This window comes from Escherichia sp. MOD1-EC6842, from assembly GCF_002965705.1.
Lineage (GTDB): Bacteria > Pseudomonadota > Gammaproteobacteria > Enterobacterales > Enterobacteriaceae > Escherichia > Escherichia ruysiae.
Genome location: NZ_PTRF01000005.1, coordinates 1 through 57671, shown reverse-complemented (window position 1 = coordinate 57671; position 57671 = coordinate 1). Strand labels below are relative to the sequence as shown.

General features: G+C 46.6%; 47 protein-coding genes, 1 tRNA gene and 2 pseudogenes (1 of these 50 running past the window's edge). 30 read left to right on the top strand and 20 right to left on the bottom strand.

The genetic code is table 11. The features are described from left to right. From ygjJ to ebgR, 5 genes are all read right to left on the bottom strand, one after another. A protein-coding gene (gene ygjJ, locus A7Z29_RS07615; protein ID WP_000767629.1) for a protein YgjJ crosses the window boundary here: on the bottom strand, nt 1-310 show its beginning. It extends 761 nt beyond the left edge of the window; 310 of the gene's 1071 nt are visible here — the first part of the coding sequence; the start codon lies at nt 308-310; its stop codon lies off the left edge, out of view. 133 nt (nt 311-443) lie between these two features. Then, nucleotides 444-1877: an amino acid permease gene (locus tag A7Z29_RS07610; RefSeq protein ID WP_105290053.1), complete on the bottom strand. Its 1434-nt coding sequence runs from the start codon at nt 1875-1877 to the stop codon at nt 444-446. A gap of 62 nt (nt 1878-1939) precedes the next feature. Further along, nucleotides 1940-2389, bottom strand: a complete 450-nt coding sequence (locus tag A7Z29_RS07605) for a beta-galactosidase subunit beta (protein WP_001219943.1) — start codon at nt 2387-2389, stop codon at nt 1940-1942. Next, complete coding sequence (ebgA, locus tag A7Z29_RS07600; RefSeq protein ID WP_105290052.1) at nt 2386-5478, bottom strand: beta-galactosidase subunit alpha; 3093 nt, start codon at nt 5476-5478, stop codon at nt 2386-2388. The genes A7Z29_RS07605 and ebgA overlap by 4 nt, the downstream gene beginning before the upstream one ends. A 183-nt stretch (nt 5479-5661) precedes the next feature. After that, nucleotides 5662-6645, bottom strand: a complete 984-nt coding sequence (gene ebgR, locus A7Z29_RS07595; protein ID WP_105290051.1) for a transcriptional regulator EbgR — start codon at nt 6643-6645, stop codon at nt 5662-5664. A 217-nt stretch (nt 6646-6862) separates the two neighbouring features. On the opposite strand from ebgR, the gene A7Z29_RS07585 reads away from it, so the two are divergent. Then, nucleotides 6863-7195 (top strand): tRNA-binding protein, encoded by a 333-nt coding sequence (locus tag A7Z29_RS07585; protein WP_000450588.1) that lies wholly within the window; start codon nt 6863-6865, stop codon nt 7193-7195. 42 nt (nt 7196-7237) lie between these two features. Here A7Z29_RS07585 and ygjG read toward each other — a convergent pair whose 3' ends face one another. Next, the gene (gene ygjG / locus A7Z29_RS07580; RefSeq protein WP_001309772.1) at nt 7238-8617 is read right to left on the bottom strand and encodes a putrescine aminotransferase; all 1380 of its coding nucleotides are present in this window, start codon (nt 8615-8617) and stop codon (nt 7238-7240) included. A gap of 418 nt (nt 8618-9035) precedes the next feature. Here ygjG and aer point away from each other — a divergent pair, with 418 nt between their 5' ends. Continuing rightward, nucleotides 9036-10556, top strand: a complete 1521-nt coding sequence (aer, locus tag A7Z29_RS07570; protein WP_000094747.1) for an aerotaxis sensor receptor Aer — start codon at nt 9036-9038, stop codon at nt 10554-10556. 116 nt (nt 10557-10672) lie between these two features. Here the strand turns inward: aer and nfeR are convergent, their stop codons facing one another. Further along, complete coding sequence (gene nfeR, locus A7Z29_RS07565) at nt 10673-11296, bottom strand: DNA-binding transcriptional regulator NfeR (RefSeq protein WP_000018005.1); 624 nt, start codon at nt 11294-11296, stop codon at nt 10673-10675. A gap of 276 nt (nt 11297-11572) precedes the next feature. On the opposite strand from nfeR, the gene nfeF reads away from it, so the two are divergent. Further along, entirely contained in the window at nt 11573-12346 is a 774-nt protein-coding gene (nfeF, locus tag A7Z29_RS07560) for an NADPH-dependent ferric chelate reductase NfeF (RefSeq protein WP_105290050.1), read from the top strand. A 38-nt stretch (nt 12347-12384) separates the two neighbouring features. Here the strand turns inward: nfeF and A7Z29_RS07555 are convergent. After that, nucleotides 12385-12460 (bottom strand) — tRNA-Ile (locus A7Z29_RS07555). Between the two features lie 125 nt (nt 12461-12585). Between A7Z29_RS07555 and mug the strand changes: the two genes are divergently transcribed. After that, nucleotides 12586-13092, top strand: coding sequence for a G/U mismatch-specific DNA glycosylase (mug, locus tag A7Z29_RS07550; RefSeq protein WP_000227303.1), 507 nt, complete (start codon nt 12586-12588; stop codon nt 13090-13092). 77 nt (nt 13093-13169) lie between these two features. Here mug and rpoD read toward each other — a convergent pair whose 3' ends face one another. The 3 genes from rpoD to rpsU all read right to left on the bottom strand — a co-directional run bounded on the left by rpoD (nt 13170) and on the right by rpsU (nt 17277). Continuing rightward, nucleotides 13170-15011 carry an RNA polymerase sigma factor RpoD gene (gene rpoD / locus A7Z29_RS07545; protein ID WP_000437367.1) on the bottom strand — a complete coding sequence of 614 codons (1842 nt, stop codon included), beginning with the start codon at nt 15009-15011 and terminating at the stop codon, nt 13170-13172. Between the two features lie 194 nt (nt 15012-15205). Next, nucleotides 15206-16951 carry a DNA primase gene (dnaG, locus tag A7Z29_RS07535; protein ID WP_032226322.1) on the bottom strand — a complete coding sequence of 582 codons (1746 nt, stop codon included), beginning with the start codon at nt 16949-16951 and terminating at the stop codon, nt 15206-15208. A 110-nt stretch (nt 16952-17061) separates the two neighbouring features. Beyond that, the gene (rpsU, locus tag A7Z29_RS07530) at nt 17062-17277 is read right to left on the bottom strand and encodes a 30S ribosomal protein S21 (RefSeq protein WP_001144069.1); all 216 of its coding nucleotides are present in this window, start codon (nt 17275-17277) and stop codon (nt 17062-17064) included. A 237-nt stretch (nt 17278-17514) separates the two neighbouring features. On the opposite strand from rpsU, the gene tsaD reads away from it, so the two are divergent. Then, the gene (tsaD, locus tag A7Z29_RS07520) at nt 17515-18528 is read left to right on the top strand and encodes a tRNA (adenosine(37)-N6)-threonylcarbamoyltransferase complex transferase subunit TsaD (RefSeq protein ID WP_001264365.1); all 1014 of its coding nucleotides are present in this window, start codon (nt 17515-17517) and stop codon (nt 18526-18528) included. A 42-nt stretch (nt 18529-18570) separates the two neighbouring features. On the opposite strand, the gene ttdT is transcribed toward tsaD, so the two are convergent. From ttdT to ttdA, 3 genes are read right to left on the bottom strand one after another with little or no spacing between them, the layout of a single operon-like run. Beyond that, nucleotides 18571-20034 carry an L-tartrate/succinate antiporter gene (ttdT, locus tag A7Z29_RS07515; RefSeq protein ID WP_105290049.1) on the bottom strand — a complete coding sequence of 488 codons (1464 nt, stop codon included), beginning with the start codon at nt 20032-20034 and terminating at the stop codon, nt 18571-18573. 48 nt (nt 20035-20082) lie between these two features. Next, nucleotides 20083-20688, bottom strand: coding sequence for a L(+)-tartrate dehydratase subunit beta (gene ttdB, locus A7Z29_RS07510; protein ID WP_000722957.1), 606 nt, complete (start codon nt 20686-20688; stop codon nt 20083-20085). Beyond that, on the bottom strand, nt 20685-21596 hold the full coding sequence (ttdA, locus tag A7Z29_RS07505; protein WP_000986723.1) for a L(+)-tartrate dehydratase subunit alpha: 912 nt from the start codon (nt 21594-21596) through the stop codon (nt 20685-20687). The genes ttdB and ttdA overlap by 4 nt, the downstream gene beginning before the upstream one ends. A 206-nt stretch (nt 21597-21802) precedes the next feature. Between ttdA and ttdR the strand changes: the two genes are divergently transcribed. Further along, nucleotides 21803-22735 (top strand): L-tartrate utilization transcriptional activator TtdR, encoded by a 933-nt coding sequence (gene ttdR / locus A7Z29_RS07495; protein ID WP_000935221.1) that lies wholly within the window; start codon nt 21803-21805, stop codon nt 22733-22735. A gap of 12 nt (nt 22736-22747) precedes the next feature. On the opposite strand, the gene plsY is transcribed toward ttdR, so the two are convergent. Next, the gene (plsY, locus tag A7Z29_RS07490; protein WP_001272794.1) at nt 22748-23365 is read right to left on the bottom strand and encodes a glycerol-3-phosphate 1-O-acyltransferase PlsY; all 618 of its coding nucleotides are present in this window, start codon (nt 23363-23365) and stop codon (nt 22748-22750) included. 104 nt (nt 23366-23469) lie between these two features. On the opposite strand from plsY, the gene folB reads away from it, so the two are divergent. Then, on the top strand, nt 23470-23838 hold the full coding sequence (gene folB / locus A7Z29_RS07485) for a bifunctional dihydroneopterin aldolase/7,8-dihydroneopterin epimerase (RefSeq protein WP_010347879.1): 369 nt from the start codon (nt 23470-23472) through the stop codon (nt 23836-23838). 90 nt (nt 23839-23928) lie between these two features. Beyond that, a complete protein-coding gene (gene bacA, locus A7Z29_RS07480; RefSeq protein ID WP_001305111.1) occupies nt 23929-24750 on the top strand; it encodes an undecaprenyl-diphosphate phosphatase in 822 nt (273 codons plus the stop codon). Nucleotides 24751-24912: 162 nt separating this feature from the next. Here the strand turns inward: bacA and cca are convergent, their stop codons facing one another. Then, entirely contained in the window at nt 24913-26151 is a 1239-nt protein-coding gene (gene cca, locus A7Z29_RS07475; RefSeq protein ID WP_000708487.1) for a fused tRNA nucleotidyltransferase/2',3'-cyclic phosphodiesterase/2' nucleotidase/phosphatase Cca, read from the bottom strand. Between the two features lie 63 nt (nt 26152-26214). Next, the gene (locus A7Z29_RS07470) at nt 26215-26835 is read right to left on the bottom strand and encodes a TIGR04211 family SH3 domain-containing protein (RefSeq protein WP_001125317.1); all 621 of its coding nucleotides are present in this window, start codon (nt 26833-26835) and stop codon (nt 26215-26217) included. A 241-nt stretch (nt 26836-27076) separates the two neighbouring features. Between A7Z29_RS07470 and ygiF the strand changes: the two genes are divergently transcribed. From ygiF to hldE, 3 genes are read left to right on the top strand one after another with little or no spacing between them, the layout of a single operon-like run. Further along, nucleotides 27077-28378 carry an inorganic triphosphatase gene (gene ygiF / locus A7Z29_RS07460; RefSeq protein ID WP_105290048.1) on the top strand — a complete coding sequence of 434 codons (1302 nt, stop codon included), beginning with the start codon at nt 27077-27079 and terminating at the stop codon, nt 28376-28378. Nucleotides 28379-28400: 22 nt separating this feature from the next. After that, a complete protein-coding gene (gene glnE / locus A7Z29_RS07455) occupies nt 28401-31241 on the top strand; it encodes a bifunctional [glutamate--ammonia ligase]-adenylyl-L-tyrosine phosphorylase/[glutamate--ammonia-ligase] adenylyltransferase (RefSeq protein WP_105290047.1) in 2841 nt (946 codons plus the stop codon). 47 nt (nt 31242-31288) lie between these two features. Next, entirely contained in the window at nt 31289-32722 is a 1434-nt protein-coding gene (gene hldE, locus A7Z29_RS07450) for a bifunctional D-glycero-beta-D-manno-heptose-7-phosphate kinase/D-glycero-beta-D-manno-heptose 1-phosphate adenylyltransferase HldE (protein WP_000869176.1), read from the top strand. Between the two features lie 119 nt (nt 32723-32841). Here the strand turns inward: hldE and ibsE are convergent, their stop codons facing one another. After that, nucleotides 32842-32901, bottom strand: a complete 60-nt coding sequence (gene ibsE / locus A7Z29_RS07445) for a type I toxin-antitoxin system Ibs family toxin (RefSeq protein ID WP_001387082.1) — start codon at nt 32899-32901, stop codon at nt 32842-32844. 263 nt (nt 32902-33164) lie between these two features. On the opposite strand from ibsE, the pseudogene tnpA reads away from it, so the two are divergent. Then, nucleotides 33165-33787, top strand: a pseudogene (gene tnpA / locus A7Z29_RS07435) (IS66-like element accessory protein TnpA). Nucleotides 33788-33931: 144 nt separating this feature from the next. Here the strand turns inward: tnpA and A7Z29_RS23470 are convergent. After that, nucleotides 33932-34084 carry a hypothetical protein gene (locus A7Z29_RS23470; RefSeq protein ID WP_198599419.1) on the bottom strand — a complete coding sequence of 51 codons (153 nt, stop codon included), beginning with the start codon at nt 34082-34084 and terminating at the stop codon, nt 33932-33934. A 348-nt stretch (nt 34085-34432) separates the two neighbouring features. Between A7Z29_RS23470 and A7Z29_RS23380 the strand changes: the two genes are divergently transcribed. Then, nucleotides 34433-34678 (top strand): hypothetical protein, encoded by a 246-nt coding sequence (locus A7Z29_RS23380; RefSeq protein WP_157944799.1) that lies wholly within the window; start codon nt 34433-34435, stop codon nt 34676-34678. 94 nt (nt 34679-34772) lie between these two features. Next, nucleotides 34773-35811, top strand: a pseudogene (locus A7Z29_RS07430) (IS481 family transposase). A gap of 220 nt (nt 35812-36031) precedes the next feature. Here A7Z29_RS07430 and A7Z29_RS23200 read toward each other — a convergent pair. Then, a complete protein-coding gene (locus tag A7Z29_RS23200) occupies nt 36032-36328 on the bottom strand; it encodes an IS4/Tn5 family transposase DNA-binding protein (RefSeq protein WP_123058402.1) in 297 nt (98 codons plus the stop codon). 580 nt (nt 36329-36908) lie between these two features. Between A7Z29_RS23200 and tssB the strand changes: the two genes are divergently transcribed. The 16 genes from tssB (at nt 36909) to A7Z29_RS07340 (ending at nt 57102) form a co-directional block, all read left to right on the top strand. After that, entirely contained in the window at nt 36909-37385 is a 477-nt protein-coding gene (gene tssB, locus A7Z29_RS07420; protein ID WP_105290045.1) for a type VI secretion system contractile sheath small subunit, read from the top strand. 2 nt (nt 37386-37387) lie between these two features. Then, nucleotides 37388-38866 carry a type VI secretion system contractile sheath large subunit gene (tssC, locus tag A7Z29_RS07415; protein WP_105290044.1) on the top strand — a complete coding sequence of 493 codons (1479 nt, stop codon included), beginning with the start codon at nt 37388-37390 and terminating at the stop codon, nt 38864-38866. 9 nt (nt 38867-38875) lie between these two features. Continuing rightward, the gene (locus A7Z29_RS07410; RefSeq protein ID WP_105290043.1) at nt 38876-39394 is read left to right on the top strand and encodes a type VI secretion protein; all 519 of its coding nucleotides are present in this window, start codon (nt 38876-38878) and stop codon (nt 39392-39394) included. Nucleotides 39395-39403: 9 nt separating this feature from the next. After that, entirely contained in the window at nt 39404-39826 is a 423-nt protein-coding gene (locus A7Z29_RS07405) for a lysozyme family protein (protein WP_105290042.1), read from the top strand. Continuing rightward, entirely contained in the window at nt 39819-41621 is a 1803-nt protein-coding gene (gene tssF / locus A7Z29_RS07400) for a type VI secretion system baseplate subunit TssF (protein ID WP_105290041.1), read from the top strand. The genes A7Z29_RS07405 and tssF overlap by 8 nt, the downstream gene beginning before the upstream one ends. Next, entirely contained in the window at nt 41612-42544 is a 933-nt protein-coding gene (gene tssG / locus A7Z29_RS07395; RefSeq protein ID WP_105290040.1) for a type VI secretion system baseplate subunit TssG, read from the top strand. Before tssF ends, tssG begins: the two co-directional genes overlap by 10 nt. 12 nt (nt 42545-42556) lie before the next feature. After that, nucleotides 42557-44539: a type VI secretion system Vgr family protein gene (locus A7Z29_RS07390; RefSeq protein ID WP_105290039.1), complete on the top strand. Its 1983-nt coding sequence runs from the start codon at nt 42557-42559 to the stop codon at nt 44537-44539. Nucleotides 44540-44549: 10 nt separating this feature from the next. Continuing rightward, nucleotides 44550-45017 carry a DUF6931 family protein gene (locus tag A7Z29_RS07385; RefSeq protein ID WP_105290038.1) on the top strand — a complete coding sequence of 156 codons (468 nt, stop codon included), beginning with the start codon at nt 44550-44552 and terminating at the stop codon, nt 45015-45017. A gap of 9 nt (nt 45018-45026) precedes the next feature. Then, nucleotides 45027-45326 (top strand): PAAR domain-containing protein, encoded by a 300-nt coding sequence (locus A7Z29_RS07380; RefSeq protein ID WP_032246098.1) that lies wholly within the window; start codon nt 45027-45029, stop codon nt 45324-45326. 3 nt (nt 45327-45329) lie between these two features. Next, the gene (gene tssA / locus A7Z29_RS07375) at nt 45330-46406 is read left to right on the top strand and encodes a type VI secretion system protein TssA (protein ID WP_105290037.1); all 1077 of its coding nucleotides are present in this window, start codon (nt 45330-45332) and stop codon (nt 46404-46406) included. 7 nt (nt 46407-46413) lie between these two features. Then, the gene (locus A7Z29_RS07370; protein WP_105290036.1) at nt 46414-46956 is read left to right on the top strand and encodes a type VI secretion lipoprotein TssJ; all 543 of its coding nucleotides are present in this window, start codon (nt 46414-46416) and stop codon (nt 46954-46956) included. Nucleotides 46957-46974: 18 nt separating this feature from the next. Further along, a complete protein-coding gene (gene tssK, locus A7Z29_RS07365; protein ID WP_105290035.1) occupies nt 46975-48339 on the top strand; it encodes a type VI secretion system baseplate subunit TssK in 1365 nt (454 codons plus the stop codon). Nucleotides 48340-48710: 371 nt separating this feature from the next. Continuing rightward, the gene (locus tag A7Z29_RS07355) at nt 48711-49325 is read left to right on the top strand and encodes a DotU family type IV/VI secretion system protein (protein ID WP_105290034.1); all 615 of its coding nucleotides are present in this window, start codon (nt 48711-48713) and stop codon (nt 49323-49325) included. Between the two features lie 6 nt (nt 49326-49331). Then, nucleotides 49332-52736, top strand: coding sequence for a type VI secretion protein IcmF/TssM N-terminal domain-containing protein (locus tag A7Z29_RS07350; RefSeq protein WP_105290033.1), 3405 nt, complete (start codon nt 49332-49334; stop codon nt 52734-52736). Between the two features lie 3 nt (nt 52737-52739). After that, nucleotides 52740-55271: a type VI secretion system ATPase TssH gene (gene tssH, locus A7Z29_RS07345; protein ID WP_105290032.1), complete on the top strand. Its 2532-nt coding sequence runs from the start codon at nt 52740-52742 to the stop codon at nt 55269-55271. Nucleotides 55272-55962: 691 nt separating this feature from the next. After that, a complete protein-coding gene (locus A7Z29_RS07340) occupies nt 55963-57102 on the top strand; it encodes a VasL domain-containing protein (protein ID WP_105290031.1) in 1140 nt (379 codons plus the stop codon). Nucleotides 57103-57671: the final 569 nt, after the last annotated feature.

The following is a 57671-nucleotide window of genomic DNA, read 5'->3' as shown; positions in this document are numbered from 1 at the left end:
CGTCGTGGTCGGCCTGCACGGTCCAGCCTTCGCCGTAAATCAGGCCGAACCAGGAGCCATATTTCATCTCCAGACCGCCTTCGATATAAGTTCCGTCGCTGTATTTATGTTTATTCTCACCTTCTAAATCCATATATCCACCAACCCCTAATTCGCCGTAAAAACGAAATGAAGGAGAAGACGTCGAGGTAATGGCGGGTGTTTTTGTGTCGTCATGTTCTGCCGGACGTACTTCATCAGCGGCCGCAGAAAAGGCGTAGCAAAACGGCAGAGCAAGTAATGCTCTGCATGGTGCAGTGATTAATTTCATTGTGTTAATCCATGAGCTAAAGAAAAAATACAGCCTTTTATCGTTGTAATTATAAAAATATTAAGGCAGAAACTATTTTCCCTCACCCCATCCAGGAAGAGGGAAAATGCCTGCTCATTTTTTATTAGTCTGCTTAATCAACATTATTGGCTGGCGTCGCTTCAATATGACGTTCTTCAGCCGTTAATCCCTTTATATATTTACTGTATTTCCACCACGCAAAGCCGAGGAAGATAACAATACCGCCGACGTTATAAAAAATGATGGTCAGAATATTCGCGCCAGTCGGGAATGTCGAAGCGACAAACCCTACGGCAAATATCGCAATCAGCATTGAAACAACGATAATACCGGTGCGGCGGGAACCCATACGGAAATCACGTGGCAGGTGATCTAATTTGGCGCGTAAATTCAGGTAAGCCAGCATGATGAATAACGGCGGGAGCATGGACGCTGCGGCAGTCATATTAATAATAGTATTCATCAGATCCTGCACAGTATTGGAACCGAGCATCGGGATAATCATCAGCGGGATGACGATCAGGAACTGGAGCCACGCTGCACGCGCCGGAACGCCGTTTTCGTTCAGTTCAACGGTTTTCTTACCAAAGATGCCTTCCGGGATTTCGGAGAAGAAAATTTTCACCGGCGTTGCGGTCCACATCAGCAGGGAACCGAACATCGCAGTAAAGGATACCAGACCGACAAAGCGATTCATCAACGCTTCAGGTAGACCAAAATACGCCGCCATGCCGTGGAATACCTGTACCGATCCGCCGGTAAATTTCAACTCTTTGCTGCTGACGAAGACGTTAATCAGCACCGAGGAGACGGAATACAGTACGCCAATGAAAATCCCGGCGAGGATGATCACTTTAACGAACGATTTCGAACCGCCTTTGACGTCGTTAACGTACACCGCGACGGACTCCGCGCCGCCTGCGGCCATAAAGATCCAGGTGGTAACGCCGAGGAACGCCCAGTTGAAGTTCGGGATCATCGCGTCAACAGTGATCGGATCGGCAGGCTGTACGCCGCCAACCAGCGCCGTACCTGCCAGTAAAATGTAGGAGAGCGTTAACAGCAGCATCAGCGTTGAAGTGACGGAGGTAATTGGCCCCAGCATTTTCGCCCCGTTGGTAGAAACCCAGGTGGAGAAGGCGAACAGCACCATACTGATAATGGTGGTGGCAACTGGCGTCATAATATATTCGTAGCCGAGGAAGGCATATGAAGCATAAGCAATAACGCGCGGCAACAGCGAGGTGAAAAAGAACAGGTTTACGAACCAGTAGGTATAGGCAGTAATAAATGCCCAACGTCCGCCCAGCGAGCTTTTTACCCACGCGTAGACACCGGCTTCCGAGTTTTTATTTAACGAGACAAATTCTGCGATAATCAGACAGAAGGGGATAAAATAAAAAATCGTTGCGAGGAAAAACATCGGCGCCGAGGCCAGTCCAAGCTCAATATTATTATTGATAACGTTGTTAAAGCTGTAAACGGCGGCAAAAGTCAGCGAGAGCAAGCCGAATTTGCCGATTGTATTACGTTTGGTATCAGACATAACACATCTCCGAAAATGAGTAGGGTAGCGGTGGCGGCAAACTCCTTTTGCCGCCGTAGTTGTTATTTGTTATGGAAATAACCATCTTCGATGGTGACTTTGAGAACGACTTTTTTGACCGCGTTATTGCAGATAAACCGATACGCTTCATGGATATCGCAAATAACGATTTGCCCTTCGTGAACCTCGACGGTTTCTCCGCAGCCTTTTAAATATTCGCGGTCAGTTTCATCACGATAATATTCCACTACCTGTAATGTTTCTTTCGGCGCATATTCAATCTTTTGCTGCCCTTGCAGGTAGTAATGCACTTCAAAATAACGACGATGCCCGGTAAATAACGCATCGGTCGCGGAGTCATTTTCCACACGGTAGGTCAATGAGTCACCGATGGAGTGGGCGACGCCAGGCTGAATGTTGTCGATATTTTCAATCGCTTCAACGCAGCGTTGCCACTTCTTGCCAGAGGCGTAAATCTGGCGGAACTGTTCTAAGTTATCGATGATCCTCATTGCTTATTCTCGCTGTGCAAATTCGTGGAAAAGAACCCTGCGCCGAACTCATACGACGCCAGGCTTTGCGCGGTAGCTTCTCCGCCAGAAACCGGCAGCAACGTAAAGCCGTAGCTGAAGTCACGGAACCAGACACGCCAGGAGTCCAGCACCTCGCTGCCCCAGGAGTTGGAGCCGAGGCCGAGCAGCTGGTGGTCAAGATTCAGGGTGATATCATCACTGCGCTGAAGTTCGTTGCAGTGTTGGGCTGCGTGGATGTTTTCCTGGGTGTAGTGCCAGGCGCTGAAGTTAATTGGGCGCTGCGGAACCACCAGCAGACCGTTGCCGTGGCGGTTAGTCAGTGCCGCCCAGCGGACATGCTGACGGTTGCCGTTGTTCTGCGGGAAGGGATAGTTCTCGAACATGGCATCGACGTTACTGCGCCAGATATCGATGATGTTAGCCTGCTGGCTGTCGGCGTAGTTTTCGCCCGGTCCACGACCGTAATACGCCACCTGGTCGTATTCGCCGTTAATCCCCATGGTGAAACCGATGCACGGAATGATGTGCGGATAGTCACCGTAACGCTCGCCGGAAAGCGCCACGTTAACCTGTCCATCGGCAGCGATACGCCAGATGTAGGTGCAGCGCATCCCGAAGTCAAACACCGGCGGGGCAATAACCGTGCGGCTGATGATCAACACTTCGCCATCACTTTGCTCAACGGCAAAGTCGCGCAGATGTTCCTGCATGATCTGCAAATGATTCGGCTGCCACAGCCCTTCGTACTCCTGCTTGTGGTTGTCGATCATTGGCTTGAAGAAGTTGATCTTTGGCTCGCGAGTCAGCATTGATTCGCCATTCACCTGCCATGACGTCGGTTTGCCACTCATTTTTGAGAAGGTGATTGCGAAGTTGTAGCCGCGAACGGTGCAGCTCAAACGATCGTCTTCCAGCGTCAGCGGACGAGCATTATTTGGTGCGAAAGGCACTGGCTGCGCGGTGTTTTCCTTCAGCGGGAACTGATAAGTAGCGATAGGGTGCCCGGCGTCGCTGTAGCGTGTGCGGGAATCTTTGGTCACCGTAATGTTGAGGAACGCTTCGCGGGTGTCCAGTTGTGGCAGCGTAATGCGCAATGGCGCTTCGCTGTTTGGTGCAACGTCGCGCAGCTTAATTTGCTGCGTTGCGAGCGTTTCACCTTCGGCGCGCACCTCTGCGTGCAGGGTGTAGTCATCAAGCGTGGTAAACCACAGTTTATTTTCGACTCTTAGCTCGCCGCGAGTCAGATCCAGCGCGTGGATTTTTACCGGCGCAATAACCTGTTTGTACTCTTTCAGGCCTGGTCCCGGCGTCTGATCGGAGTAGATCAAACCATCAAGACAGAAGTTATAGTTGTTGGGATAGTCGCCGTAGTCGCCGCCGAATTTATACCAGACATTGCCGTTGTCATCCTGCGCCTGGATCCCGTGGTCGCACCATTCCCAGACATAATGTCCCTGAATGCAATCGTGCTTATAGAAGACGTTCTGGTATTCCGTTAGCCCGCCCGGTCCGTTCCCCATCGCATGAGCGTATTCGCAGATGATACGCGGCTTCGGATGCGGATATTCACCAAACTCATTCATCAGCGGCACGCGGGTGTACATGGTGGAAATAATATCGACCACTTCAGCATCGCGATCTTCTTCGTAGTGCACCAGACGCGTGTCATCGAGCGCCTTCGCCGCGTGGTACATCGCGCGGATATTACAGCCATAGCCGGACTCGTTGCCCAGCGACCAGATGATGATCGACGGATGGTTTTTCTGCGCGTGAATATGGCGAACGATGCGCTCGACGTAGACCTTTTCCCACTGCGGATCGTCGGTAATACGGCTGATATCGCCGACGTTAGCAAAGCCGTGCGATTCGACGTCGGTTTCCGCCATCACAAACAGGCCATAGATATCACACAGTTCGTAAAAACGCGGATCGTTCGGGTAGTGAGCGGTACGCACGGAGTTGATGTTGTGCTGCTTCATCAACTGGAGATCTTTCTCTACGCGATCCATCCCAACGGCGCGGCCTTTGCGATGATCGTTATCGTGACGGTTGACGCCGTGCAGCATCACATAACGGTTATTGATCCAGAACAGACCGTCGCGCACTTTGATATCACGGAAGCCGACGCGTTGCGGCACCACTTCCAGAATGTTGCCGTCGGCGTCTTTCAGCGTCATGACCAGATGGTAAAGATAAGGAGATTCTGCCGACCATTGCTGCGGCTGTTCGACAGTAAAAGCAAAGCTGGCGCTGGTCAGTTTTTCAATTGCCAGATGAGGAATGGCGCTGCTGTGCACCACGCGTTCGCCGTCGAACAGGGTATATTCCAGCGTCGTTACGACAGGGGAGGCGGCGAGGTTTTCCAGCACCACTTCGCAGGAGAGCGTGGCATCGCAATAGGCTTCGTCAAAGTCGGTACGAACGGTGAAATCGTTAATATGTGTTAGTTGTTTTCCGATCAGATAAACATCGCGAAAGATCCCCGCCGACCACCACATATCCTGGTCCTCTACGTAGGTGGAGTCCGCCCACTGCATCACGCGCACACACAACAGGTTGTCGCCGGTTTTAACCATCGCGCTGATGTCAAACTCTGCGGTCAGGCGACTGCCCTTGCTGAACCCCACATACTGACCGTTAACGTAGACTTCAAAATAGGTTTCGACGCCGTCAAATTTAATCAGCGTCTGTTTACCCTGCCAGCCGTCGCTGAGGGTGAAAATACGTTGATAGGCACCGGTTGGGTTATCGCTGGGGACAAACGGCACATCGATAGGGAACGGAAAACCTTCGTCGGTATATTGCAGTTTGCCGTGACCTTCCATTTGCCACATGGCGGGGACGGTAATATGCCCCCAGTCAGCCATTAACTCGGAAGTGAAGGCTTCTGGCACTTGTAGCGGATGGTCAAAAAAATGGAAATTCCACTGACCGCTTAAGGGCAGAAACAGGCTGCTGGTTTCGCGGGCAAAGGTACGCGCCTGCTCAACAGAATCATATGAAAAAAAGTACGCACGCGGCGCAAGTCGGTTTTCGTGGGTGAGCTGAATGTTTTCCCAGCGATTCATAGGGCCTCCCGGTAGAGAGAAATCGGAACCATTCATGGTGATGGTAGTTTGTGTAATTGCTGGGGAGTTTAGTAAAATTTTTACTAAAAAGTAGCAGGTAAATGCATTTACTTTAACTGGATCACGAAAATAAACGGCAGCACTGCCCGGCAAAAACGATTGCCGGACAGTGTGTAAGGGGATTTAGCGGGTGGTGCCGCGCAGTTTTAATTTGCTGGGAACGAACACTAACAGTGGCAGAGCGCGACCATCGCGAGCCTTTTCATACAACAGGTTAACGCCCTGGCTTCCCATCATTTCGGAATGGATGCGCACGGTTGAGAGCGGCGGAAAGGTAAATCGCGCGGTGGGGATGTCGTTCACGCTGATAAGCGAAATATCCTGCGGGATGTTCAGGCCGCGTTCATGAATTGCCCGCAGTACGCCGATAGCAATGGAATCAGAAGCGACAAACAACGCCTTCGGATAGTCTTTCCGCGCCAGCATTTGCTTTGCCAGTTCATAGCCCGACGAACTGGAAAAACCGCCGCGCCAGATGTCCTCTTCGCGTACCACTTGTTTCAGGCGACCATATTCCACAAAGGCGACTTCACGAATATCCGCCTTGCCAGGCTCATCTTCGCCGCCAATAAAACCAATACGATTAACGCCCTGATCGATGTAGAAGTCGATGATTTCTTTACTGATGCGTGCCAGATCGATATCCACCGCATCGTAACCGCTGCCGGGTTCGTGAAAGTCGATAAAACAGATATTGTCGGTCAATGCGCTGGCGGCGGCGCGCAGGGCAGGCGTGGGTTTACCGACAATCAAAATACCGGTGACGTTTTTAATGTCCGGCAAGCCGTTGTGCTCATAACAGTTGGTCAGTTCGATCGCCAGCTTTTCGCACTGGGTTTCAATGCCGTGGCGGATCGCCAGATAATAAGGATCGTTGATCTCCAGCTCCTGTTGGTAGCTGTAGATAGCCAGAATATGGTGTTGGTTGACTGCGCCTGTCTGTAGTTTACGGGCGCTACTGGTCTTGTACTCCAGCTTTTCGGCGATCTCGAGAATGCGATGTTTCGTCTCTTCTTTCACATTCAACGTCGGATCGTCATTTAAGACCCTGGATACTGTCGCCAGGGATACGCCAGCTTCGATTGCGATGTCTTTTAGTGTTGCCATGTTTACCTTTTTTACTTTCCCTGATGTGCGTCTCCATTGTAGAGGAAGTGCTTATCGGGTCACCTGTTTTCAGTAAATAAAGCGCGTTTCTTTGACGCTGTAACGGTAACACAGCGGCTTACGAATGTGATCACGCCTGCATTCTCCATTTTTAGCCTACAGGATTGAGAAAAACTTTTGCTATAGTTTAGTAAAATTTTACTTGAGGGGGGAAACAATGGAAACCGTTGCTTACGCTGATTTTGCGCGACTGGAAATGCGCGTCGGGAAAATTGTGGAAGTGAAACGCCATGAAAACGCCGACAAGCTGTACATTGTACAGGTTGATGTGGGGGAAAAAACGCTGCAAACCGTGACCAGCCTGGTGCCGTACTACAGCGAAGAAGAGCTGATGGGGAAAACGGTGGTGGTGTTGTGCAATCTGCAAAAAGCGAAAATGCGCGGTGAAACGTCGGAATGCATGCTGTTGTGTGCGGAAACCGATGACGGCAGTGAAAGCGTACTGTTAACGCCGGAACGGATGATGCCTGCGGGCGTGCGAATCGTATAAAGAGATCGGATGGCGACGTTGCATCGCCATCCGCCATCGGTATTACGCTTCTTCGACACTTACTCGCATAGCTGCCAGCGCCTTACGCGCCGCTTTAATCACCAGTTCACACTGTTCAATGGTCAGCGTCAGTGGCGGTTCAATGCGGATCGTTTTGGCGTTGTTGAGCGTGCCGGCAACCAGCACGCGCTGGCGGAACATCTCGCTGGCAAAGTTGTAGCCGATTTCGTTATCAACAAACTCAATCGCCATCAACATCCCTTTACCACGCGCTTCCTGTACCAGATCGGGATATTCCCGCGCCAGTTGGCGGAAACCGTCCAGCAACATATCGCCTTTTTGTTCAGCCTGAGCCGGTAAGTTCTGCTCCAGCAACACATTGATGGTCGCCAGCGCCGCCGCACAGGCCAGCGGGTTGCCGCCAAAGGTGGTGGTATGCAGGAACGGGTTGTCGAACAGGACTGAGAACACCTCTTCAGTGGCGATGGTTGCGCCAATCGGCATCACGCCGCCGCCGAGGGCTTTTGCCAGACACAGAATATCCGGCTGAACGTTCTCATGCTCACAGGCGAACATCTTGCCCGTGCGCCCCATGCCCGTTTGTACTTCATCGAGGATCATCAGTGCGCCGAACTCATCGCACAGCTTACGCACGGCGGTGAGGTAGCCCGGCGGCGGCAGAATGACGCCACCTTCGCCCTGAATCGGCTCAAGGATCACCGCAGCCACATCATCACCGGTTTTTTTGCACTCGCTAAGGGCCGTGCGCATGGCTTCGATATTGCCAAATGGTACATGACGGAAGCCCGGTAGCAGCGGCATAAACGGTTTGCGGAAGGTCGATTTTGCCGTGGCTGACAGCGCGCCAAGCGATTTACCGTGGAACGCGCCGCTGGTGGCAATAAAAGTAAACTTGCCGCGCGGTGACTGATAAGCCTTCGCCAGCTTCAGCGCCGCTTCAACGGACTCAGTGCCGCTATTACAGAAGAAGCTGTATTTCAGTTTACCGGGCGTTAGCGCGGCAAGGGTTTTCGCCAGCATCGCCCGTAATGGGTCTAGCAACTCCTGGCTGTGCAGCGGCTGTTTCGCAAGTTGATTCTGTACGGCGGAAACCACAACTGGATTACGGTGCCCCACGTTGAAAATGCCAAAACCTCCCAGGCAGTCGATAAACTCCTGTCCTTGGGTGTCGACAAGCGTATTTAAACCTCCCGCTTGCCACTCTACGGCTCCGTAATCCCCGCCGGCGGTAACAGATTTGCGATACTCTAAAAACCCCGGATTGACATGCTCTTTGAAGTATTCAATCACCTCGCGGTTAAGTGCTTTCATCTCCTCATGATCCAGCGTTCGCTTTTCAATGAGATTCAGGGCGTGGGCGCTGCACGCTAAAGCCGATGCGCTCGAAGGTAACCTGTTCAAAATATGCTCCGGAGGCTCGCGTATCACATGATACCGATTTAAGTATTGCAGGGATTGCGCCACTCCGGCTGCGATCGCGAAAATCGGGATAAACATAAATGCGGTTATCATTCATGCAATATTTAATGCTATTTGTTAACACCTGCCGTTATTTTGCACGATTTTTATCGGGCGCACCTCCTGCTATCCAGGAGGAAATGCACTATGTCAGGGCAATAATTGCCTGATTATTGGGCAATATAATAAACGTGCCGGGATAGTACCCAAGTGAAAGTATTTTAAATCAAGGAATTAGGTTTTGTGCTTTAATCGAAAATTGCGATCTAAATCAAATTAAACCACTAAAGATAACCGCACCGGAGCCGACATAACTTCTGACAAGAAGTTAACAACAATATAACCTGCACAGGACGCGATTATGTCTTCTCATTCGTATGTCACCCAGCAAAATATCCCGCTGGCTGACGATACCACTCTGATGTCTACTACCAATCTACAAAGCTATATCACACATGCTAATGACACTTTTGTGCAGGTTAGCGGCTATACCTTGCAAGAGTTACAGGGACAGCCGCATAACATGGTGCGCCATCCGGATATGCCGAAAGCGGCCTTTGCTGATATGTGGTACACCCTGAAGCAGGGGGAACCCTGGAGTGGTATTGTGAAAAATCGGCACAAAAATGGCGATCATTATTGGGTGCGGGCGAATGTGGTGCCGATGGTGCGTGAGGGCAAAATCAGTGGTTATATGTCGATTCGTACACGGGCGACGGATGACGAGATCGCAGCGGTAGAGCCGCTGTACAAGGCGCTGAATGCCGGACGTACAAATAAGCGTATTCATAAAGGTCTGGTGGTGCGTAAAGGCTGGCTGGGAAAACAGCCTTCATTGCCGCTTCGCTGGCGGGCGCGTGGAGTGATGGCGCTGATGTTTATCGTGCTGGCGGCAATGCTCTGGTTTGTTGCTGCCCCGGTGGTGACGTATTTCCTCTGTGCGCTAGTGATGTTGTTGGCAAGTGCCTGTTTTGAATGGCAGATTGTACGCCCGATAGAAAATGTTGCCCGTCAGGCACTGAAGGTGGCGACCGGAGAACGTAATAGTGTTGAGCATTTGAATCGCAGCGATGAGCTGGGGCTGACATTACGCGCGGTAGGGCAACTTGGCCTGATGTGCCGTTGGCTAATTAATGATGTCTCAAGCCAGGTGTCCAGTGTCAGAAACGGCAGCGAGACGCTGGCGAAAGGCACTGATGAACTGAACGAACATACCCAGCAGACAGTTGATAACGTTCAGCAAACGGTGGCGACCATGAACCAGATGGCGGCGTCGGTGAAACAGAACTCTGCTACGGCGTCGGCTGCCGATAAACTTTCTATCACTGCCAGTAATGCAGCAGTGCAGGGCGGGGAAGCGATGACCACGGTGATCAAAACGATGGACGATATCGCCGACAGTACCCAGCGCATTGGCACCATAACTTCGCTGATTAACGATATTGCGTTTCAGACCAATATCCTCGCCCTGAATGCGGCGGTGGAAGCGGCGCGCGCCGGAGAACAAGGCAAAGGTTTCGCGGTGGTGGCTGGGGAGGTACGTCATTTAGCCAGCCGTAGCGCCAATGCTGCCAACGATATTCGCAAGCTAATTGATGCCAGTGCAGATAAGGTGCAATCCGGTTCGCAACAGGTACACGCCGCCGGGCGGACGATGGACGATATTGTGGTGCAGGTAAAAAACGTCACCCAGTTAATTGCTCAGATTAGCCATTCAACGCTGGAACAGGCTGATGGGCTTTCCAGCCTGACCCGTGCGGTAGATGAGCTTAACCTGATCACCCAGAAAAACGCCGAGCTAGTGGAGGAGAGCGCGCAGGTGTCGGCGATGGTAAAACACCGCGCCAGCCGACTGGAAGACGCGGTGACGGTGCTGCATTAATCGGTATGCCGCATCCGGCAGTTGGAGCACAATGCCTGATGCGATGCTGGCGCATCTTATCAGGCCTACGGGGGGTAGGCGGATAAGGTATTTACGCTGTATCCGGCAATCGGTGATTAATCCAGTTGCGTAATATCAAAAGCGGCGCGGTCGATCACCGCAATGATCTTTTTTATCTGCGCGTCGGTGATATCGCTCTGGTTGACGCGTAAGTCCAGCACCGCTTTAAAATTATCCAGCGCCCGCTTCATTTGCGGGTTCTGGCGCAGCGCCGCACCAACGCAACGCGCTTTGATGCGTTCCTCAATCATCTCCACTTGTTCGCGGTTTTCTTCCAGCCACTGCGCGCCCTGTTCGGTCAGCGCAATCTGTTTTTTGCCGCCTTCCTCTTCGCGGATGGTAATTAGCGACTGCTCCTGGAGAAAATCCAGCGTCGGGTAGATGACGCCCGGGCTTGGGGTGTAATTCCCCTGGGTCAGATTCTCAATCGCTTTAATCAACTCATAACCGTGGCTGTCATCGCGCGAGAGAATATCCAGAATCACCAGGCGCAATTCACCGTGACCAAAGAAACGCTGCCGACGACCGCCGCCGCGACCGTGGCGACCACCGCAGCATTGACCGTGTTCATGCTGGTGACCGTGCCCGCAGTGCTCGTGTTCTGACTTCTCACCTTTGCAGCAGCCTTCATGGCGTGGCTGGCCTTCATGTTTACAACACCCTTCGTGATGATGACTCATATCAGCCTCCTTTTGCTTAATTAGATATATCTAATTTATATCTGATATGAGCATTGCTGCAAGTACAAAAATGATTTTTAAACTCAGATGTACTCAACATGTAGGCCGGATAAGGCGTTCACGCCGCATCCGGCAGCCTTGCTACGGTGCTGAATGACTTCACATACTTCAGATATATCAGTTCTACAAATTGCTTGCATTTATCATGATTAACAATCATTATCATTTGCGAATTTTATTTAGATATATCTGATTACCATCACGAAGGCGATAACAATGAATAACTCTCCCCGCTACCCACAGCGCGTTCGCAATGATCTGCGCTTCCGTGAACTGACCGTGTTACGCGTTGAGCGCATCAGCGCCGGTTTTCAGCGCATTGTCCTCGGCGGCGAGGCGTTGGACGGTTTTACGTCGCGCGGCTTTGACGATCACAGCAAACTCTTCTTTCCTCAACCTGACGCTCACTTTGTACCGCCAACGGTAACAGAAGAGGGTATCGTCTGGCCGGAAGGGCCACGCCCGCCGTCGCGCGACTATACGCCACTGTATGATGAGCAGCGCCATGAACTGGCGATCGATTTTTTTATTCACGACGGCGGTGTCGCCAGCGGCTGGGCGATGCAGGCGCAACCGGGCGATAAACTCACAGTAGCCGGACCGCGTGGTTCGCTGGTGGTGCCGGAAGATTACGCGTATCAGGTGTATGTATGTGATGAATCCGGAATGCCCGCACTGCGCCGACGCCTGGAAACGTTAAGCAAACTTGCCGTTAAACCGCAAGTTACCGCGCTGGTCAGCGTGCGGGATAACGCCTGTCAGGATTATCTCGCGCACCTTGACGGTTTTAACATCGAGTGGCTGGCGCATGATGAGCAGGCGGTGGACGCGCGTCTGGCACAGCTGGAAATTCCTGCCGATGATTATTTCATCTGGATAACCGGCGAAGGCAAAGTGGTTAAGAATTTAAGCCGCCGCTTTGAAGCGGAACAATATGACCCACAGCGGGTACGCGCAGCGGCTTACTGGCACGCAAAGATTGATATATGAAAAAAGGCTGACGATTTCTCGTCAGCCTTTGCGGTATCTGGTGGCCCCTGCTGGACTTGAACCAGCGACCAAGCGATTATGAGTCGCCTGCTCTAACCACTGAGCTAAGGGGCCATGGTAGCGGATTATAAAGTAACTCCGTGCCGCGATCCAGCCATTAGCGTGCGGCTGCTGTTTTTATAAACAACGTGTTTTCAATTCGTTATACTTCCTGCGGGTTGTGTTGTTCAGGAGTTAATATGGTTGACGATATTCTTGCGCCAGGATTGCGTGTGGTGTTTTGTGGCATCAATCCGGGCCTTTCTTCCGCAGAGTCTGGCTTTCCGTTTGCCCATCCGGCAAATCGCTTCTGGAAGGTGATTTATCAGGCCGGATTTACCGACCGTCAGTTGAAGCCACAGGAAGCGCAGCATCTGCTGGATTATCGTTGCGGTGTTACCAAACTGGTAGATCGTCCAACGGTGCAAGCCAATGAAGTTTCAAAGCAGGAGCTGCACGCAGGCGGGCGTAAGCTGATTGAAAAAATTGAAGATTATCAGCCGCAAGCGTTGGCGATTCTGGGCAAACAAGCATATGAACAGGGATTCAGCCAGCGCGGTGCACAATGGGGGAAACAAACGCTCACCATTGGTTCGACGCAGATTTGGGTGTTGCCGAATCCCAGCGGTTTAAGTCGCGTTTCACTGGAGAAACTGGTTGAGGCGTATCGGGAACTGGATCAGGCGCTGGTCGTGCGTGGGCGATAAAAACGCCACCGAAAAGGTGGCGTTTGTGCAGAGGGATAAGTGCCGGATGCGGCGTAAACGCCTATCCGGCTTACCGATTAATCGTCCAGGAAGCTACGCAGTACTTCAGAACGGCTTGGGTGACGCAGTTTACGCAGCGCCTTCGCTTCGATCTGACGGATACGTTCACGGGTAACGTCGAACTGTTTACCCACTTCTTCCAGCGTGTGGTCGGTGTTCATGTCGATACCGAAACGCATACGCAGAACTTTCGCTTCACGCGCGGTCAGTCCAGCCAGCACGTCGTGCGTTGCCGCACGCAGGCTTTCGGTGGTCGCAGAATCCAGCGGCAGCTCGAGGGTGGTATCCTCGATGAAATCCCCCAGATGCGAATCTTCATCATCACCGATCGGCGTTTCCATGGAGATTGGCTCTTTGGCGATCTTCAGCACTTTGCGGATTTTGTCTTCCGGCATCAGCATACGTTCAGCCAGTTCTTCCGGCGTCGGTTCACGACCCATTTCTTGCAGCATCTGGCGAGAAATACGGTTGAGCTTGTTGATAGTCTCAATCATATGCACCGGAATACGGATGGTGCGCGCCTGATCTGCGATAGAGCGGGTGATCGCCTGACGGATCCACCAGGTTGCGTAGGTGGAGAACTTGTAACCACGACGGTATTCGAATTTATCAACCGCTTTCATCAGACCGATGTTGCCTTCCTGAATCAGATCGAGGAACTGCAAGCCACGGTTGGTGTATTTCTTAGCGATAGAAATAACCAGACGTAAGTTCGCTTCAACCATCTCTTTCTTCGCACGGCGGGCTTTCGCTTCACCGATGGACATGCGACGGTTAATGTCTTTAACCTGCTCAATGGTCAGGCCGGTTTCTTCTTCAATCTGCTGCAGTTTCTGCAGGGCGCGATGCACTTCTTCAGAGACATCGTGCAGTTTTTCCGACCACGGCTTGTTCATCGCAATTGCCGCGTTGAACCAGGTATCGCTGGTTTCGTTGCCGGTAAACAGGGTGATGAAGTTTTTCTTCGGCATTTTGCACTGCTCAACGCAGAGCTTCATGATCAGACGTTCTTGTGTACGAACGCGATCCATCATGACGCGCATACTATTGACCAGGTAGTCAAACTGCTTCGGCACCAGGCGGAACTGTTTGAATACTTCAGACAGTTTCAGGATCTCTTCCTGAGCGGCAGCGTGGCTGCGGCCTTTCGCTTTAATGGTGTCACGCGTTACAACGTACTGAGCGCGCAGTTCAGCAAATTTTTCGCGAGCCAGCTCCGGGTCGATGCTGTTGTCATCGTCGGCACTGTCGTCGTCGGCATCTTCTTCGTCTTCATCTTCGTCATCGTCCAGATCTTCCTGGGAAAGTTCAGAACCGACGTGAGTGGCGGTTGGTGCCAGATCTTCTTCTGCGTTCGGGTCAACAAAGCCAGTGATCAGATCGGACAGACGCGCTTCTTCTGCTTCAACACGATCGTACTGTTCCAGCAGATAGGTGATCGCTTCCGGATATTCAGCAACGGAGCATTGAACCTGGTTGATCCCGTCTTCGATGCGTTTAGCGATGTCAATTTCGCCTTCGCGGGTCAACAGTTCAACGGTGCCCATTTCACGCATGTACATGCGTACCGGGTCAGTCGTGCGCCCGATTTCAGATTCCACGCTGGAAAGCACCTGCGCGGCGGCTTCGGCAGCATCTTCGTCTGCTGTGTTTTCAGCCAGCATCAGGTCATCGGCATCCGGCGCTTCTTCCATCACCTGAATGCCCATGTCATTGATCATTTGGATGATGTCTTCGATCTGATCGGAATCGACGATATCTTCCGGCAGATGGTCATTGACCTCGGCATAGGTCAGATAGCCTTGCTCCTTACCACGGGTGACAAGAAGTTTCAGCTGTGACTGCGGGTTTTGCTCCATAAGACGGTATCCACACTTATTTCATGAGGTTGGTGTTGGGCGATTGACCGGATATCATTCAGACGTTAATACTGAAATCCAACGGTTATTTACCGCCAACGATAATTACGAGGGCGTACTTATATCATTGCCGCTGCCTCTCAGTGCGGCTGTCGGGGGCTTCCCGATCGCTATTCGGCACTTAAGCCGTTAAATCACTTTTTCGCCAGTTCCTGGTTTAATGTCCAGAGTTCCAGGCGTTCTTCATTACTTAAACCATGGGTGCGCTCACGAGCGATTAACTCTTCCTGGCGCAGTTCAAGCAACGAATCAAACATATGGTTGAGTGAGTCGGTGAAGGTTTGCTCAGCAATATTCTTATCTGCTATATCGTCCCACATCGACAGTTTTTCAAGGGTGGCAGCATTATTTGTACCACGATAGTGCTCTAAAAGTTGCCCGGTGGTCAGACCTGGCTGAGAGAGACAAGTGTTGACCAGTTCTCTGAATAAGCCAAGTCCAGGAAGCTTATTTTGATCCAGATTCTCAAGCGGCGGGACTAACGTCGCTAATTCTGGATTTTGCACCAGCAACCCTATAAGTATACGCATGGTCGTGCGTTTTAGCTGCGGAACAGGACGAGAAACGCCGTTCTCTGCTGCTTTCGGCATTAATCGTTCAAGCTGGCTGTCATCAAGTATGCCTAACTTGTTGCCTAATTCCTGACGAAGATAGATGCGCAGCGTTTCTCCTGGCACCTGAGAAATCAGTGGCAGCGCCAGCGTACTTAAACGTGCGCGCCCGTCAGGGGTACTCAGGTCAACCTGCGGCATCAGGCTGTTAAACAGAAACGCGGAGAGCGGCATTGCCTGCTCCATTCGCGCTTCAAACGCCTCTTTACCCTCTTTGCGCACCAGTGTGTCTGGGTCTTCGCCATCGGGTAAAAACATAAAGCGTAACTGACGGCCGTCTGTCATATAAGGCAGCGCAGTTTCCAGCGCCCGCCAGGCGGCATCGCGACCTGCACGGTCGCCGTCATAACAGCAAATGACATTGTTGGTCGCGCGGAACAATAACTGAATGTGATCGGCAGTGGTTGACGTACCCAGCGATGCAACGGCGTAATTAATACCGTATTGCGCCAGAGCCACCACGTCCATATAGCCTTCGACCACCAACAGACGCTGGGGTTCAGCGTTATCCTGCTGCGCTTCATAAAGACCGTAAAGCTGGCGGCCTTTATGAAAAATATCAGTTTCCGGCGAGTTCAGGTATTTTGGGGTATCGTTGCCGAGCACGCGCCCGCCAAAACCAATCACCCGACTGCGCTTATCGCGAATAGGGAACATCACCCGCTCGCGGAAACGATCGTAACTGCGACCCTGATCGTTGGTGACCAACATGCCCGCATCAATCAATGACTGGCGATTTTCTGGATTGCCGCCAAACCGTTTCAGGACGTTGTCCCAGCCGGGGGGCGCAAAACCAATCGCAAAGCGGGCGATGACCTCGTGGCTTAATCCGCGTTTTTCCAGATACTGGCGCGCAGATGTGGCAACAGGTTGTTGTAAAGATTGTTGGTAAAACGTATTCAGACCGTCCATCAACTGATAAAGCGTTTGCCGTTGATGGCGCTCTATCTGGCTGGGGCCGCTGCCTGCTTCAAATGGCACTTCAAGATTGTGCATTGCTGCCAACTCTTCGACCGTTTCGACGAACTCAAGCTTGTCGTAGTTCATCAGAAAGTCGATCGCGTTGCCGTGCGCGCCACATCCAAAGCAGTGGTAAAACTGTTTCTCACCGTTGACGGTGAATGACGGGGTTTTCTCGTTGTGGAATGGACAACACGCGTGAAAATTCTTGCCCTGCTTTTTCAGCTTCACACGGGCGTCGATCAGATCGACGATGTCAGTGCGTGCCAGCAGATCATTAATGAATACGCGTGGGATTCGTCCAGCCATAGGCCCCGATTTTTAGCAATTCATAAACGAAAATAAGCCGCGCATTCCTTTCGGAAGCACGGCCTTACAACTACAACTCGGTCTGATCGGAGAGCAACGCTCTCAGGGAATTAGTACAGACGAGTACGGCGTGCGTTTTCGCGAGCCAGTTTCTTCGCGTGACGTTTCACTGCAGAAGCTTTAGCGCGCTTACGTTCGGTAGTCGGTTTTTCATAGAACTCACGACGACGAACTTCCGCCAGAACACCTGCTTTTTCGCAGGAACGCTTGAAGCGACGCAGAGCTACGTCGAACGGCTCGTTTTCACGTACTTTAATTACCGGCATGTGCCTCTCACCTTTGATTAATTCGGTTTGCCGCTGGCATCAACGCCAGCTTATTTCAAAATGGTGCGGAATTTTACTGCAATTGCTGCTGCTTTGTAAAGCACCGCGACCTCTTTTGAAAGGGACTTTTATAAGGGTGAGGAGTATACACGAGGCTTTCTCCAGGGGCGAACAAAGTTTTACATCAACCCGCATTGGTCCTACACTGCGCGGTAATAAAGCGAGGTAAAACAAGTCATGCGTGTACTGGGTATTGAAACTTCCTGCGATGAAACCGGCATCGCCATTTACGACGATGAAAAAGGTTTGTTAGCCAACCAATTGTATAGTCAGGTGAAATTACACGCTGACTATGGCGGCGTGGTGCCTGAACTGGCCTCCCGCGATCACGTGCGTAAAACCGTACCGTTGATCCAGGCGGCGCTGAAAGAGTCTGGTTTGACGGCAAAAGATATTGATGCCGTGGCCTATACCGCAGGCCCAGGATTAGTCGGCGCGCTGCTGGTTGGTGCGACCGTGGGACGTTCTCTGGCGTTTGCCTGGAACGTTCCGGCGATTCCGGTGCACCATATGGAAGGGCATCTGTTAGCACCGATGCTGGAAGATAACCCGCCGGAATTTCCGTTTGTCGCATTGCTGGTTTCCGGCGGTCATACGCAGTTAATCAGCGTTACCGGCATTGGTCAGTATGAGCTGCTCGGCGAGTCCATTGATGATGCCGCTGGTGAAGCGTTTGATAAAACCGCGAAGCTGCTGGGGCTGGATTATCCAGGCGGGCCGCTGCTGTCGAAAATGGCGGCTCAGGGTACTGCCGGGCGCTTTGTCTTCCCGCGTCCGATGACCGACCGTCCGGGGCTGGATTTCAGCTTTTCTGGTCTGAAAACCTTCGCCGCGAACACGATTCGTGATAACGGCACCGACGACCAGACGCGTGCTGATATCGCCCGCGCTTTTGAAGATGCGGTGGTCGATACGCTGATGATTAAGTGTAAGCGTGCGCTGGATCAGACGGGCTTTAAGCGACTGGTAATGGCAGGCGGCGTGAGTGCTAACCGCACGCTGCGGGCGAAACTGGCGGAAATGATGAAAAAGCGTCGCGGCGAAGTGTTCTACGCGCGTCCGGAATTTTGTACTGATAACGGCGCGATGATCGCCTATGCCGGAATGGTGCGGTTTAAAGCAGGCGCGACGGCGGATCTCGGCGTTAGCGTGCGTCCGCGCTGGCCGCTGGCGGAGTTACCCGCTGCGTAAAACTCTCGGGTGCCGGAGAGCAATTTCCGGCACCGTCCTCACTTAAAGCAACACCACGGGCATCCACAGTAAGCCGGTAATCACCAGCAACACGAGGAATATCAGCCCAAAAATCGCCCCCAGTCGCCAGTAATCCACCGTTGGCAGATAACCACTACCGTAGTAAATCGGACTGGGCCCGGTGGCGTATGGCGTAAGAATGCTCCCCAGACCAATTGCCGCGCCAACCATCAGGCAGAACACCGGCAGCGGGATTTCCGGCATCGCCAGCGCGGCGGCAATCATCATCGGCGCGAGAGCGGAGGTATACGCCGTGGCGCTGGCAAAAAAGTAGCGCAGCAGATAAAACACCACAATCAACGCCATCATCACCATCGTCGGCGAATAACCGCTTAAGCTGCCTGCTAACAGTTTGCCAAACCAGCTAATAAAACCGGTGTTGTTGAGTCCGGTGGCGAGGGTGATTAGCGAGGCCAGCCAGAAGAAAACGTTCCACGCTGCTTTATTACTGACAATATCGTCCCAGCTGATAATGCGCAGAAGCAGCATCAGTGCCACCACGCTGTAACCGACCATCGCAGCATCGATATAATCACCGCCGAAAATCCACAGAACCAGCGCGCCCACCATCAGCCCCAGCATCCGTTTTTCACGCGAACAGAGTGGCCCCATCGCTTGCAGCTCCGTCTCTGCCCAACGCGGCACCTGATCACCAGACTTCAGTACCGGTGGGTATAGCACGTAAGCCAGCCAGGGAACCAGCAGAACCAGTAAAATACTGAGCGGCAACATCCCGAGGAACCAGTCGCCCCAACTCAGCGTGGCGTGAGATGCGCTTTTCATCAGTCCAATTAGCAGCAAGTTAGGTGCCATCGCCGTCAGGAAAATGGCGCTGGTCACACAATCGGCAACAATCCCCATCCACATGATGTAGGAGCCAATGCTGCGCGAACTGCTGTCGTTCGGCTGTGATTGATAGAGCGGCGGCAGGTTACGGATGATGGGATAGATAATCCCCGCACCGCGCGCTGAGTTGGAAGGTGTTACAGGTGCAAGGACTAACTCGGAGAACATCACCGCATAGCCGAGAAACAGCGTGCGATGCCCCATCTTTTTCACCAGAATCAGCGCAATGCGACGTCCAAGTCCGGTTTTTTCATAGCCAGTGCCAAACATAAAGGCGGCGAAAATCAGCCAGATAACCGAATTAGAAAAACCGGAAACGGCCCACGAGAGGGATTTTGCAGTGAATTTAAAGCCTGGCTGAGCGAGCTGCTCCGGGCTGAACAGCAGCCAGGGAGAGAGTATGGCGATGATGGATATACCCACCATCGCCACCACGGCACCAGGCACGGGTTCGAGGATCAGTCCAACGATCACGCCAGTAAAAACAGCAAAGTAGAGCCATGTATGACTCTCCAGCCCTGCGGGAACCGGAAGTAGAGCAATAATGGCGATGACCGCCAGCGGTGCGAGATATCGCCACCATTCAGTGGAAGGTTTCATCGTGTTATGCCTGCGAAAAAGGAGAGGGGGCGAACCTCTCCGTGAGGGTTATTTGATGTAGTGGACGTGCTCGCAGATCTCTTCCACGATGGGATCGCGGCGTTCGGCGAACAGCTTTTTGTTTTCGGCTATCAGGTTGTTGCCGTGGGTATCAATAGAGACAATCAGCGGCCCAAACTCTTTAACCCGGCAGACCCACAACGACTCCGGCATTCCGAGTTCTGTCCAGTGCACCTCTTCAATCTCTTCCACCTGGGTTGCCGCCAGTACTGCGCAGCCTGCCGGGAAAATCACATGCAGCGCCTTGAATTTCTGGCAACCTTCTTCAGTCAGCGGCCCCATTCCGCCTTTGCCGACCACCAGTTTCACGCCGGTCTGTTCGATAAATTCACGTTCAAAACTTTCCATCCGCATACTGGTTGTTGGGCCGACGGATACCATCTCCCATTTGTCGCCATTTTTGCGCACGATGGGGCCAGCGTGGAAAATCGCTTTGCCGTTGAGATCGTAAGGGATCGGACGTTTCAGTTCGATCAGGCGGCGGTGACAAACGTCGCGGCAAGTCACCAGCGTACCGGTCAGGTAGATCACATCGCCGACGCGAATATCTTGCAGATCTTCAGCTTTGATCGGGGTTGTCAGGATCTTTTTCATAACGCGCTCCGGGTGTGAGAAAGGTTTTCAAAGGAGAGATCGGCATGAACCAGCAGCGTACCGCGACGATGCGCCCAGCAGCCGGTAGAGACAGCGACGCCGATGGTAGACGGATGGCGAGCGGCAGATTCGATATGCACGCCCATCACTGAACTGTTGCCAGTCAGCCCTTGTGGACCAATCCCCAGACGGTTGAGTCCTTCCTCCAGGCGTAGCTCCAGCTCTGCCGCTTTCGGATTGGGATGGCGGCTGCCAATCGGGCGCAAAATGGCTTTACGTGAGAGCACGGCGGCGGTTTCCACCGAGGTGGCGATGCCTACACCTACCAGTACCGGTGGACAGGCGTTTACGGCGAGGGTGGAGATATTTTCGAAGACGAATTTCACCACGCCTTCGTAGCCTTCCGATGGCATTAACACTTTTGAGCGGCCAGGTAGCGTGCAGCCGCCGCCAGCCATGTAAACTTCGATTTCCGCGTCGTCACCGTCGGGGACGATATCCCAGGTAACCCACGGTACGCCGCTACCGGTATTTTTGCCGGTGTTCACTTCGTCAAAAATTTCCACCGCGTTGTGGCGCAGTGGCGCTTTGACGGTCGCCTCTTCCACGGCTTGCTTAAGAATGCTTTGCAGTTCGCCAAGCAGCGGGAAACGGGAACCGACCTTAACAAAAAACATGATTTCGCCGGTGTCCTGACAGGCCGGGCGATTCAGGTCGATCGCTTTTTGCATGTTATCGAACATCGTGTGGTAGATGATTTTCCCCATCGACGACGTTTCGGCGTCCCGAAGCTGTTTTAGTTTATCCACTACGTCATCAGGCATTCGGGTAGAAATCATGGCGGTAAAGTTAGCGACAATATCCGTCAACTTATTCACTGCCTGTTGTTTATTACATTCGCTCATCATGGCAACTCCAGTTTTTCTATTTGTCTGGAAAAATTCACCACCACAAACTACCACTAAAAATGTGGTTTTATATTTCTTGCCGCCGTGAAAATGTAATTAACAGTTCGTGAATCAACACGAAAATAAGAATGAATATTGCGCCAGAGCAGGGAATGGAAATGTTTTGCGAAATACACTGAGCCAGTCAAAATTGCGGATAGTTAACGATGCTGAATAGCTGGCCTTTAGCCAAAGACTTGCAGGTACTGGTAGAAATCGTCCATAGCGGCAGTTTTAGTGCCGCAGCGGCGACGCTTGGGCAGACGCCCGCATTTGTCACCAAACGAATCCAAATCCTTGAAAACACGCTGGCAACGACGCTACTTAACCGCTCCGCTCGCGGCGTGGCACTGACTGAAAGTGGCCAACGTTGTTACGAACATGCGCTGGAAATCCTCACCCAATATCAGCGACTGGTCGATGACGTCACGCAAATCAAAACGCGCCCGGAGGGGATGATTCGTATTGGCTGTAGTTTTGGTTTTGGGCGCAGTTATATTGCACCAGCCATTACCGAACTGATGCGCAATTACCCTGAGTTACAGGTGCATTTTGAATTGTTCGATCGGCAAATTGATTTAGTGCAGGATAATATTGATCTGGATATTCGTATTAATGATGAAATCCCTGATTATTATATTGCGCATCTTTTGACAAAAAATAAAAGAATATTATGCGCAGCACCTGAGTATCTGCAAAAATATTCCCAGCCACAATCCTTACAGGAATTAAGTCGTCATGACTGTCTGGTGACCAAAGAGCGCGATATGACCCACGGAATATGGGAGTTGGGGAACGGTCAGGAGAAAAAATCGGTGAAGGTAAGCGGGCATCTTTCCTCCAACAGCGGTGAGATAGTGCTGCAATGGGCACTGGAAGGTAAAGGGATTATGCTGCGTTCCGAATGGGATGTGCTGCCGTTTCTGGAGAGTGGCAAACTGGTGCGAGTATTGCCGGAATATGCACAAAGCGCCAATATCTGGGCTGTCTATCGGGAGCCACTCTATCGCAGTATGAAGTTGCGCGTCTGCGTAGAGTTTCTGGCGGCGTGGTGCCAGCAACGGCTGGGCAAGCCCGCCGAAGGCTATCAGGTTTTGTAAACCTGCCAGAAATCACTGCGGATCTTTTTCGCGCTTTCTTTTAAATTTCGTCCAGATTTTTGTCTCCTGGCGACGCCACAGACGCTGGATGTTGTCATGATGACGCAGCAGGATCAGGCAAGAGAGCATAGAAACCGGAAAGGTGAATTGTGGCTTAAACCACCAGACATAAAACGGAGCAATCAGTGCGCTGACAATCGCTCCCAGCGACGAATAACCGCTGAGTAAAATGGTTAACAGCCAGGTTCCCGCCATCACACCCGTTAAATCCCAGCCAATTGGTGCGATTGCGCCAAAAGCGGTGGCAACGCCTTTTCCCCCTTTAAAACCGAAGAAAACCGGCCAGATGTGTCCAAGACAGGCGGCGATGGCAATTAAGCCTAGCCAGAAGGGGCTGACACCTAATTCATACGCGCCCCAGACGGGTAACATTCCTTTCAGAACGTCGAAAATCAGCACTGCTACGGCTGCTCCCTTGCCACCGATACGTAACACATTGGTGGCGCCGGGATTGCCGGAGCCGCTGGTTCGCGGATCGGGCAGCCCACACAAGCGGCAAACCAGAATGGCACTGGAAATGGAGCCGCAGAGGTACGCGATGAGGATCATTCCAGGCGCGATTGCACTCATAAGCTGTTCCGTTTTGAAAATTCGTGTTCAACGATGAATCTGTGGATAATACGCACATTTCGCCGGAAGTGGTATCCGGTTAGCCAAAAAGCAGGCAGGACGTGATGGATATTGTATTTATAGAGCAACTTTCGGTAATCACCACTATTGGTGTTTACGACTGGGAACAGACCATCGAACAGAAGTTGGTGTTCGATATCGAAATGGCGTGGGATAACCGTAAAGCGGCGAAAAGCGATGATGTGGCGGATTGTCTCAGCTACGCTGACATTGCCGAAACGGTGGTCAGCCACGTCGAGGGCGCGCGTTTTGCACTGGTGGAACGCGTGGCGGAAGAGGTGGCGGAGCTGCTGTTGACTCGCTTTAACTCGCCGTGGGTGCGTATCAAACTCAGCAAGCCAGGCGCAGTGGCGCGTGCGGCGAATGTTGGCGTCATCATTGAGCGTGGCAATAATCTGAAAGAAAATAATTAATTTTACAGCTGTTAAACCAAACGGTTATAACCTGGTCATACTGCAGTAGTTCGGACAAGCGGTACATTTTTATAATTTAGGGGTTTATTGATGAGCGATATGCACTCGCTGCTGATAGCGGCAATATTGGGTGTGGTCGAAGGATTGACAGAATTTCTGCCGGTATCCAGCACGGGCCATATGATTATTGTCGGTCATTTGTTGGGATTTGAGGGCGACACGGCGAAAACCTTTGAAGTCGTGATCCAGTTAGGATCAATTCTGGCGGTAGTAGTGATGTTCTGGCGGCGTCTGTTTGGCCTGATTGGCATTCACTTTGGGCGTCCGTTGCAGCACGAAGGAGAAAGCAAAGGTCGGTTAACGCTGATCCACATTTTGCTGGGGATGATCCCGGCGGTGGTACTGGGGCTATTGTTCCACGATACGATTAAGTCGTTGTTTAACCCGATAAATGTGATGTATGCGCTGGTTGTTGGCGGTCTGTTGCTGATTGCCGCTGAATGCCTGAAGCCGAAAGAGCCGCGTGCGCCGGGTCTGGATGATATGACGTATCGTCAGGCGTTTATGATTGGCTGTTTCCAGTGTCTGGCGCTGTGGCCGGGTTTCTCCCGTTCCGGGGCGACCATTTCAGGTGGGATGCTGATGGGGGTGAGCCGTTACGCTGCTTCCGAGTTCTCGTTCCTGCTGGCGGTGCCTATGATGATGGGCGCAACGGCGCTCGATCTCTACAAAAGCTGGGGCTTCCTGACAACCGGCGATATCCCGATGTTTGCCGTTGGGTTTATCACCGCCTTCGTAGTGGCACTGATTGCGATTAAAACCTTCCTGCAACTGATTAAGCGCATTTCGTTTATCCCGTTCGCCATTTATCGCTTTATTGTGGCGGCTGCGGTGTACGTTGTGTTCTTTTGATTGAGAAAAGGTTCGGGAGCAGGCCTGGTTTTCTCCCTCGCTCTGTAGGGAGAAGGCCGGGGTGAGGGTGATTGTTCGCACCGGTGCTGGTCTGTTCCCCTCACCCTAACCCTCTCCCCGAAGGGGCGAGGGGACGGTTCGTGCTAACGTTTAGTTTTATACTCATTCAGGCTTTGGGCAACGTTGTTCCTTCCAGCTGGCTACCGCCGCAATCCTCCGTCGGGTCAGCTCCTCGCGAATCTCCACACCTTTAAATCCCGCTTCAACGACGGCTTTTGTTGGTACTGACTGTGCCACTTCCCAGGCCTCGCGCAACCAGCGGCCTTGCGGGTAGTCCGCCGATTCAAAACCGGTTCTGCCGCGCACGTCAGCCTCGCTGGTCAGCGCCAGTTGCTCGACACGCTGCGGTTTACGCCAGGCGTCAATGGAATCAAATAATTTGACGATGGTTTTTGGGTTCAGCATTGGGAAGGTGTGGATGAGATCGTGAAACTCAGCCACCAGTCTGGCTAAATCGCGAATTTCATTTGGCACGCGCAGACGCTGGCATAGTTGTTCCACTAACTTAACACCCGCCGGGCCATGACCATGATGACGCGGCCAGAGTTCTGGCGGCGTCAGTCCTTTACCGAGATCGTGGCATAAAGTTGCGAAACGGACATCGACCTGCGGACTCAGCATCGCCGCCATTGAGAGCGTCATTAAGGTGTGAATACCGGTATCGATTTCCGGGTGCCATTTCGCCGGAGCGGGGACACCAAACAACGCGTCGATCTCCGGGAATAAAACGCGTAGTGCGCCGCAATCACGCAATACCTGGAAGAAAACTTGCGGATTGCGTGTGGTGAGGGCGCTTTCCGTCTCTTTCCACACCCGTTCAGGTGTCAGGTGTTCCAGTTCACCTGCGTGGGTCATCTCGCGCATCAGCGCCAGAGTTTCATCGGCAATACGAAAACCAAGGTGGGCATAACGCGCAGCAAAACGCGCCACGCGCAGTACGCGTAACGGATCTTCGCCAAAAGCGGGGGAAACATGGCGCAACAGACGATTTTGCAGATCGCCCAGACCGTTGTACGGGTCGATAATCTCGCCGTTATCGTCCTGGGCCAGCGCATTAATGGTCAGATCGCGACGCTTAAGATCATCTTCCAGCGTGACATCCGGTGCGGCATAGCAGGTAAAACCGGTGTAACCGGAACCGGATTTCCGTTCGGTACGTGCCAGCGCATACTCTTCATGCGTTTGCGGATGCAGAAAAACAGGAAAATCGCGGCCTACCTGCTGGTAGCCCGCGTCGAGCATCTCCTGTGGCGTACTGCCGACCACCACCCAATCTCTGTCTTTGACCGGTAGCCCTAACAATGCATCCCGAACCGCACCACCGACCAGATAAATCTTCACGCCATCTTCCCTTCGTCAAATACACAATTCCTAATAATAAGACAGTGCAACGAAGAAGGCGATTTAGTTCATCCAGCGATCTTTACGTTTGCGCGTTGGGATCAGGTGCGGCAATACCAGACCGAGCAGCAAGCCAAGTCCCAGCACGCCGCCACCATACATAAACCACTGCATGATGATGGTGCGCTGTTTGTCATCCAGCTGAACGCTGGCGGCATCGACTTTTTTCTGCGCTACAATCAGTTCGTTTTTCAGCTTCTGATTTTCTTCTTTTAACCCGTTGATCACACTGTCGCTCTGCGCCACTTTTTGCTGCATTTCTGCGGTGCGCTGATTCCAGGTGTTATCGATATTGGTGAGCTTATCGGTCAGAGTTCTGACCTGATTTTCCAGATCTGGCACGCGGGAGCGCAGGCTTGGCTCAGTACTCAGTTGTTTCAACGGGATCCAGGCGGTACGGCCGGAGCTGTCTTTCACCTGGGCATAATTGGTGTTGGCGTCAGTTTGTAATAATGTCACTTCTTCACCGGCGTTCACGGTGCCCACGAGGCGATAATGATCTCCCGGACCACTGCGAACCCAGGTATTCAGTTCGTCAGAAACATAGCGTTTTTCTTCCGCGTGAGAGACGGCAGTGGCGCTAAGCGCGAGTAAAGTTAGTGCGATCAGGCGTAATTTTGGCATCAGGCTGTCGTTATTGTCATGGAAAGTGGAACGATAGTAGTGGCATCAGTGTTGCTGCGCAAAGCATTCGGTATCAATCAGAATCCTCTGTGTCAGCTTTTGCCACTGTCTCAAACTTTTACGCCCGTCAAAATGCTCGTTGCATGGCAATTTGGCGCAAAATACTATCTACTGACAAAAAAGATCGCATTTAGTTCGCCGTTCATCGTCACTTATGTGACATAACCGATAAGTAAAGGCCATGGCTCAGGAAATCGAATTAAAGTTTATTGTTAATCACAGTGCCGTTGAGGCGTTGCGTGACCATCTCAATACGCTGGGCGGCGAGCATCATGATCCCGTGCAGTTACTGAACATTTACTACGAAACGCCGGATAACTGGCTGCGTGGGCACGACATGGGGCTGCGTATTCGTGGCGAAAACGGTCGCTATGAGATGACCATGAAAGTTGCCGGACGGGTAACGGGCGGATTGCACCAGCGCCCGGAATATAACGTGGCGTTGAGTGAACCGACGCTCGATCTGGCGCAGTTACCGACGGAAGTCTGGCCAAACGGTGAGTTACCTGCCGATCTCGCGTCCCGCGTGCAGCCGCTGTTCAGCACCGATTTTTATCGCGAAAAATGGCTGGTGGAGGTCGATGGCAGCCAGATTGAAATCGCTCTCGATCAGGGCGAGGTGAAAGCCGGTGAATTTGCTGAACCTATCTGTGAGCTGGAACTGGAGCTGCTTAGCGGTGAAACGCGCGCGGTGCTGAAACTGGCGAACCAACTGGTATCGCAAACCGGATTACGCCAGGGCAGCCTGAGTAAAGCAGCGCGTGGCTATCATCTGGCGCAGGGCAATCCCACGCGTGAAATCAAACCTACCACCATTCTGCATGTTGCGGCAAAAGCCGATGTGGAACAGGGGCTGGAAGCGGCGCTGGAGCTGGCGTTAGCGCAATGGCAATATCATGAAGAGCTGTGGGTGCGCGGCAACGATGCGGCGAAAGAGCAGGTGCTGGCAGCCATCGGTCTTGTTCGCCATACGCTGATGCTGTTCGGTGGTATTGTGCCAAGAAAAGCGAGCACTCACTTACGTGACCTGCTGACCCAATGCGAAGCGACGATTGCGTCTGCGGTTTCTGCCGTGACGGCGGTCTACTCTACCGAAACGGCGATGGCGAAACTGGCGTTGACCGAATGGCTGGTCAGCAAAGCCTGGCAGCCGTTTTTAGATGCCAAAGCGCAAAGTAAAATGAGCGACTCCTTTAAACGCTTTGCCGATATCCATCTTTCCCGCCATGCCGCTGAACTGAAAAGCGTTTTTTGCCAACCGTTGGGCGATCGCTACCGTGACCAGTTACCACGTCTGACGCGTGACATTGACTCAATACTGTTGCTGGCGGGTTACTACGATCCTCTCGTTGCGCAAGCCTGGCTGGAGAACTGGCAGGGACTGCGTCACGCCATTGCGACCGGGCAACGCATTGAAATTGAACATTTCCGTAATGAGGCAAACAATCAGGAACCGTTCTGGTTGCACAGCGGAAAACGTTAATCAGGCAAGGATAAAATCGCTTATGAAGCCGCTCTCTTCACCGTTACAGCAGTACTGGCAGACCGTTGTTGAGCGGCTGCCAGCGCCTTTAGCCGAGGAATCACTTAGCACACAGGCGAAGTCAGTACTTACTTTTAGTGATTTTGTGCAGGACAGCGTAATTGCGCATCCAGAGTGGCTAACGGAACTGGAAAGCCAGCCGCCGCAGGCCGACGAATGGCAGCATTACGCTGCATGGTTGCAGAAGGCGCTCAGTGATGTAAGCGATGAAGTCAGTTTAATGCGCGAGCTGCGGCTGTTCCGGCGGCGCATTATGGTGCGCATCGCCTGGGCGCAAACTCTGGCGCTGGTGACTGAAGAGAGCATTTTGCAGCAGCTCAGCCATCTGGCGGAGACGCTGATTGTCGCGGCGCGTGACTGGCTATATGAAGCCTGCTGTCGCGAGTGGGGAACGCCGTGCAATGCGCAGGGCGAAGCGCAACCGCTGCTGATTTTAGGCATGGGTAAGCTGGGCGGTGGGGAACTGAATTTCTCCTCAGATATCGATCTGATTTTTGCCTGGCCGGAACATGGCTGTACGCAGGGCGGACGCCGCGAACTGGATAACGCTCAGTTCTTTACCCGCATGGGCCAGCGGCTGATTAAAGTGTTGGATCAACCGACGCAAGATGGCTTTGTCTATCGCGTGGATATGCGTCTGCGTCCGTTTGGCGAAAGCGGCCCGCTGGTGTTGAGTTTTGCGGCGCTGGAAGATTATTACCAGGAGCAGGGGCGCGACTGGGAGCGTTATGCGATGGTCAAGGCGCGGATTATGGGCGATAGCGATGGCGTCTATGCTAACGAATTGCGTGCGATGCTGCGTCCGTTTGTTTTCCGCCGTTACATCGATTTCAGCGTCATCCAGTCGCTGCGCAACATGAAAGGGATGATTGCCCGTGAAGTGCGTCGACGCGGTTTGACCGACAACATCAAACTTGGCGCGGGCGGTATTCGCGAAATTGAATTTATCGTCCAGGTGTTCCAGCTCATTCGCGGCGGACGTGAACCGTCGCTGCAATCGCGCTCTTTACTGCCGACACTCAGCGCCATTGCCGCACTGCATCTGCTTTCTGAAAATGATGCCGAACAATTGCGAGTGGCATATCTGTTCCTGCGGCGTCTGGAAAACCTACTGCAAAGCATTAACGACGAACAAACCCAGACTCTTCCCGCTGATGAGCTTAACCGTGCGCGGCTGGCGTGGGCGATGGACTTCGCTGACTGGTCGCAATTGACCGGGGCGTTGACCGGACATATGACCAATGTGCGCCGGGTATTTAATGAACTGATTGGCGACGATGAAAGCGAAACTCAGGAAGAGTCGCTGTCGGAACAGTGGCGTGAGCTGTGGCAGGATGCGTTGCAGGAAGATGACACTACGCCAGTGCTGGCGCATCTTAGCGAAGATGATCGCAAAAAGGTGCTGACGCTGATTGCTGATTTCCGCAAAGAGCTGGATAAGCGCACAATCGGGCCGAGAGGACGTCAGGTGCTCGACCATCTGATGCCATATCTGCTAAGTGATGTCTGTGCGCGTGAAGACGCTGCTGTCACGCTGTCGCGCATTACCGCCTTGTTGGTGGGGATTGTTACTCGCACCACTTATCTTGAGTTGCTTAGTGAATTTCCGGCGGCACTTAAGCATTTGATTTCTCTGTGTGCCGCATCGCCGATGATTGCCAGCCAACTGGCGCGTTATCCATTATTGCTGGATGAACTGCTCGATCCAAATACCCTCTACCAACCGACGGCGACCGATGCCTACCGCGATGAGTTGCGCCAGTATTTGCTGCGCGTGCCGGAAGATGACGAAGAGCAACAGCTTGAGGCGCTGCGTCAGTTCAAACAGGCGCAGCTGTTACGCATCGCCGCAGCGGATATCGCCGGTACGCTACCGGTGATGAAAGTGAGCGATCACTTAACCTGGCTGGCGGAAGCCATGATAGATGCTGTCGTTCAGCAGGCGTGGGTTCAAATGGTCGCCCGCTACGGTAAACCGAATCACTTAAACGAACGTGAAGGCCGTGGTTTTGCGGTGGTCGGCTACGGTAAGCTGGGCGGCTGGGAGTTAGGTTACAGTTCCGATCTTGACCTTATCTTCCTCCATGATTGCCCAATGGATTCGATGACTGACGGCGAGCGGGAAATCGATGGGCGGCAATTTTATCTGCGTCTGGCGCAACGCATTATGCATCTGTTTAGTACGCGCACTTCTTCCGGCATTTTGTACGAAGTGGATGCGCGGCTGCGTCCGTCCGGGGCTGCGGGAATGCTGGTGACATCCGCTGAAGCGTTTGCTGATTATCAGAAAAACGAGGCCTGGACGTGGGAACATCAGGCACTGGTTCGTGCGCGTGTGGTATATGGCGATCCACAGCTCACTGCGTACTTTGACGCGGTGCGTCGGGAAATTATGATGCTGCCGCGTGAAAGTAAAACTCTGCAAACGGAAGTACGGGAAATGCGTGAGAAAATGCGCGCTCATCTCGGCAATAAACATCGCGATCGCTTTGATATCAAAGCCGATGAAGGCGGAATTACCGATATCGAATTTATTACTCAATATCTGGTGTTGCGCTACGCTCATGAAAAACCGAAGTTAACGCGTTGGTCAGACAACGTGCGCATTCTGGAACTGCTGGCGCAAAACGACATTATGGAAGAGCAGGAAGCGATGGCGCTGACCCGTGCTTACACGACGCTGCGCGATGAACTTCATCATCTGGCGTTACAGGAATTACCGGGTCATGTGCCGGAGGAGTGCTTCACCGCAGAGCGTGAACTGGTGCGGGCAAGCTGGCAGAAGTGGCTGGTGGAGGAATGAAGTGTGATATTATCGCGCGCAAATTTTGAATCTCTCAGGAGACAGGAATGAAAGTAACGCTGCCAGAGTTTGAACGTGCAGGAGTGATGGTGGTTGGTGATGTGATGCTGGATCGTTACTGGTACGGTCCCACCAGCCGTATCTCGCCGGAAGCGCCGGTGCCCGTGGTTAAAGTTAATACCATTGAAGAACGTCCGGGCGGCGCAGCCAACGTGGCGATGAACATCGCTTCTCTTGGTGCTAACGCTCGCCTGGTCGGGTTGACCGGTATTGATGATGCGGCGCGTGCGCTGAGTAAATCACTGGCGGACGTCAACGTAAAATGCGACTTCGTTTCTGTGCCAACGCATCCGACCATCACCAAACTGCGGGTGCTTTCCCGTAACCAACAGTTGATCCGCCTGGATTTCGAAGAAGGTTTCGAAGGTGTTGATCCGCAGCCGCTGCATGAGCGGATTAATCAGGCGCTAAGTTCGATTGGCGCGCTGGTGCTTTCTGACTACGCCAAAGGTGCGCTGGCAAGCGTGCAGCAGATGATCCAACTGGCGCGTAAGGCGGGCGTTCCGGTGCTGATTGATCCAAAAGGCACCGATTTTGAACGTTACCGTGGCGCTACGCTGCTGACGCCAAATCTCTCAGAATTTGAAGCCGTTGTCGGTAAATGTAAGACCGAAGAAGAGATTGTTGAACGTGGCATGAAACTGATTGCCGATTACGAACTTTCTGCGCTGCTGGTGACCCGTTCAGAGCAGGGTATGTCGCTGCTGCAACCGGGTAAAGCGCCGCTGCATATGCCAACCCAGGCGCAGGAAGTGTATGACGTTACCGGTGCGGGTGACACGGTAATTGGTGTACTGGCGGCAACACTGGCGGCGGGTAATTCGCTGGAAGAAGCCTGCTTCTTTGCCAATGCGGCGGCGGGCGTAGTGGTCGGCAAACTGGGAACCTCCACGGTTTCGCCGATTGAGCTGGAAAACGCGGTGCGTGGACGTGCGGACACCGGCTTTGGCGTGATGACCGAAGAGGAACTGAAGCTGGCCGTAGCGGCGGCGCGTAAACGCGGTGAAAAAGTGGTAATGACCAACGGCGTCTTCGATATTCTCCATGCCGGGCATGTCTCCTATCTGGCAAACGCCCGCAAACTGGGTGACCGCCTGATTGTCGCAGTGAACAGCGATGCTTCCACCAAACGACTGAAAGGGGATTCTCGTCCGGTTAACCCGCTCGAACAGCGTATGATTGTGCTGGGCGCACTGGAAGCTGTCGACTGGGTGGTGTCGTTTGAAGAAGACACGCCGCAGCGCCTGATCGCCGGCATCTTGCCAGATCTGCTGGTGAAAGGCGGCGACTATAAACCGGAAGAGATCGCCGGGAGTGAAGAAGTCTGGGCCAACGGCGGTGAAGTGCTGGTGCTCAACTTTGAAGACGGTTGCTCGACGACCAATATCATCAAGAAGATCCAACAGGATAAAAAAGGCTAACCGGAAAGCGGTTCACAGATCTCGTTTCGTACCTGGCAGGCCTATTGACGCTGTTGTTTTTTCAACCTAGAGTAAAGGAACAAGGGTAAGGGAGGATTTCTCCCCCCTCTGATGAGTTGTTAGTAAGTCGGGAAACTTAACAGTAACAACACAACCAGTATGATGACGAACTTCATCATAACCCTTTCCTTCTGTAAGGCTCCTTCCTCGGGAGGGGCTTTCCCGTTTCAGCCCCTTACTGACTCCCCGATTGTTGATGAGCGGCAGACCCCGCGCAATGCTTTCTCTGATGCAGTTTTACCTTCCCCGAGCGGTCACGCAAAATGCTGCAACAACCTGATCAGTTGCAATTTTTAGGTAACCGACTCATTTAAACCGTCTTTCGCTCCCTTTTCCTGTTTCCGATACTAATGTCCATTTTCGCAGTAAAAGGACATTTAAGATGAACGCACGAAAGGCGCTACTGGCAGACAATCCGGAATTGATCCTGCGTGTGCTACAGCTCAGATTTGACGAATCACTGTCGTACCCGCGCATTTCTGCGCAGACAGGTGTCAGCAAAACCGCCATTTTTCTCTGGTGAGGCGATTTCACCAGGTATTCACTGACTGTCCCCTTTCCGGTGAATATTCCTGCAGGCAACTGGCCCGGGCTCTTTTCCCGGGGCGATATCCTTCAGCCCCGACAGTGACTCCGCCTGTGAAAGCAGAGAGAACCCGCCGGAACCAATTTTCACCGGAGTTTAAATGGAGACTTGTTCTGCAAACTCTTTTACCCGGTGCCTGTGTCGCATAAATAGCTTGTGAGAACGGAATCAACGATAACCTGCTCTTCAACTGGCGGCATCTCTGATGTAACGGCGGCCTGCAGCCGCCCGGCGAACATGAAACATCGCTGCTTCCCGTGACGTTAACTCCGGAGCCGGATAATAAAATCCCGGCACCAGTGCAGGTTGAGCAGATAAACACACCGACCGACAGTCTGTGCTGCGAGCTGGTTCTGCCAGCCGGAACCCTCAGGCTGAAAGGTGAACTGACGCCGGCGTTATTACAGACACGACCATAATGATTCACTGCTGTTCTTTTTGTAGCTTCTTATGCAATTCCTGCCAAACATCAATATACGACTCGCACATCTTACCTAACGTGAACTTAGGTCGATTAACACTATTGCGGAATATCTGCGCCTTCTGGTCTTCACGCAGTTGTTCTACATCAGACAGGAAGCAATAATTCGTTTCTGTATTGCAGCAATTGTCGGTTCACAAGCGTATTCCGTATCCATAACTAATCCCGGCGTGGCAATCAGTGCGCAGTTTGACAACAATGCTTCCAGCCCACCAATACCGTAGCTTTCCTGCATACTCGGGAAAACTACGATATCGGTTTCCGCCAGTGCCCGTATCTTCTCTAATTTCGAGGCCGGAAAGACCTATTACATCCATGCCTGTCTTGTTGAAGACGCTTATCTGCACAAGGGAGTGAATTACCGTCGTCTGCAGGAAATCAAATTTGAAATTCCGCAGGAGTAGCCCGCCGTGCCGGAAGGGGTGAAGCGGATGTACCGGGCACCGGAATTTGTCTGTAAAGACGCGCGGTTATTGATGAAGATAATGTTCTGCTCGGGCGCAATGAAATCGGTTATCAGGGGCTGGAATACCGTATTTTGTTATCCGGCGGACAAAAACTCCTGGTGGCGGGCGAGCAGATAATGGCCACGGCGTATCTGTTCGCGTGGAATAAACAGACGCAGGAAATGGAAAACAGCAACCCGCCGTCAAAATTCAATCAGCTCTACACAGTGACAGAGGTTGATATAAAATTGGGGGATCTGACGGATGTTATTGCCGCAGATGATCTGGCTGGCTATGGCACGCCGCCGCAGGGCGTGGATCAGAGCACGCAGAGAGTGGAATACTATTGCCAGAATAAGCAGGAATACTCTTATGTGTATTAGTCGCGACTTGATCTGACACTGAGCCTTGAAAGGTTGAGAGTTACCGGTTTTGATATGGGTGTCGAATCCTTATACAAAACACGAAGTAACTCTCATGCTTCATACTACCAATCCCGTTATCAAACACAAAGCCGGTTTGCTCAATCTGGCTGAAGAACTCAGTAACGTATCAAAAGCCTGTAAAATCATGGGCGTTTCGCGTGATACGTTTTATCGTTACCGCGAACTGGGCGATGAAGGCGGTGAATGCGCTGATTAATCGTAGTTGCCGCGCTCCTAACCTTAAGAACCGTACTGATGAGGCAACTGAACAGGCTGTTGTTGACTACGCCGTCGCTTTCCCGGCACACGGTCAGCACCGGACCAGCAACGAGCTGCGTAAAGAGGGCGTTTTTATCTCCGGCAGTGGTGTCCGTTCTGTCTGGTTACGCCATAACCTTGAGAATTTCAAAAAACGTCTGAAAGCACTGGAAGAAAAAGTAGCCCGTGATGGCATTGAGCTAACTGACAGCCAGATTGCAGCACTGGAGCGTAAAGCCAGTGATGACGAGGTCTGTGGCGAAATCGAAATGGCTCATCCGGGATATCTGGATGAGCAGGACATGTTCTATGTAGGCAACCTGAAAGGTGTCGGGCGTATTTATCAGCAGACGTTCGTTGATACGTACTCGAAAGTGGCTCACTGTAAGCTTTACGTCACCAAAACACCGATTACCGTGGCTGACTTACTGAACGATCGTGTACTGGCGTTTTATGCGTCTCATGGCCTGCCGATGCTGAGAATACTGACCGACAGAGGCACAGAGTACTGTGGCAAAGTAGAGCAGCATGATTATCAGCTTTATCTGGCAATAAACGACATAGAACACACGAAAACGAAGGCGATGTCCCCGCAGACCAACGGCATCTGCGAGCGGTTCCATAAAACAATACTGAACGAATTTTATCAACAAACGTTCCGTAAAAAACTGTACGGCGATCTTGATACATTACAGTCGACTCTTGATGAATGGCTGGCTCACTATAATAATGAGCGAACCCATCAGGGAAAAATGTGCAATGGGCGGACGCCAATGGAAACGTTACTTGATGGAAAGCGCATCTGGGCCGAGAAAAATTTAAGCCAGATGTAATCTGACAGATATCTGTATAAATAACCGGTAACTGTCAGCTCAGGTCTGAGCTAATACAAGTAAATTATTGCAGATTTCTTGTCGGGTATTTTTACCAGTTTTTAATTCGTCTCTGAACCACTGACAGTCATCATAAAATTCAAGCCAAACATCTGACTCACTGATGATGAAGAAGTAAATTTCTTTCATCTTTATGTTTTTTGGGGTCAACGCTCTGTTTTTATTTTGGGTCTGAATAATTAAGTTCAGTTGTATCCTGTAAGACTAAAACTCTTTTAAACTGTTGAGCCCTTTCAATGATGTTTTCTTTGTGAGGAGCCATGATTTTATCGGTAGAGACTTTATCATTTGAGAAACAGCGAGAAGCCGCCTTTGTTTCACTCCAGGTACGGCAGGAAACGGGAATATTTTCTTCTGGTGAACGACGGAGGATACTCAGGATATGCTTTACTCTTTTCTCAAGTCTTGAATCTCCCATATCCAGCGATTTTAGTTCCTGAATAACCCGGTTTTGCATAACACCTCTGAAATAATCTATGGTATTTTCAATACAATACTATCATTTCAACTTATGAGTAAGGGCATGGAATGCTAAACGGTGAACGATTCAGATGCTATTTTGTAGATTGGCGGAGAAGATCAAAAAAACGAAATAAACTCTATTTAATTCAGTCAGATAAGTATCACTATTAAGTATTTTGGAATAAATGGGGGCGGAACCCCTTATCAAAACATCATTCCAGCTAGGCGTTTCAATTCCCAAAAATTGTATTAATGCCAATCTGTTGTTCACTATTGCTGGATAGGATCATTTGTGTGGTCGTGTTTTGCTATTTTTTTATCTATTTGTTAGTTGAGGGTTTTGTATACTAATTATAGCATAATGGGGAGGAAAGTCTTATCGGTGTTTTAATATTTTGAAATGCCGTGCGGTAGCTATGTCATTTACTTTTATATGGGCATAATTGTACCATGCTAATTATTGCTAGTGACAGGTTATACTGCATTTGAAATCTATTCTCATCAAAAAGCTTTTATCTGAATTGATGAATTTTTCATGATAAAGGTATTTAAAAACTGACTGTAGGATAGCAAAAGTGAGTAATACACAACATAAACTCGATAAAGCCCGACCTCCACGAGTACAGATAACGTACGATGTTGAAACCGGAGCTGCCGAAACAGCGAAAGAGTTACCCCTTGTCATTGGGGTTTTAGGTGAATATTCATCATCAGAAAAACCATTGAGAGAACGAAAATTCATCAGTATAGACAAAGATAATTTTGATGAAGTTATGACATCAATGAGTCCGAAGGCTCATTTTATGGTGGATAGTGTTATCCCGGGCAATGAAGGGAAACTGAATGTCGAACTTATGTTTAATTGCAAAGACGATTTTTCTCCTGATAATGTGATTCAACAGGTCGAATGTCTTAAAAAGTTATCGGAATTGAGGTCTCACCTTTGTGACCTGCGCAACAGGGCTGCAAGTAATGAGAAACTGAAGGAAAAACTTCAGGAATTACTGGTGAATAATAATTGCGCTCCTGAAAATGGTGAAAGTAAGGAATGAACATGACAATTGCATCAACAGTAGGGCAGAATGAAACACAGTATGCTACAGATGATTGTCTTGAAGAAATTATAAATAATACCAGAGCTGTAAGACAGGATTCTGAAAAAAGCAGATTTAAATTGCAGGTTAATAATTTTCTTGCTGAAGTTGCCAGTGGTTCTTTAGTCATTAACAGTGATTTAATCGGTAGCATTGAAAAGCGAATTGCTGATATTGATAAGTTGATGTCTGAGCAGCTTAGTCTGATTATGCATGCAACTGAGTTTCAGAAAATAGAGTCAGCATGGACAGGACTTTATAAGCTGGTTCAGGCCAGTGTTAGTGAAAATGTAAAATACACGGTATTACACTGTACTAAAAAAGAGTTACTCAAAGATTTTAAATCAGCCTCAGATTTCGATCAGTCTGTATTATTTAAAAATATTTATGAAAGCGAATATGGAACGTTCGGGGGAACACCGTATTCTGCTTTTGTGGGTGACTTCTATTTCGATAATACACCACAGGATATTGATTTGCTGGAGCATATTTCTCATGTTGCTGCCAGTGCTCATGCCCCGTTTTTGAGTGCTATTGCTCCGGGTATGCTGTCTATGAATTCATTTAGCGAATTACCCTACCCGCGTGATCTGGCAAAATTGTTTGAAACAACAGATTATGCCCGTTGGCGTAGTTTCAGGCAGACAGATGACAGTCGTTATGTGGGACTGACTTTGCCACAGTCCCTGGGGCGTATTCCATATGGTATGAAGACTGTACCCGCCGAGACGTTTAATTTTGAAGAGCATATTAGTGAAGACAACTCTGGCAAAGACTATCTATGGGTAAATACAGCTTTTGAACTTGCCTGCCGGATAGTTGATGCTTTTGAGGAGTATGGCTGGTGTGCAGCAATTCGTGGTGTGGAAGGTGGTGGTTTGGTTAAATCATTGCCGGCCTATAATTATGTATCCCATACAGGTGAGCGACTTTTACAATGTCCGACTGAGGTTGCTATCTCAGACCGTAGGGAAAAAGAACTGTCAGATCTCGGATTTATTCCACTAGTTTACTGTAAGGGCACTGATTTTGCAGCATTTTTTGCTGTTCAGTCGGTGAACAAACCGCGACTGTATAATACTGATCAGGCTAATGCGAATGCAAAATTATCCAGCCAGCTTCAGTATATATTAGCAACGTCACGATTCGCACATTATCTGAAAGTGATTGTTCGTGACAAAGTGGGAAGTTTTATGTCTAGGACAGAATGTCAGACATATCTGCAAAATTGGATCATGCAATATGTTGTGGCATCAGATAACGCCGGTCAGGAGACAAAGGCTCGTTATCCATTACGTGAAGCATCTGTCGAAGTTGTTGAAATTACTGGAAGTCCAGGGTCTTATCGTGCAATTGCATGGATTAAACCTCATTTTCAGCTTGAGGGCTTAAGCATGTCATTGCGTCTTGTTGCAGATTTACCATCAAGTGTAAGTTAAGAGGTTATTATGGGTGCTCGTATGAGTGGTGCTCCTGCTTCTGGTAATATGGGGAGCAGAGAGTTTGTAAAAATCACCATTGATGGAAAGGTTATAAAGGGAAATTCAAAAGTCGATAACTTTAGTGACTACTTTGAGGGGCATTGTCCTCAAGCATTTCACGCTTTTGCAGGTATTGACGGTACTGTTTTTGATTTAATTAATCTGAAGCTTAGAGTTACTAAACAAATACAAGAAGTTTTGGAGAATTTTTTTAAGAGAGGCGAGAAAGAAATTGTAATAGAAATTTTACGTAGGGAATCCACTAAATCAAGTGGTGTATATTCATCATTTAAGGTTATTTATCAGGGCTGCCGTTTGCATGATGTTTTGTTGGCTCATGATCATGACGCAAATCTGTTTTTAGAGCTGTCATTTACTCCAGAAGAGAGTGTCTCAATTGAGATGAATATTCCATCACCTGATGGGAAAAGTACGGAAAAGTTGGGGCCAATAAAGTATAGCTTATATAAAGAGGCACTTGTATAAAAATACTGAATGCATTCGTTTCTTCATTTTTTACGTGATGATAATCCGGGCTCATCGGAAGATAATATGAATTTTGTTCCTTCAGATGATCTGAAGTATGAGCTTGGAATGTTATTATCATCACGACCTTCATACCTTGAAACAGATGAACTGACTTTTGTTAATAGTTCTGTTCTGAACTATGGTATAAAGTCATCAGTATATAGTGTTTCTGCAGGTGAGCATAGTGATACTGTTAATGGCGAAATTTCTTCAAGAATATTACTGATGCTCCAGCGTTATGAGCCCCGGCTGGAAGAGCCTGTTGTTGAGCATCTTTCCAGTGATGATAATTATTCTTTTTTTTCAGTTACTGCTCTGTTTTTTATGGACAGGGTAAAACTCTGTATTAAATGGGATAAAAACTCAGGAGAGTTTTCACTGGATGAATAAACTATTATCCTACTATCAGAAAGAGCTGGTTTTTCTTAAAAAACAAGGTGTTGAGTTTGCGAAAAAATATCCAAAGATAGCCAGGCGTCTTGGATACAATCAGGGGGTGTCTGAAGATCCACATATCCAGAGATTAACGGAGTCTTTTGCTTTTTTAAGCTCAAGAATTCATCAGAGATTAGATGAAGATTTACCTGAGTTGATGGAAGCATTGCTTCGTAATCTTGCCCCCCAATTTTTGTATCACTACCCATCATCATGTATCGTTTCATTTGAGCCAGATAGGAAATCCAGTGGAATAACATCCATTTATAAAGTTCCTTCTGGCACTTCGATATATACTAAACATAAATCTAAAACCATCTGCCAGTTTAGGACTGTATATCCTCTGACTATCGTCCCGGCAACGGTTAATGAAGCAAGAATTTACTATGATAATTTATCTTCCTTATGGAAAATCGAGTTAAATTTAGACGTTTTTGATGGGGCTAATTTCTCTCTTGATTTTATAAGGTTTTATTTAAATGGTCCGTCAACGGTTACTGGTATAATATATACATTATTGTGCAATGAAATTGATAATATCGTTTTGCAGAAAAACAATGATGTATTATATGGTATCAGAACTAATATATCCGGTGCCGGATTTTATGAGGGTGAAGTAACACTACCACGAACAGGAAATGTTTCTTACATACATAACCTCACGCTGGACTATTTTTCGTTTCCAGAACGATTTAACTTTATTGATATAAAATTTGACTCCGGAATTGAGTTATGCTCAGGGAGTTCTCTCAGACTCGTAATAACATTAAAAAGCAGTGCCGGAAAGTATGAACTGGATAAAATAGAAAAGAATATTTCTGAAGGGCTCTTTAGAGTAAATTGTTCCCCTGTTGTTAATCTCTTCGAGAAAAAAACAGAACCCTTACGATTATCGGATGGTCAGGATGAGTATCAGGTAAATTCGGATTTGTATTCCCGTAATGAAATATTAATCTGGGATATAAATAAAGTAACATTACACAGATATGAAAATAATTTAATCAGGCAGTACCCATTAAAAAATTTATTTGGACTTGAACATTCTGTCATTCAACAATCATGCAACATATTCTGGCATAGTTCATGTTATCGCATGTCTTCTGAAAGAAGAAACTTTGAGGAAAATTTATATATTCGTCTGAGCGATGATGGTGGAGTACAGTCGCGTATTATGACAGGGGATGTCCTTTCAATTGATGTAATATGTACAAATGGTGATATTCCATCATCAATTAATAATGGTGATCCTGATGGTGATTTTGATTGTGATATAGATATTGCTCACCTGCGAATAACAGCTTTGAACCGCCCATCAAGAATGTTGCCGGCTATGACATTAAAAGGAATGAACTGGAGAATTATTTCGCAGTTATCTCTTAATTTTGTTTTGCTTGGCGGTACTGATGGAGCAATGAAACTGAGAGAAATGCTGTCCATATATAACTACAACAATAATCACTCAATATCAATTTTTATTGAATGGATTAAAGAGTTACAGATTACACCAGTTTCGTCCCGTTTACCCGGCATATATCCGCCTGTAACAGCTCGTGGAATTGATATTACAGTTATTCTTTCAAAGGATGCAGATATGCACCCTGAATGTTTCATGTTTTGTTCTTTCCTTGATCACTTTCTTGGACTTCATGCCCCTGTAAATAGCTTTACTCGCATGATTACGGTCATTGATCATGAGGACCACACTCGTCGTGTATGGCCGATAAGAGCAGGAAAGTTATCATGGCTGTGATTAATAACAGAAGTAAATTCAGTTTTTTCAATAAAGTTCGTGTGTTATTGAAAAAAATTCTAAAGCCAGATGAAAGTATTGATGACGTTGTTGATGAATATTTCAGATTTACATCAAGTCTGTCTTTAGATGCACCTGATGGTCAGATAGAGAATCTGTATCAGGATGAGAAGGACGGAAAGTATCATCTCACATTATTCGACAATGGATTAACCGGAGCTGCAGGGGTTCTTCCTGTCGCATATACAGAATGGCTGATTGAAAGAAAATTACGTTATAATGATGATGCTCCTAAAGCATTCATTGATATGTTTAACCATAGAATGTATTGCCTGTCCTATCTCGCATGGCAAAAAATGCATCTGTCAGGAGATGAAAACAGAAGAGATAATAATGTTCTTAACAATGTTCTTTTGTCTTTAGGCGGAATCAGTTCTCAGACAATTAGTGTGACAGGTCTGGCATACACAGCATTCTATGCACAATCAGTCAGATCCTTAGCCGGGCTTGAACAGTTACTCTCGTCAATATATCAAATCAGGGTGTCCATTAATCCTTTTCGTGGCACTTTTGAAAATACAGAACCCAATGAACAGGGCGTTCTTGGTTATTGTCAGTATACTCTGGGGGAAGGTCCTGTTATCGGTAATGTTCGCTGGGTGGTGGATTCACATTTTGATGTTGTATTGGGACCTGTAGACTATAAAAAAGCACTGGAATTTATGCCGGGAAAGGATTTTCATTATTTTATCAGACAACAAATAAAATCATATATAGGTGATGCTCTTAAATTTAAAATATATGTGAAGATTTATCCCAGTAACAATGATAATCAACTGAATATAAATAATAAGCTTGGTTTTAATCTTTCACTTGGCTCCGGAATAGAAAATCATAAAGAACGATGCTTTTGTGTATTTTGACGACTATATATTATGACTAAATCTATACTTATATCTGGCGAACATTATAAATTCCAGGATAAACATTTTATTCGGTTGCATGGTTGTAGTTTATCATTATTCCCACTTGAAATTAAAGGTAGGGAATCAATATCTGATGTATATACTTATGAAATAAAATGTTTTAGTAGGACTGATCATAACTCCTTGGATCAGTTACACGGTACGCGTCTGAGTTGTGAGATTGGAGAACAATACAATTCGTTACCTTCACGATTCATTCATGGTGTAGTCACAAAAGTAATATTTAATTATGATAACAGCATGCAGTATACCTGCATTATTGTGTTACAGCCAGAAATAGCTGAGTTGGCATCTGGAAAAAGAACAAGAGTATGGTCAAATATAAAACCATCAGATATTGTAAACACAATTTTAAAAGACAGTTTATTTACTCCTCCACAAGTAATTTTATATAAAAAACAGGATTTGCTGGAATATAAGATTCAGTACCAGGAGTCTGATCTAAATTTTATTAATAGAGTTTTGTCTGATGCGGGAATTTACTACTTCTTTGTTCATGATAAAGATAAGCATATTATGACTTTAGCAGATGATCCTGCGTCTCATCCTAAAGCATCTTATGATAAACTAGAACATTTACCTGGTGAAAATCTGAAGGAATCGCATCACGGATACATCAGTGAATGGTCTGTCACAGAAAATCTTAAATGCCCTGCTGTGACACTTTCAGGTTATAATGAGAGTAATGTCAATGAAATTACGATAAAATCAGAAAGTAAGATGACTGATGTTAAATCCAGCAAGGGAATTTATGAAGACATTATTCCTGAGGGAAAACGTGAGTTAATAAAAAAACGTTCTGAAGCTCTGATAGCATCATGTGATAGTGAACTCAAAATCTGGTCTGGAAAAACAAATTCATGGTGGTTGTCATGCGGGGAGCGTTTCAGCCTGGACAAACAGGATTACAGAATTACTTCGTTATATCTCAATGCTGTCAACAATGATATTGAGCATGCTGGATCTTGTTATTGTGATTTGTGTGCTTCAGATAATAAAAGTTCGCTTAATTTCAAAGGTGAGTTTAATTCCCCCGTTATTCCCGGTGTTTTACTAGCCAGAGTGGTTGGTCCTGATTCCGAAGAATATCATACAGATGAAAATGGGCGTGTAAAAATCAGCTTTCTCTGGGGTGAACAGTCAACGTCAGGTACAGATAAAACCTCCTGCTGGGTCCGTGTATCTCAGGTATGGTCCGGAGAGGGGTTCGGTAGTCAGTTTATTCCTCGTATTGGCAGTGAGGTTCTGGTTAGTTTTATACAGGGTAATCCTGACTATCCAGTGATCGTTGGAACACTGTATAATGGCCAGAATAAACCGCCTTTTTCTCTTCCTGTGAATAATTGTAAGTCTGGATTTATCACCCGTAGTGTTAAGAATGGTAAAAAGGGAGAAGGTCACCAACTGGTTTTTGATGATAAAGAAAATGAGGAAAAAGCTATATTAACTTCTTCTGGTGATTGTCTCCTTACAGTAAAGAAGGATATGATCAGCAATATTAACCACTCCATGTTATTAACTATTGCTGAAGGTCGAAACTCTGAAATAAAAAAAGGGAATGACAGACTTATTCTTAGGGAAGGTAACTTACAGAATGATGTACATGGTAATATTGATATAAATGTTTCAGATGGAAATTATAATCTCAAGGTGACCGGGGGAAGTGGTAGTTTTATCACCGATAAAAATCTTACGCTTGAGTCAACTCAATCAATAAAAATAAAAGTGGGTGTAAATGAGATAACTATATCCACATCAGGGGTAAGTATAAAAGCCGCTAAAATTACCATAGAAGGGCAGGCATCAGCAGAGGTTAAAGCTGCCACGCTTAAGCTTGAAGGTCAGGCGATTTCTGAAGTAAAAGGCACCATGTTGACGCTTCAGGGCTCTGCAATGACACAGATAAAAGGTGGAATAGTGAATATTGGATAAATGATTTCATATGACAGAAGCTAAAAATAACACTGTTCCGGAAATTAATAAAACTATTGAGCAAATGCTGGTAAAAGGAAAATGGCAGGAGGCGCTTGATTTCTGGATTAATAACACAGATTCGTTAACATTAATTAAATGGCTGGCACAATTTATATCTCAGTCATCTTCTGAAGAGGATTTAGTTCTTTTACAATCCATTTTTAAATGGAAGGAAGGCGATGATGAACAACGCTGGGAAATATTCAAAAATTCTGAGGCTGCTGGATTTTCCACTCAGACAGGTGCACTGGGGTTATCATTATTTGTATCACAGGGAAGTTTAAGTCCGGCTCCATATGATCCAGTCCATGCACCGTCATGTTCAGAAAAAAAAATTATTTATGGAGTATTAATGGATCAGTCGTGTAAATATTATGATGCGCCTGATGAAGGTGTGTTTTTTCTTTTTCAGCATTGGTGTAATCGTCAACCCTAGGAGCTGTATATGCCTCAACCAGCCGCAAGAGTTACTGATATGCATGTATGTCCTATGGTGACGCCTGGTTTACCACCTGTTCCCCATGTAGGGGGGCCATTGTTACCGCCAGGTTCTCCGTCTGTACTCATTGGTGGATTACCGGCAGCTACATTGGGGACCCAGGCACTTTGTACCGGACCAGTGGATGCCGTCATTATGGGAAGTTTTAAAGTTTTTATATGCGGCAAACCAGCTGCACGAATGGGTGATATCTGTGCTCATGGAGGGACAATTGTCAGCGGGTATCCTCAGGTATTAATGGGATAAAAAATGAATAAATTTGAGACGGATACATTACTGCTTCCTGTTATAGGAGAATCGCCGGCAGGTGATGATATTGAATATGATCCGGTGTATAGCGAAATACGGGAAGCAAGACAAAATGATCCAGACTATATGTTCCAGGGAGAATGGGCTGTCAGTGAACCCCGCAGAGCTGACTGGAGAAAAGTAAGAAAATTATGTGAGGTTACTTTACGAAATAAGAGTAAAGACCTACAGATTAGTTGCTGGTATGTGGAGTCCTTGACGCATTTGTATGCTCTGGAAGGGATGCGCTGTGGACTGGAATATCTTGCTAAATTTATTTCTCAGTACTGGACTGCATGCTGGCCATCGCAGGAAGAAGGTCTGGAAATACGTTACAGTAAATTAGTTCGTCTTGATATAGAGTTATCAGAGTATCTGAAAGCATATCCTCTTCTTGATGATAAAGAAATCACACTTTCTAAATGGTATAAGGCGCTGGCGTTTGAGCATGGTGCAAGTTTATCAGAAGATGGAAAGGAAAAATTAATAGAAAGCGAAGGTGATCACTCTGTTGAATCGTTCAAAAAATTTGTAGGTAAATATAATACACGTAAGATTAATGAACAATTTCTTCAGTTTTCTGATTTGCCGGACAAAATTGATGAGGTTGAATCTTTTTACTTTTTCCATACGCATGAAAACATACATCATATTTTCGCAAAAACCAGAAATACTATCAGTGAAATAATCGAGTTACTGAGTCGTTTTTTACCGCAAGAAGTACAGGATAACAATTCTGTTTCACAATTTTCGGTTGAACCTGAGAGCAGGGTGACAAGGAAGGCGTTTCCGGAGGAACAAAAGGAATTTTATACTGCATTAACACCCTCAATAGAGAAAGAGATGTCAAGAGAGAAAGCTATAGAACAACTGGAAAAAATAGCTATTTTTTTCAGGCAATCTGAACCCACCAGTCCTGTACCTTATCTTCTTGAGAGAGCAGTACGTTGGTCAACAATGACTATGTCAGAATGGCTTGAAGAACTACTTAAAGATAATGATTCTATGGAACAAATAAACCGTGTTTTAAAAGGATGAAAAATTAATGACTATTAAGCATCTGCTACTAATAGCTGTAGTTTTCATTACTGCTTGTCCTGATAAATATTCTGAGCAGGATAAAATGCAGGCCATTAATAATGTTGATGCTCCATTTGGCGCGGGATTGCTTACTTTTCAAATATCACCTGATACACAATTAAACTCACTTAACGAGCTATCCAATAGCTGCGCATTATTATTCTTACAGGCTTCAGGTAAAAAAACATTACAGGACTTAATGAATAATCCTGTGTTAATTAGACAGTTTTTCAGCGGGTCTGGTAAAGTTGATGGTATTCTTAAAGTTGATAAATACATAGCAATGCCGGGGCAGGAGATAACACTACATATAGACAGAAGTGAAGGGGCTAAATATATAGGCGTTATTGCTGGATACTATCCATTTCCAGGAAAGCAACATATGTTGCTTTTAGATATTCCAGTTGATGTTGTTGAGGAAGGTTGGTGGAATAAATCATTACATGCATCACTTTCACCTCTTTTTAAAAAGATATCGATGGGTAAAGAAAGTATCAGTATAAAATAATTGTACAGGTATTACTGCATGCAAGAAGAAGAGCAACTTGTTTATTGGTATTCAGGGCTTTATTTACAACCTCAGCACTTTCAGTCAATTGATTTGCATCATAGTTTTATGCTTGCCAGAACCAGGCAGTTATCACAACCCCATCATCAGGGGTACTATGAATGTCGTATAAATGATGATCTTCTGAAAGAAGATACTGTCAGAATTGAAAAAATAAAAGCAGTTTTATCTTCAGGGTATTATATCGAGTATCCGGGTAACTGTGTGGTGCAGGATAAATGCCTGACAAATCTCAGAGGTACAGATCCTGGCACCGTAAATTTGTGGCTTGCTCTTAAGCGATTTAATTCTAGTCATAAAAATGTATCCAGCGTAAATGATAAACGAGGATCTGTCAGATGGGTAAGTTCAGAAGATGAAAGCAACATGCGTAATGTTTATCATGACAGTCAGGATGCTGGTATTACAAGAATAAAATATGATATTCAGATTGTTACAGATGAGGAAAAAGAGAATAGCACTGACTTTGAATATTTACCTCTGACAAGGGTTATTTATGGAAATAATGTATTGTGTATTGATGATGAGTGTTCATTTCCTGCAATGAGGTTATCAGCGAATCACAAACTCAGAGATAAAATCATAGAAATTCATTCTGATATTAATGCCTACAAAAATAAACTTGAAGAATATAGATATACAGAACGAACAGTGTCTGATGGACATCTTTATAATTTTTTGATTCTGTGTGCTATTAACAGAACATTACCACTTCTTTCTTCATTTATTAATGAAGATGCAATTCATCCATGGTTGTATTATATGGCATTATGTCAGTTCACAGGGGAAATATCAACATTTCAAAATTTTGGTTTTTCAGATACCAGAATTATTGATTTGTCATACAATCATTATGATCAGATTTCATGTTTCAGTCATCTGCAGTATTATATTAAAGCAGTGCTGGAAAATTTATGCAGAGATAAGATTATTAGTGTTGAGTTTAAAAAAATAACAACAGATACATTTATCTGTGATTTTGATGAGTACAGTTCCAGAAATAATTCAGAGTACTATATTAAATTAACTTCAGATACTTTCAAAAAGAATAATTCAATTGCATTGTCAGAGATTAAGATTGCTCCATCCGAACATATAGATCTGATAATTCAGCATGCACTGCCAGGCATTAATTTTACAGTGATGGATGTCGTTACATCTGAGTTACAGGTAAGAGAAAATATAATCTTGTTAAAGATAGATAAACATTCAGAATTATGGAAGTTAGATAAGGCTCAAAAAAGGGTTGCATTTTATTGGTCATGTAGTCCTGATGATTTACTTGTAGAGTTAGTATTATCGCAGGAAAAAAATATGCAGTAAGCCAGCCTCAACTGGCTAATGGATCTGTCTATCTGGAGGCTGGCAGATAACGATTCATCCACTGTCAGTACCTGAAACATGCCTTTCTCCGGAAGTGGAATCCGGAGCTCAGTACAACATCTGTCAGGCGCTACAGGGTAAGCGGATAGCAGAAAAGAAAATGGCAGAATGTTCGTGGGATGAAGGAAGCTGCATCGCGTTCATGTCATAACCATATGTAAGAATGGTATTTCTAACTCTGCAGTGGTGATCGAACAATTAATGAGAACCATCAGCATGGCTCGCTGGGATGTCGTTCATCTGGCGAATATCAGCATCAATGGGCAAATTTTCAATTACAGATTATCGTTTCCGGGGACAAAACATGTTATATGAATGCTTATGTTATGGAGGTACTGGTGAATATCGTTGAATGCTATATGCCAGTATTTAGACTCATATCATCTGTTAAAGTCTTTCCTGAAGAATATAGTGATTACGGCAGTACCAGAAAGCATATAATTGATACTGTTGAAGACGTTGTTCGCAATAGTGAAAAAATATCGTTAAGTGACAGCGAACTTGATGCGGCATTTTATTCAATAGTCGTTATGCTTGATGAGGTAATATTGTGTTCTGAACTTCCTTACAGAAAAGAATGGCGTAATGAACTGTTGCAGATTAAATATTTTGGACATTCCACAGGAGGTGTCGAGTTTTTTAATGTGCTTAATAAAGTTATCGAATCTGGAAGTCAGGCAGGATGGATTTTTCTCTTATGTCTCTTACTCGGCTTCAGAGGTAAATATACTGTAAGCAATAATAATGAAATTAATGATTATATATCAAGGCTAAAGCAACAATGCGGATTAAATATAATCTCGGAAGAAAAAAATAAGACTGCATTAAAAAAAAAGAATAAATCATCGTGGCTTAATTTTTGTTTGTCACTTGCAGGTATCATTGTTATTTATTTTATATTATTATTTATGGTGTATGTGAGATGATTTTTTATGTTTAAGAAAACATTTTCATTATTTCTCTGGATTTTTGTTTCTGCTTTCGTTTTATCTGTTTGCTATGTCATCGGCGTGCTTAGAAACTGGACAGATACTACAACTGCATTTTACTGGTTTTTTGTAATTCTGGTTACTCTTTCCCTGAAACTGCTTATGGATTGTATCCATAATTGCTTTTCTGCAGAAAAATACAGAAAGCTGCTAAAGTTATTTTCTCGTAAAAAAAGAACATTAACGCTTGATTCATATTTTAAGAAAGGCTTAAATATCATAAGCAAAAAAGGAAGAGGAGTGGTCCCTTGGTTTTTACTTACCGGTGATTCAGAAAAAAATAATTCCCTGCTTAAGGATATTAATCTTCCTGTCTTTCACAGTGATGGGTTAAATAGTATTTCCCAACAATTTCGAACAATTCGTTGGTGGTTTTTCAGAGATTTAAGTGTACTGGAGTTGTCAGGTAAGATGTATGACAACCCAAGGGTGCTGAACTCCGTGATAAGTTTTTTATCAGCACGTAAATGTAAAAAACAACCACCTCATGGAGTTGTTCTTGTCATTCCGGTTGATAAGTTACTTGATCATGATTACACTTATATTCAGGTATTATCTCAAAAAACAAGGAGTTTTATAGAACAACTGTCGTCACACTTACATCATAATATTCCTGTCTTTCTGGTGATAAGTGGATGTGAGCACATCAGTGGATATTCAGCACTAGCGAAAAAAAATTATCAAAAAAATAATAAATGGTACCCAGTATTTTGGGCAACCAATAAATCAGAAGCAAATGTATCTGAATATGATTCATCATATATATTATCATCATTAAAATCTAATATTACGACATCAATATGCCATGTGCTTGATGATACATTAAGTGATCAGGAAAAAAATGAGATTCTGCTGTTTCCTGATAAATTGGATGATCTAAAACATTCACTTGATGTGTTTATTTCCACATTCAGTATCGATAATGTGTTTTTTTCTCAGACAGAGATCTCCGGGGTCTGTTTATCTGGTGAGCTAGTGTTGAGTAAGGATAAAAATTGTTCTTTTGCAGATGTTTTAATTTCTAAAATACTGCCACAAATACAGTATTCAGAAGTTATTCATGTTAATAAACGAAGAATAAAAATGTCACTTAAATCAGCTATAGTCATGACTGTGCTGTGTTTTGTTGGCTATAGTGCATATTGTTCATATCATGTATATGATATCAGCCCAGGTTCTGTTGATACTAGCCATGCATTTCTGACAGAGCAAATATTAAAATATGAAGATAAAGTCAGGTCTAATATACTGTATTTCCCTTTTAAACCTGCGTTGGATGATAAATATTTATTTTTCAGAGAGTCCCTTCGTAAAAATACCAGATTTTATACCAGTCCTGTCTCATGGCGCGTTGCCGAATATAAGAAAAAATTCATGCAGGCTTCCCCGTCAGAAAAGCGAGAGCTGATTCTGTCGCTTTCCTCATCACTCATCTGCTGGGATAAAATGATTAAAAATGAATCGCTGAGTGACTTAACAAAATCACCAGGTATTCATGAATCACTAAAAATAACCAGACCTTATGATAAAATATCATCAATAGCTTCACTAGCTATAGAAAGAGATGAGATACAAAAAAATAATGGAAGTGATAATATTGATGAGTTCAGAAACCTCCTGACAGAGTTGATTCAAAGTGATCCGTCTTATTCATGGTTTGTTTCTGAATCTGTTAATATTCCTGCCGTAAAAATTACGGATTTTTGGGAAGATGAAAACTCTTCTGTCTATCTTTCTGGTATGTGGACACAGCCGGGACAGGATAAACTTCATCATTGGTATGAGAATATCAAAGAGGCATATGGACGTGATACGATTCCGGAAGCATTTTCATCTTTTGTGCAGAACCTGGATGAAAGTCGTCAGGAGCATTTCAGACAGTTTATTATGGCTGTCGCAAGGGAGCGTAAAAATTCACATTCAGGTTTAATGAATCCGCTGCAACTGACTAATATTATACATAATCGTTCATCTGAGCATAAATTTTTTCAGTTTGTAGATGCTGAATTACATAACATACCAGCAAGTTCGGCGCAGGACTGGCTTTCTGATTTCAGACTGCTTTACCGTCTTTTTTCACTTAAAGTGGATAACGGAATAAAGCGTCAAATAGAACAATTTGATCTCATGTTACGTATATACCTGATTTCTGTTTTTAATAACAGTCAAATGAACAGGACGCCGGATCATGTTACCGCATGGAGAGATTGGCAGAATGCTCTACGTAATGCTGTAAATTCAGAGTTACATACAGCATCATCAGTTGAACTTATCCGGAATGCTATGCGTTCAGATCCAAAAAACAAGCTGGAATTATTATTTGATGAGTTTAAAAAGGTTCGTTCAGTCATTAACAGCAATAATACAGAACCAGTGATTGATTCTGTATGGGATATTTATGAACGGCAAAATTATCAGCTTCTCGACCATGCTGTCACTTATATGGGGTGCTGGGTTGATGAACAATGGAAGAATTCTGTTTTAAGCCAGTTAAATTCAAGTGAGCATAATTTCAGTCATTCTGAAATGCAAGGCAAAATATATAAAAACATTATTGGTTTTTTAAATGGCCCAGCTAACGGAGTTTTAGCGATTGATCCGGAAGGTGTCAGATTATTGTCTTTCAGGGGAAGAAGTATACCGTTTTCTCCTTCATTCATTAGTTTTATCAATGACATTGTTTCTCCAGATGATTTGATTGACGTTCAGCTCAGAGAGCGGACGCAAAACAAGGACGACTTAATAAATGTACAGGGACAATTAGACGTATTGGATCAGACCCTACAAGAAGTTGAATCACAGCCTTACAAAATTACGATAAGTAGTGCACCTGCGACAATTTCAGGTAGTCCAGGAATTAAACCAACAGGTACAACTTTGACTCTTGAGTGCAAAACAGGTAACAGTAGTATACGAAGTATGAATTTTGCCGATTCAGGTATTTTCACCTGGTATCCAGGACGTTGTCACTCTGTAAATATTGATATTTTGTTCCCTGATTTTTCTACCACCTATAAATTTACAGGTGAAACAGCCTGGATTGATTTTATCAACAAGTTTTCGGATGGTGAGGATGAGTTAATGACAAAAGATTTTTCTCCAGAATCAAGAAGTCTTCTTGAATCAATGGGGATAAAAGGTATTCTCGTCCGTTACAAACTGAGTGATACAAGCGATCTAAGTCAGGGATATATCGAATGGGAACAATTAAAACAGAAAAAGGATAAACTTGAAAATTTGCAGGTGAATTTGAGTACTAAACTGCTTACAAAACATAGCTGGGAGAAAAGTGGCTGGATTTCCAGACTGCCTAGAAATATAACAATATGTCCAGCAGTACAGGAGTGATAAATGAGTACCTATCTGAAATTAATTATTAATAAATTAACTCCAGAAAGCCGAAGTACTCTTGATTCTGCTATTAATTACGCAATATCAAGAGAACACCATGAAGTCGATTGTTTGCATTTTCTGTGGAAGTTATTACAGGAACATAAGTATATAACCGAAAGGTTTTATGAACTGTCTTTATTTAATCCTGAAAGGGTTCTTAATGCCATTGAAAGTGAACTTATCCATATCAATACAGCGCCACAATCCTCACCTGTATTTTCTGAGTCGATGCAAACTCTACTGGAAAAAGCATGGATACATGCCACTACTAAATGGCAATACAATCATATAGATCTCTCTGTTTTTTTGACTACTATTATTAACATCAGAGATTCTATATTTCCTTACAATGTGGCTGATGCATTATATTGTGATGTAGATGCGGCAGAGAAGTTGCTTATTTCTTTTTCAGGAAAAACAGAACATTCTGCTTCTCATCGCTCCACTGATAACACTCCACATAAATATATCAGTAAATATACTGAAAATTTCTCTTTGCTGGCAGAAAAAGGGAAATTAGATCCAGTTACTGGCAGAGAGAAGGAAATCAGACAACTTATCGATATTTTGCTTCGTCGCAGACAGAACAATCCAATACTGACCGGTGAACCGGGAGTTGGGAAAAGTAGTATAGTAGAAGGCTTAGCATTGCAAATTGCATCCGGCCATGTGCCTGATGCACTAAAGAATGTCAGGATTCTTGCGCTTGATATGGGCGCTTTGCTTGCGGGAGCCAGTGTCAGAGGGGAATTTGAAAATCGCTTAAAATCGCTGTTAACCGAACTTAATTCTTTGGATGGTACTGCTATTTTGTTTATTGATGAGGCCCATTCTCTTATCGGTGCAGGAGGACTTCCAGGACAAACTGATGCAGCGAATTTACTTAAGCCTGCTCTTGCCCGTGGGGAATTGCGCATTATAGCTGCAACGACATGGGGAGAATATAAAAAGTATTTTGAAAAGGACGGTGCATTAGCCCGGCGTTTTCAGATAGTTAAAGTAACAGAGCCAAATCAGGATTCCACTGCAGGGATGCTACGTGCTCTTTTACCCATGATGGAAAAGCACCATAATGTCTCTATCAGGGAAGAAGCAATAACTGCAACGGTACATTTATCAGATCGTTATCTGCATGGGCGTCATCAGCCAGATAAATCTGTAAGTCTGTTAGATACAGCCTGCTCACGGGTTGCTGTATCTCAGTCCACATCACCAGATGCCATTCAGGATATTGAAGCCTCATTAGCAAGACACCAGGGAGAACTTGCACTGCTGACACAGGAAAAATCAAATGTTCAGCGTCAGGAAATACTTGTAAATAAAATTACTCAACTTGAGAAGAATCTTGAGCAACTTAAATCAGCATGGCGTCATCAACGTGAACTGGTTGCCAAGATACAAAGTACACATGATATTTCATCAAAGGATATGTACAGAAAAGAACTGGAAAGTGCATACAAGAAAGACAGTCCTATGGTTTTTGAGTGTGTGGATAAAAATTGTGTTGCTGATGTCGTTTCCGGGTGGACTGGTGTTCCACTGGGAGTATGCCTTGATAGTGAACAACAAAAAACATCCGGTCTGTTAAGATATCTGGAGCAGCGAGTTTTGGGGCAACGATATGCTATGTCTGCTATAGCATCACAAATCCTTATTTGCCGGGCAGATCTTAAAGATCCGGTAAAACCAGATGGGGTATTTTTACTCGCAGGCCCTTCTGGCACCGGTAAAACGGAGACAGCCAGGGCTCTGGCCGAGTTTGTTTATGGGGATGAGAATAAACTTATCACTATTAATATGACTGAATTCCAGGAGGCTCACACGGTTTCCACTCTGAAGGGGGCTCCTCCAGGATATGTCGGTTTTGGTCAAGGAGGGACTCTTACAGAAAGAGTGAGTCATAATCCATACAGCGTTATTCTACTTGATGAAATTGAAAAAGCACATCCGGATGTTCTGGAGTTCTTTTTTCAGATATTTGATTTGGGGATTATCGAGGATTCTGAAGGTAAGATGGTGTCTTTCAGGGATTGTTTCATAATAATGACATCAAACCTTGCCAGTGAAAAAATCACAAGTCTATGGAATGATGGTGAGATAAATAAAGATAAAATAAAAGAAATGCTTCTTCCTTTATTTAATGAACATTTTGGAACAGCATTTATGGGAAGAGCTAACTTAATTCCGTTCACACCGTTGCATACCAAAATACTTAGAGATATCGTACTCATCAAAATCGATAAGATTTGCCAACGTTTTGAACAGGCATCTGGTAAGATGTATGAAATAGATTACACTGATTCTCTCATTGATTGGATTACACATCATTGTCAATGTGACAAGTCTGGTGCGAGGGATATAGATGCAGTACTTAACAGAATGGTTCTTCCTGTCCTTGCCAGATATTTAATTGACTCTGAAGATAATAAAATAATAAAAAGAATAAGAATGTCAGTAAGAAAAGACAATATTACATTACGTAATTTGTAATTTACTATGTTGATTTCTCCTGTACGGAAGTTAAATTGAACCAGAAATGTCTGGTTCTCATATGGCGATGTGCCAGGCATGGCGCGTAGCACCGTGACTGACACAGTTCTTCAACCGTTGTGTCTGAAAAACGACCTGGAGGTGTAAGTCCTTTACACATCCGGTGAGGAGAAGTGTTAGCGGAAGGTCAGGGGGGACGAAGTGAAATCTGAAGGAATCCGGATACAAAATGCTGGTCTGGCGAACAGGAAGGGATTAAGGCGATCGAGGTAAGATGGTATACATTCCGATACTCACACGTCACGCTGTAGCGAAGCACCGACAGGCATAAGCAGGAAAGCCACTCGAATTACCCCGGCAACTCAGCATGTGTGTCACTGGTGTCATGAGGTGTACTGGAACAGGCCGCTTAAGTCAGTCGACACCGTGGTAATGTGCAAACAGGTTGCACGTGAAGGGCTGAATATAATTTTAACCGTTATTACGGCATCCGAACCCGATGATGACGAATGAAGCACAAGTGCAGGCAACTGCGGTCATTGTCAGCCGCAGGGGAGGCGGATGGTATCCAGCTGTAAGAACGGTATTACACAATATTACCTTGCTGATCTCTCATTACAATGAGAACCATATTCATGTTGTCTTTATTGGGGGACAGGCGTAAGTGGGTCAATAAAAATGGCTTAAGAAAATGGACAAAAATTTTATACTAGATCTTTCTGTAAATACTACTGATCCAAAAAACAATAAAGAATTTCTTTGGCTTAGTTATAGTATAAATAATTTAACTTCGGTAAAATATGAAAGATCATATTGGATGACACTGGAGAAAAGATGTCTCTCTTTATTCAGGGAAAACGGATATGACCTTCAGACAGGAGCATGGTTCTGTCTTATTTCCGCCCATCTATATAGTTGGGAAGGACTGGCAATTTCCTCATGGAAATTTGCAGATTCATTTGTTAAACAAAAAAAATGCTGGCCTCATGTCACGGCCACTCAGATGCGAATAAATATTCTTGTCTGGTATATTAAAAATGTTATTCCTGCAATACAGACTCTGCCTGATGATGAAAAAACTTACACATCATTAACTTTACTGGAGTATGCTTTAACATTATTGACTGAGCTTGAGTATAACCTTCTTTCCGGAAAATGTTTTATTATTTCAGATGTGCTGGCTGAACTCAGGAGGCAAAAAAGTGATGATTCTGAAAGTTTTGATTCTGAAGTTTCTAATGCAGAAAAGAGTCAGCCTTCTAGCGGGCGTTTATCCCCACATGTTGACTCAAATGATATCACAGGGCAAAAACATAATACGTTGATAAATAATCGTAAAAAAACACGCGTATATTATAATGTGATTTCTTTTATATCAGGTGTTTTAATAACCATTTTTATAAATTATTCAGGAAAGCCTGAAACAGCACTGAAACTCAGGAGCATCATACCTGATAGTTTTCTTACTGAAATGGTTATGAATTATTCAGGATGTTCAGAATTCACTCCTGATTCAACAGACTCCTGGTCTCAGCTCAACAAGAAAATTGATGACTTTACAGAAACACTGAATACAATTGAGGATAATGGAGGTTATATTACCATATCAAAGTTAAAAACGATTGCGTATGATATGAAAAATACTTTTCTCGAGTATGACCCCCCTTTGAATGTAAGAATATCAAAATTGTATAATAACGTGAATATAAGTAAAGAGGATATTAACAGAGAACTTGAAATAATACAGTATAATATTAATAAGTTTAATTGTGAGATTGGTAACTTAAAAATGAAAAATGAGATGTTAAATGACAAATTAATAACAAAGTAAAATTTATATTTTGTTTCTTTCCATTTGAGTTTTCAGAACGTGATTCTTTCATTAATCCTGAGTATACCTATCAGAGAGGAAAAGGATGCAGCCCGCATATTGTAAATAGATGGTATTGTCAAACTTTGGCGTTTGTAGAACCTTAAGATAGACTGTATATAATTGCTCATGGAAATATAGCAGTAATTGGTGATGGAGTCCGTGGGACTGAAAAACTCAGGTGTGTCTAATAAGATGCCATTTGGCATGATAGTTATTTGTTCATATCTGGGGTCGCCCATACCCTCATTATGGAGGCAATTACTCTGAGCGTTCTGCCAACAATCCTGCCGTTGACAGAACAGTTGACAGCAACCTCTCTCTCTGTGATGGGGCTCGATGGTAACCGTGATATAAGTCAGCCAGTAACCACGAGAGTGGACAACGATATTCATGGAGTGAGTAAACCTCTGAATCACGTATCGTAATAGAATTCAACTAATTATGGATATCATGATTTATGAAACGTTTTTTTTCTAAAAACAAATTTAAAGAAATTGATGAAAAAATTTCTGATGGAGATCTTATTT

What these genes read in the sequence shown, in the direction of transcription:
- A7Z29_RS23470 (WP_198599419.1), bottom strand. Translation starts at nt 34,084, where the DNA reads ATGCAGGAAAGCTACGGTATTGGTGGGCTGGAAGCATTGTTGTCAAAC.
- A7Z29_RS07470 (WP_001125317.1), bottom strand. Translation starts at nt 26,835, where the DNA reads ATGCCAAAATTACGCCTGATCGCACTAACTTTACTCGCGCTTAGCGCC.
- tssC (WP_105290044.1), top strand. Translation starts at nt 37,388, where the DNA reads ATGACAATTGCATCAACAGTAGGGCAGAATGAAACACAGTATGCTACA.
- ttdT (WP_105290049.1), bottom strand. Translation starts at nt 20,034, where the DNA reads ATGAAACCTTCCACTGAATGGTGGCGATATCTCGCACCGCTGGCGGTC.
- mug (WP_000227303.1), top strand. Translation starts at nt 12,586, where the DNA reads ATGGTTGACGATATTCTTGCGCCAGGATTGCGTGTGGTGTTTTGTGGC.
- tssG (WP_105290040.1), top strand. Translation starts at nt 41,612, where the DNA reads ATGGCTGTGATTAATAACAGAAGTAAATTCAGTTTTTTCAATAAAGTT.
- A7Z29_RS23200 (WP_123058402.1), bottom strand. Translation starts at nt 36,328, where the DNA reads ATGCAAAACCGGGTTATTCAGGAACTAAAATCGCTGGATATGGGAGAT.
- ygiF (WP_105290048.1), top strand. Translation starts at nt 27,077, where the DNA reads ATGGCTCAGGAAATCGAATTAAAGTTTATTGTTAATCACAGTGCCGTT.
- A7Z29_RS07380 (WP_032246098.1), top strand. Translation starts at nt 45,027, where the DNA reads ATGCCTCAACCAGCCGCAAGAGTTACTGATATGCATGTATGTCCTATG.
- hldE (WP_000869176.1), top strand. Translation starts at nt 31,289, where the DNA reads ATGAAAGTAACGCTGCCAGAGTTTGAACGTGCAGGAGTGATGGTGGTT.
- tssH (WP_105290032.1), top strand. Translation starts at nt 52,740, where the DNA reads ATGAGTACCTATCTGAAATTAATTATTAATAAATTAACTCCAGAAAGC.
- A7Z29_RS07350 (WP_105290033.1), top strand. Translation starts at nt 49,332, where the DNA reads ATGTTTAAGAAAACATTTTCATTATTTCTCTGGATTTTTGTTTCTGCT.
- folB (WP_010347879.1), top strand. Translation starts at nt 23,470, where the DNA reads ATGGATATTGTATTTATAGAGCAACTTTCGGTAATCACCACTATTGGT.
- A7Z29_RS07340 (WP_105290031.1), top strand. Translation starts at nt 55,963, where the DNA reads ATGGACAAAAATTTTATACTAGATCTTTCTGTAAATACTACTGATCCA.
- ebgR (WP_105290051.1), bottom strand. Translation starts at nt 6,645, where the DNA reads ATGGCAACACTAAAAGACATCGCAATCGAAGCTGGCGTATCCCTGGCG.
- rpoD (WP_000437367.1), bottom strand. Translation starts at nt 15,011, where the DNA reads ATGGAGCAAAACCCGCAGTCACAGCTGAAACTTCTTGTCACCCGTGGT.
- A7Z29_RS07610 (WP_105290053.1), bottom strand. Translation starts at nt 1,877, where the DNA reads ATGTCTGATACCAAACGTAATACAATCGGCAAATTCGGCTTGCTCTCG.
- dnaG (WP_032226322.1), bottom strand. Translation starts at nt 16,951, where the DNA reads ATGGCTGGACGAATCCCACGCGTATTCATTAATGATCTGCTGGCACGC.
- tssF (WP_105290041.1), top strand. Translation starts at nt 39,819, where the DNA reads ATGAATAAACTATTATCCTACTATCAGAAAGAGCTGGTTTTTCTTAAA.
- A7Z29_RS07355 (WP_105290034.1), top strand. Translation starts at nt 48,711, where the DNA reads ATGAATGCTTATGTTATGGAGGTACTGGTGAATATCGTTGAATGCTAT.
- rpsU (WP_001144069.1), bottom strand. Translation starts at nt 17,277, where the DNA reads ATGCCGGTAATTAAAGTACGTGAAAACGAGCCGTTCGACGTAGCTCTG.
- plsY (WP_001272794.1), bottom strand. Translation starts at nt 23,365, where the DNA reads ATGAGTGCAATCGCGCCTGGAATGATCCTCATCGCGTACCTCTGCGGC.
- A7Z29_RS07405 (WP_105290042.1), top strand. Translation starts at nt 39,404, where the DNA reads ATGCATTCGTTTCTTCATTTTTTACGTGATGATAATCCGGGCTCATCG.
- ttdA (WP_000986723.1), bottom strand. Translation starts at nt 21,596, where the DNA reads ATGATGAGCGAATGTAATAAACAACAGGCAGTGAATAAGTTGACGGAT.
- A7Z29_RS07410 (WP_105290043.1), top strand. Translation starts at nt 38,876, where the DNA reads ATGGGTGCTCGTATGAGTGGTGCTCCTGCTTCTGGTAATATGGGGAGC.
- ttdB (WP_000722957.1), bottom strand. Translation starts at nt 20,688, where the DNA reads ATGAAAAAGATCCTGACAACCCCGATCAAAGCTGAAGATCTGCAAGAT.
- ttdR (WP_000935221.1), top strand. Translation starts at nt 21,803, where the DNA reads ATGCTGAATAGCTGGCCTTTAGCCAAAGACTTGCAGGTACTGGTAGAA.
- ebgA (WP_105290052.1), bottom strand. Translation starts at nt 5,478, where the DNA reads ATGAATCGCTGGGAAAACATTCAGCTCACCCACGAAAACCGACTTGCG.
- nfeR (WP_000018005.1), bottom strand. Translation starts at nt 11,296, where the DNA reads ATGAGTCATCATCACGAAGGGTGTTGTAAACATGAAGGCCAGCCACGC.
- A7Z29_RS07370 (WP_105290036.1), top strand. Translation starts at nt 46,414, where the DNA reads ATGACTATTAAGCATCTGCTACTAATAGCTGTAGTTTTCATTACTGCT.
- A7Z29_RS07605 (WP_001219943.1), bottom strand. Translation starts at nt 2,389, where the DNA reads ATGAGGATCATCGATAACTTAGAACAGTTCCGCCAGATTTACGCCTCT.
- aer (WP_000094747.1), top strand. Translation starts at nt 9,036, where the DNA reads ATGTCTTCTCATTCGTATGTCACCCAGCAAAATATCCCGCTGGCTGAC.
- A7Z29_RS07390 (WP_105290039.1), top strand. Translation starts at nt 42,557, where the DNA reads ATGACTAAATCTATACTTATATCTGGCGAACATTATAAATTCCAGGAT.
- nfeF (WP_105290050.1), top strand. Translation starts at nt 11,573, where the DNA reads ATGAATAACTCTCCCCGCTACCCACAGCGCGTTCGCAATGATCTGCGC.
- glnE (WP_105290047.1), top strand. Translation starts at nt 28,401, where the DNA reads ATGAAGCCGCTCTCTTCACCGTTACAGCAGTACTGGCAGACCGTTGTT.
- tssA (WP_105290037.1), top strand. Translation starts at nt 45,330, where the DNA reads ATGAATAAATTTGAGACGGATACATTACTGCTTCCTGTTATAGGAGAA.
- A7Z29_RS07585 (WP_000450588.1), top strand. Translation starts at nt 6,863, where the DNA reads ATGGAAACCGTTGCTTACGCTGATTTTGCGCGACTGGAAATGCGCGTC.
- tssK (WP_105290035.1), top strand. Translation starts at nt 46,975, where the DNA reads ATGCAAGAAGAAGAGCAACTTGTTTATTGGTATTCAGGGCTTTATTTA.
- A7Z29_RS23380 (WP_157944799.1), top strand. Translation starts at nt 34,433, where the DNA reads ATGGCCACGGCGTATCTGTTCGCGTGGAATAAACAGACGCAGGAAATG.
- A7Z29_RS07385 (WP_105290038.1), top strand. Translation starts at nt 44,550, where the DNA reads ATGACAGAAGCTAAAAATAACACTGTTCCGGAAATTAATAAAACTATT.
- bacA (WP_001305111.1), top strand. Translation starts at nt 23,929, where the DNA reads ATGAGCGATATGCACTCGCTGCTGATAGCGGCAATATTGGGTGTGGTC.
- tsaD (WP_001264365.1), top strand. Translation starts at nt 17,515, where the DNA reads ATGCGTGTACTGGGTATTGAAACTTCCTGCGATGAAACCGGCATCGCC.